Raw genomic sequence first — 56,580 nt, forward strand, 5'->3', positions numbered from 1 at the left:
CAAGTACCCACCAAAGAAAATGCCAGTCAGCGCTTAACTGACTGGCATTGGCCTCGTGGGGCGGTCTTTTTTTTTGCCTGCCTTGTCCGGCCAGGCCCCAGTGCGGCTGGCGCTACAGCAGTGCAGCCTCGCGCAGCGCCTGCTGCGAAGCAGCGCTGTCGCCGCGCTGCTCGGCCAGGGCTGCCAGCGCGCGCCAGGCATTGCGCCGCAGTTCGGCGTCCTGCAAGCGGCCCTGGGCCTGCGTGAGCAGTTGCTGGGCCTTGCCCCACAGCTGGTGGCGCAGGCAGGCGATGCCGGCCAGGTACCGGAGTTCGGCGCTCTCGGGATGCTGGCGCTGGGCCGCCTCGATGCGTTCAAGCCATTGCAGGTCGCTGGCGCCGGCCTCGGCACCGAAGCCTTCTTCCAGCGCATGGATCAGCTTGACCAACACCGGCACCTGCTCGCGCAGGTTGGGCGCGCGCACCAGTTCCTCCCACACCGGCGCCAGCCACTGGCGCGACAAGGCCACGTCGCCCTCGAGCGCGGCAAGCCGGTGGCCGGCCTGGATCGCCACCTCCGCCATGGTCTGCTCGGCCGGCTCCAGTTCGGCCCACGCGCGCTGCAGCTGCACGGGGTCGTGCGCGCCCTGGATCAGCTCCAGCGCCAGGCCCTTCAAGATCAGGTGCGCAGCCTCGGGCGAGAACGCGCGGTGCTTGGCCAGCAGCCGCGCCGTCTCCAGCGCCGGCAGGGTCTGGCGCGACAGCCGCGTGGCCTTGAGCCGGGCACGCAGCGCCAGCGTACGGCGTGCGGCGCCCTGGGGCATCGCGTCCAGCCATTGCAGCGCGGCCTGCGGGTCGCGGTCGGCCAGCGCCCAGCGCGCGGCCTGCAGCTGCACGCCTTCGCGGGTCTCCTGCGCCTCACGCACCTCGGTTTCCTTGAGCAGTTGCTGCAGGTGCGTTTCGCGCGTCGTGCGGTCCTGCAGTGCATGGGCGCTCTCGGCGGCCACGAGGTGGGCGGTGGCGCGCAGCTTGCCGGCGTGCTGGACCGGATGGCCGCTGGCGGCCAGCATCTCCTCCTGCTGCAACGCCGCCTCGGCGGCCTTGCGCGCGCGCAGGAAACGGCCGGCCTGCTGGTGCGTCAGCGCGTCCAGCACGGCGGCGTGCATGGCGCGCTCGCGCTGCTGCAGGCGCCAGCGCTGGGCCTGGCGCGGCATGGACAACAGGGCCGACAACCCGCGCAGCGCGAGGTGCAGCAACACGAAGCCCAGCGCCAGCGTGGCCAGCACCAGATTCAACGACAGGTCGACACGGTAGGGCGGCAGGAACAGCGTGACCGTCCCCTGGTTGTTGCCGGCCAGCAGCGCGGCACCAGCCGCCAGGCCGAACAGCGCGAGGAACCACAGCAGGGCGCGCATCATGCGGTTCAGCGCCCCGCTGCCGCCGTGGCCAGGGCCGACAGCGTCTCGTCGATGCGCGGCAGCTCCACGGCCTTGAGCTGCGCCTGCACCTCGGACAAGGTGTTGGCGAACTGCTGCGTGCGCCGCGCCGCCGGATCGAAATAGCGGTGCAGCATGAAAGCGGCCCCGGCCGCGTCGGCCCGGGCCGAGGGGAACTGGCGCGCCAGCAGGCCCATGCGCACGTTGAGCAGGCGCAGCTTGAGGTTCTCGCGCAGGAAGTAGGCCTGGTCGGGCGCCAGCAGCGCGGCCTCCGGCTGGTCGATGCGCGACACGCGCATGAGCCGCACGGCCTCCGCCCGCACCAGTTGCCAGATGCGCAGCCACCAGTGTTCGGAGGGCGGCTCGGCCTGCGCCTGCCCCTTGGCCAGGTTGGCGGCCAGCACGGCATTGAGCAGGGGCACGTCGTCGATCTGGCGCACCAGGTCGTCGAGCTTCTCGAGGATGGTCTGGGTGTCGGTGATCTGCGTGGAGCGGATCGCCTCGGTGTCGCGCGCGACCGCGCGGCGCACGGGCTCCAGCCGCGGCTGGGCCGCGCGCTCCAGGCGCTGGTCGGCCGTGCGCAGCGCGGCCAGCAGGGGCTCGGCGCTCAGCGTGAGCTGGGCCTGCTGCTGCGCCAGGCGCAGCGAGGATTCGAGGTCGATGACGAGGGTCTCGTCGCGCGAGCGCGACAGGCTGGCCAGCAGCTCGTCGATCTGGCTGCGCTGCAGCGTGGCCTCGCCGAGCTTGGTGTCGGTGACGGCCTGGCGCGCAGCGGTCTCGCGCGCGAGATCCGCGGCTTCGCGCGCCGCGGCGCGGGCTTCCATGGCCCGGGCCTGGGTGTCCGAACTCTGGCGCGCCAGGGTTTCCTGCATGCCGCCCACCTTCTGCCAGAGCAGGCCGACCGCCGCCAGGGCGAGCACGGCCAGCAAGGCCAGGAACAGCACGAGCGCCCGAATCGCAGTGGTGGCCGGCGGCCTGGTGTGGGGGGCAGGCCCTGCAGCGGCCTGGCCCGGCTGGGGTTCTGAAGACAGCTCGGCAGCGTTCATCGGGCGGATTCTATCGACGCGACCACGTCCTCCAGGGCGGGGCGCACCGTGTCGACACGGCCGAAACCGGCCGCGCGCGCCGCCTCGGCGATGCGGCCATGCGTGGCCAGCGCGCGCGTGGCATGCCAGTCGGCATCGGGCAGCAACTGCTGCAGATGGCGCACCGCGTCCGAACTGCTGAACAGCCACAGCGCATCGGTGGCGGCTGCGGCATGGGCACGGGTGGCCGCGTCCCAGCTCGGCGGGCGGCGCGTGTAGGCGGCCAGCGCCTGCACCTGCGCACCGGCCGCCCCGAGCCGGTCGGCCAGCCAGGGCCGTCCCGCCAGGCGGCCGTCGGCATCGGTGCCGCGCACGATCAGCACACGCGCCCCGGCAAGGCCGGGGTCCTGGCCGACCAGCTGCCACAGGGCCTCGGAATCGAATTGCGGTGCGTCGGCGGCCGGCGCCACGAGCGCGTGCGCGGGCACGCCGGCCTCGCGCAGCGCGCGCGCCGTGCCAGGGCCGGTGGCCCAGGCCGCCGTCTGCGCAGGCCAGGCCTGGCCCTGGGGACGCGCAGCGCAGAAGCCCTGCACCGCATTGGCGCTCACGAACATGGCGGCGCGGCAGTCCGCGAGCCGCGCCCAGGCCGCCGCCAGCGGGGCCGGGTCGGCGGGGGCGATCTCGATCAGCGGCAGCGCTTCGGCCGCGAATCCGCGGTCGCGCAGCTGGGCGCACCAGCGCAGCGCCTCGCGCTGCGGCCGCGTGACGAGCACGCGCATGCGGCGCTCAGACGGCCTTGCGGGCACCGCCGGCCTGCAGGGCTTGGGCCACCTGCCAGCCCAGCGCCTGCGCCGCGGGCAGGCCGTCGGCCGGTCCGTTCGACTGCGCATGCACGATCGCGCCCTTGACGTCCTGGTCGCCCCACTCGGCACGCAGCTGCAGCTCGCCATCGAGCCATTGCGCATGGGCGGCCAGCGGCATCGAGCAGCTGCCGCCCATGGCCAGGCTCACGGCGCGCTCGGCGGCGGTGGCCAGCCAGGTCGGCGTGTGCGCGAGCGCAGCCAGCACCGCCAGCAGATCGGCCCGGTCGGACCGCACCTCGATGCCCAGCGCGCCCTGGCCCGCGGCCGGCAGCATGCGCTCGGGCGCGAAGACTTCGCGGATCCGGTCGGCCATTCCCAGGCGCTTGAGGCCGGCCGCCGCCAGCACGATGGCCGCGAACTGGCCCTCGTCGAGCTTGCGCAGGCGCGTGTCCAGGTTGCCGCGCAGCGGCTGGATGTCCAGGTCGGGCCGCAGCGCCTGCAGCAGCACCGTGCGGCGCAGGCTGGACGTGCCGACCACGGCACCCAGCGGCAGGTCATCGAGCCTGGCGTAGCGTGGCGAGACGAAGGCGTCGCGCGGATCCTCGCGCTCGAGCACGCAGGCCAGCGCGAAACCGGCCGGCAGCTCCATGGGCACGTCCTTGAGCGAATGCACGGCGATGTCCGCGCGGCCATCTTCCAGTGCGGTCTCGAGTTCCTTGACGAACAGCCCCTTGCCACCGACCTTGCTCAGCGTGCGGTCCAGGATCTGGTCGCCGCGCGTGGTCATGCCCAGCAGTTCGACCGTATGGCCGCGCTGCTCCAGCAAGGCCTTCACATGCTCGGCCTGCCACAGGGCGAGGCGGCTTTCCCGGGTGGCGATGACGATGGTGGAAGAGGGAGAAGAGCGCACGCAGGTAACCAGTCCGTAATCGGCCGCGGGGGCCGGATGCTAGCATGGGGTCAACCCCAGTCCGGGCATGGCATTCTTCTTGCAGAGCGCTCGCACAGCCCTCGTTCCAACATGAAAACACAAGACCAGGCGCCCTCCCCTTCCGCTGCGGCCGCAGCCCCTGCCACCACGGAAGCACCACAGCGCAGCCGCGCCGCGGCACGCGACATCGAGCGCCCGCTGGTCGAGGACATCCGCCTCCTGGGCCGCCTGCTCGGCGACGTGATCCGCGAGCAGGACGGCGCCCCGGCCTTCGAACTCATCGAACAGGTGCGCAAGCTCTCGGTGGCCTTTCGCCGCGATGCCGACGAGGAGGCCGACAAGGCACTCAAGAAGCTGCTCAAGAGCCTGACGGCCGACCAGACCGTCAGCGTGATCCGCGCCTTCACCTACTTCAGCCACCTGGCCAACCTCGCCGAGGACCGGCACCACATCCGCCGGCGCGCCGTGCACGAGCGCGCCGGCAACACGCAGGAGGGCAGCATCGACGTGGCGCTGTCGCGCCTGCGCTGGGCCGGCATCTCGCCCAAGGCCATCGCGATGACGCTGGCCACGAGCTATGTCTCGCCCGTGCTGACGGCCCACCCGACCGAGGTGCAGCGCAAGAGCATCCTCGATGCGGAGCGCGACATCGCCCAGCTGCTGGCCGCGCGCGACGAGATCCGCCTGCGCGCCCAGCTCTCGGGCACGGGCCGCGACGCGCTGACCCCGCGCGAGCTGGCGGCCAACGAGGCCCAGCTGCGCGCCCGCGTGATGCAGCTGTGGCAGACGCGGCTGCTGCGCTTTTCCAAGCTCACGGTGGCCGACGAGATCGAGAACGCGCTGTCCTACTACGAGGCCACCTTCCTGCGCGAGATCCCCAAGCTCTACGCGCAGCTCGAGCGCGAGCTCGGCAACCAGAGCGTGGCCAGCTTCCTGCGCATGGGCCAGTGGATCGGCGGCGACCGCGACGGCAACCCCAACGTCAGCGCCGAGACCATGGAGTACGCCATGCGCCACCAGGCCGAGATGGCGCTGCGCCACTACCTGACCGAGGTGCACCACCTGGGCGCAGAGCTCTCGCTGTCGGCCCGGCTGGTCGACATCCCGGCCGAGATGCAGGCCCTGGCCGAGCGTTCGCCCGACACCAGCGAGCACCGCAAGGACGAGCCCTACCGCCGCGCGCTGACCGGCATGTACGCCCGCCTGGCGGCCACGCTCAAGCAGCTGACGGGCGGCGACGCCGCGCGCCATGCCGTGGCGCCGCAGAACCCCTACCTCCAGGCCGAAGACTTCCTGGCCGACCTGCGCACCATCGAGGCCTCGCTCAAGTCGCACCACGGCGGCGCCTTCGCGGCGCAGCGCCTGCACCCGCTGATCCGCGCCGTGGACGTGTTCGGCTTCCACCTGGCGACGCTGGACCTGCGCCAGAGCTCGGACAAGCACGAAGAGGTGGTGGCGGAGCTGCTGGCCACGGCGCGCCTGGAGCCCGACTACGCCGCGCTCGACGAAGCCGCCAAGCGCGAACTGCTGCTGCGCCTGCTCAACGACGCACGCCCGCTGCGCGTGCTGGGCGCGCAGTACTCCGATCTCGCCCGCCACGAACTCGCCATCTTCGAGAACGCGCGCAGCGTGCTGCAGCGCTACGGCCGCAACGCGATCCGCCACTACATCATCAGCCACACCGAGACCGTCAGCGACCTGCTGGAGGTGCTGCTGCTACAAAAGGAAGTGGGGCTCATGCAGGGCCTGCTGGACGAAGCCAGGACCAGGGGCGCGCGCGGTGAAGGCGCCCGCTGCGACCTCATCGTGGTGCCGCTGTTCGAAACCATCGAGGACCTGCGCAACGCCGCGCCCATCATGCGCGAGTTCTACGCGCTGCCGGGCATCGCGCGGCTCGTGCAGCGCTCGGGCGGAGAGCAGGACATCATGCTGGGCTACTCGGACAGCAACAAGGACGGCGGCATCTTCACGAGCAACTGGGAGCTCTACCGCGCCGAGCTCGCGCTCGTGGAACTGTTCGACGAACTGGCCAGCAGCCACGACATCACGCTGCGCATGTTCCACGGCCGCGGCGGCACCGTGGGCCGCGGCGGCGGCCCGAGCTACCAGGCCATCCTGGCGCAGCCGCCCGGCACCGTGCGCGGCCAGATCCGACTGACCGAGCAAGGCGAGGTGATCGGCTCCAAGTACGCCAACCCCGAGATCGGCCGGCGCAACCTGGAGACCCTGGTCGCCGCCACGCTGGAGGCCACGCTGCTGCAGCCCACCAAGGCCGCCACGCCGGCCTTCCTCGAGGCCGCTGCGGTGCTGTCGGAAGCCAGCATGCGCGCTTACCGCCACCTGGTCTACGAGACGCCCGGGTTCACCGACTACTTCTTCGAGTCCACCCCGATCCGCGAGATCGCCGAACTCAACATCGGCTCGCGCCCCGCCTCGCGCAAGGCCAGCCAGAAGATCGAGGACCTGCGCGCCATCCCCTGGGGCTTCAGCTGGGGCCAGTGCCGGCTCACGCTGCCGGGCTGGTACGGCTTCGGCTCGGCGGTGGAGAGCTTCCTGGCCGGCGACGGGCAGGACGGCGCCGCCGCCCGCAAGCCCGCCGGCGCCAAGGACCGCCTGGCCCTCTTGCAGAAGATGTACCGCCAATGGCCCTTCTTCCGCACGCTGCTGTCCAACATGGACATGGTGCTGGCCAAGAGCGACCTGCAGCTGGCCTCGCGCTACGCCGAACTGGTGAGCGACGCGCGGCTGCGCAAGAAGGTGTTCGGTGCCATCGAGGCCGAGTGGCAGCGCACGGCCCAGGCGCTGGCGCAGATCACGGGCGAGAAGCAGCGCCTGGCGGGCAACGCGGCGCTGCAGCGCTCGATCCGCCACCGCTTCCCCTACATCGACCCGCTGCACCACCTGCAGGTGGAGCTGGTGCGGCGCTACCGCGCCGGCCAGGCCGACGAGCGCGTGCGCACCGGCATCCACATCTGCATCAACGGGATCTCGGCCGGGCTGCGCAACACCGGCTGAGCCGGTTCAAGCGGCAGGCGCCGCGGCTCAGGCGTAGACGTCGAGCCGCGTGCCCAGCATGCCCTGCGGCACGGGCGGTGGCGGCGGCAGCGACGCCAGCAGCTGCGCCGCCGCGATCTCCTGCACATCCAGCGCCTTCTTCAGCACGCGCAGCTGCACGCTGGCCTGCACCGCATCGGTCGGCAACGACTGCGATGCGGCGCTGGCCGTGGCGGCCTGGACAGCGGGCGTGCTAGCGATGTTCATTGCGAACGGCCGTAGACGTCCTCGAAGCGCACGATGTCGTCTTCGCCGAGGTAGCTGCCCGACTGCACCTCGATCATCTCGAGCGGCAGGCGGCCCGGGTTCTCCAGCCGGTGCGTGGAGCCCAGTGGGATGTAGGTCGACTCGTTCTCGGAGACCAGGTAGCTTTCCTTGTCGCGGGTGACCTTGGCCGTGCCCGACACCACGATCCAGTGCTCGGCACGGTGGTGGTGCATCTGCAGCGAGAGCTGGCCGCCCGGCTTGACCACGATGCGCTTGACCTGGAAGCGCGCGCCGTTGTCCACGCTGTCGTACCAGCCCCAGGGCCGGAACACCTTGCGGTGCAGCTGGCCTTCGGAGCGGCCCTCGCGCTTGAGCGCATCGACGATCTTCTTGACGTCCTGGGTCTTGTCCTTGTTCGCCACCAGCACTGCGTCGGCGGTCTCGACGACGATCAGGTTCTCCACGCCCACGCAGGCGATGAGCCGGCCTTCGGACAGTGCCAGCGTGTTCTTGCTGTCGTGCAGCAGCACGTCGCCCTGTTGCACGTTGCCGCTCTCGTCCTTGGGCAGCACCTGCCACAGCGCGTCCCAGGCGCCCACGTCGGACCAGCCGGCCGACAGCGGCAGCACCACGCCGGCCGGCAGGTCCTCGCGACCACCGGCAGCCAGGCGCTCCATGACGGCGTAGTCGATGGAATCGCTCGGGCACGCCGTGAAGCCTGCCTTGTCCACGCGCAGGAATTCGCCGTCTGCCGAGCCCTTGGCGAAGGCCGCTTCGCAGGCGGACAGGATGTCCGCGCGGCAGGCCGCGATGGCCGCCAGCCAGACCGAGGCCTTGAGCATGAACAGGCCGCTGTTCCAGGCATAGCCGCCCGCGTCCAGGTAGCCCTGGGCCGTGGCGCGGTCGGGCTTCTCGACAAAGCGCGCAATGCGGTGCGCGCCGCCCTCGAAGGCCGCGCCGGACTGGATGTAGCCATAGCCGGTCTCGGGCGTGTCGGGCGTGATGCCGAAGGTCACCACCGCGCCGGCCTCGGCCAGCTTGGCGCCCTGCACCACGACGGTCTGGAACGCCGCCACGTCGACGATCACGTGGTCGGCCGGCATCACCAGCAGCACCGGGTCGGCGCCGTCGCGGCGGGCCGCCAGCGCGGCCAGCGTCAGCGCGGGCGCGGTGTTGCGGCCCACGGGCTCCAGCACGATGGTGCCCGGCTTGCCCATCAGGCGCAGCTGCTCGGCGATGACGAAGCGGTATTCCTCGTTGGAGACCACCATGGGCGCGGCCACGGACACACCGGCCAGGCCCTCGACACGGCGCACCGTGGCCTGCAGCAGCGAATCGTCGCCGATCAGCGGAAGCAGCTGCTTGGGGTACTTCTCGCGCGACAGCGGCCACAGGCGGGTACCGGAGCCACCGGACAGAACAACAGGTTGGATCAGCATGGTTGCTTCAGACGGAGTTGGAATCGGGTTCAGGCGGTGTAGCCGTTCGGGTTGCCGCTCTGCCAGCGCCAGGCGTCCTGGCACATGGCGACAAGGTCGCGCTCGGCACGCCAGCCCAGCACGGCCAGCGCCTGGGCCGGGTCGGCATAGCAGGAGGCCACGTCGCCGGGACGGCGCGGGGCGATTTTGTAGGGAACGGGCCTGCCGCTGGCCTCTTCGAAGGCGCGCACCATGTCCAGCACGCTGTAGCCGGTGCCGGTGCCCAGGTTGACGGTCAGGCCGCCTTCCTGCGCCTGCAGGCGCTCGAGCGCGCGCAGGTGGCCGATGGCCAGGTCCACCACGTGGATGTAGTCGCGCACGCCCGTGCCGTCGGGCGTCGGGTAGTCGTTGCCCCAGACCTGCAGTTGCTCGCGCCGGCCGATCGCCACCTGCGCCACGTAAGGCATCAGGTTGTTCGGCACGCCGCGCGGGTCTTCGCCGATCAGGCCGCTGGCATGCGCACCGACCGGGTTGAAGTAGCGCAGGATGGCGATGCGCCAGGACGCGTCGCTCGCCTGCAGGTCGCGCAGCATGTCCTCGATCATGAGCTTGCTGCGGCCATAGGGGTTGGTGGCCGACAGTGGGTGGTCCTCGGTCAGCGGCAGGCGCTGCGGGTCGCCGTAGACGGTGGCCGAGGAGCTGAACACCACCTGCTGCACACCGCAGGCGCGCATGGCCTCCAGCAGGCGCAAGGTGCCCACCACGTTGTTGTCGTAGTAGGCCAGCGGCTGCTGCACCGATTCGCCCACGGCCTTGAGCCCCGCGAAGTGGATCACGGCGCGCGCACCGCTCGTCTTCAGTGCATCGGCGAGCGCGGCACCGTCGCGGATGTCGCCGCGCACCAGTCTGGGCGCCCTGCCGGCGATGCGCTCGATGCGCGCGACCGACTCGGGACTGCTGTTACAAAAATTGTCAAAAATGGTGACGTCGTGGCCCGCTTGCAGCAATTCCACGCAGACATGGGAGCCGATGTAGCCGGCACCGCCGGTGACAAGAATCATGTGATGTTCTGGGCAATGCCGGCGCAGGCCGGCGGAAGATGGTTCTTGCCGCGCCGTTCGAGGCTGTGGGAGCCCTCCGGCGACGATGGCGCGGCAAGAATAGCATGGGCCATGCCAGCCCCCGTGTCAGCCAGCACGCTGTCGCGCCCGGGCCGGTCAGCCCTCCAGCGCCTGCAGCATCGCGCTGCGAAACCATTGCGAGGCCGGGTCCGCATCGGCCGTCGCGTGCCAGTACAGAAAGGTTTCCAGCGCCGGCAGCACCACCGGCAAGGCCAGCACCTGGATGCCGGCCTGGGCGTCGTCCAGCGCGGCCTGCGAGCGCGACATGGTGGCCAGCAGGTCGGTGCGCGCGACGATGGCGCTGGCCGCCGCATGGCGCTGGCAGCGCACGCGGATGCGGCGCCGCATGCCCAGCCGGCCCAGGGCCACGTCTTCCAGCCCCACGCCGCGCCGCCGGCCCGTCACCAGCACATGCTCCTGCGCCAGGTAGGCCTCCATGTCAAAACCCGGGCCGATGGCCGGGTGCCCGACTCGCGCCAGCACCACCAGCTCGCTCGTGCCGATCTGCTGACGGCGGATCTCGGCCGTCAGCGGCAGGCCGATGTCCAGCGCCAGGTCGAGTTCGCCGCTGCGCAGGTCTTCCTCGAGGTTGCCGCGGTCGGCGCGCACCGTCGCCAACCGGATGCCGGGCGCCTCGCGCGCCACGCGCTCCGCCAGTTCCGGCAGGAAGGACAGCTCGGCCGAGCCGCTCGTGGCGACCTTGAACAGCCGCTGGCTGCTGGCCGGATCGAACTGCCCGACCTGGCGCAGCGCCTGATCCAGGCCGCCCAGCGAGGCCCGCACCGTGCCGGCCAGGCCGCGCGCCATGGGCGTGGGGATCATCACGTTGCCCTGGCGCTCGAACAGCGGATCGCCCAGCAGCTCGCGCAGCCGCGCCAGCGCGTGGCTCACAGCCGGTTGCGACAGGTGCAGCTGGCGCGCGGCCGCCGTGATGCCGCGCTCGCGGTAGATCGCGTCGAACACGGCGAACAGGTTCAGGTCGATTCGGGACAGTTGCATGGTCTCGCCAGGGGTGGGCAGGCTATGCACGCGGCAAATACCGCGTGATGCGCACATTGCATTCGCCTTCGCGCAAGTGCGCTGGCAAGCTGGCGCCTTCCCGGCCTGCCGCCAGCGGGCCATTGTCCCTCTTCAGCCCGAGCCATCCGTGACCCTGCACGCACCGACGCACCCCGCCGTCTCCGACCGCTTCGCTCCGCTGCACGCCCTGGTCTGGCGCCCCGAGCCCGGCTCCAGCGCGCAGCATCGCTCGTGGACGCTGGAGCGCCCGCGCCCGTCCGTCATTTCGCCGACCCACCAACGCACGCTGCTGGCCGCCGACTGGCTGGCCGGCGTGGGCGAGGCCGCGCGCGAGGCGTTCATGGCAGCGCTCGGCGTCACCAAGGTCGCAGCCGGCGAGCAATTGCTGCACCAGGGCGAGGACAGCGTGCTCTGGTACGGCGTGGCCAGCGGCGCGGTGCGCCTGGGCAGTGTGAGCGCCTCGGGCCGGCAGCTCAGCGCCGCCCTCGTCGCGCCGGGCGAATGGTTCGGCGAAGGTCCGGCCCTGGGCCGCCTGGCCGAAGCCTGCAGCGCCCATGCCCATGCCGACTCGGTGCTGGTGTCCTTGCGCCTGGACACGCTGCGCCGGCTCACCGCCGCCCATGCCGACCTGCGCCACGCGCTGCTGCGCTGGAGCGCCGTGCGCCAGCGCGCCGCCATGGAGGCCGTGCTGCAGGCCGCCAGCGCGCCGCTGAGCCAGCGCCTGGCCGCCTGCCTGCTCGACCTGGGCCAGCGCTTCGGCCAGCCGCAGGAAGAAGGCTTTCGCATCGCGCTGCCGCTCACGCAGACCGACCTTGCGCAACTCGTCGCCACCAGCCGCCAGCGCCTGAACCAGGGCATGCAGGACCTGCGCCGCCTGCGCGTGCTCGACACGCGCGAGGCGCAGATCACCGTGCTGTCGACCGAGGCCCTGCAGCGCCGCGCCCGCCTGCCGGCCTGACGTTCACTCCAGCCCCATCAGCAGCGGCCGCACGTAGAGCGCGACGGCCGCCTGCGGCGTCGTGCCGGGCACGAAGCGTTGCAGCTCCGCCGCGGCATTGATGCCCACCATGGCCAGCTGCGCCGCCTGCATCGGGTCCAGCGGCCGGATCGAACCGTCCACCATGCCACCCACCACGAGCGAGGACAGCCGCTCGCCGATGCGCCCCAGGGCCTGGCGGATGCGGCTGCGCTCGGCCGCGTCCGGCAGCGTCGGCACGGCCGACCACTGCAGCAGCGGGCTTCCGTCCGGCGTGATCTGGAACAGCACCAGCGCGCGCAGCACGGCGCACAGGCGCTCCCAGCCGCTCGCGTCTTCCTGCTCGGCCTGGGCCAGTGCCTGGCGCACGATGGCGAAGGTCTGGTCGAAGCAGCAGGCGACGAGGTCGTCCTTGGTCTCGTTGTGGTAGTAAAAGCCGCCCTTGGTCATGTTGAGCCGCTCCGCGATGCGGTTGACCGAGGCGCCGCGGTAGCCCTGCTCGTTGATGAGCTGGGTGGCCGTGCGCAGGAAGGCCGCCGAAGGCGACAGGTCGGCCGAGCCGAGCTGCCAATGCGCCTCGCAACCTTCGGCCTGCCAGCGTGCACCGGGCGCCATGAGCCCGCGCAGCAACAGGCCCAGCATCCCGTCGACCACGGCGCCGAAGCGTTCGGGCTCGTGCCGCAGCAGCCAGACGCGCTGCGCGTTGACCACGCCCAGCACGATGTGGGTGCGCGCGTTGGCGGCGCTGCGGTCGGCCGTGGCCTCGTCGTTGAGCAGGCGGCGCAGCCGGCGGAACATGTCCTCGTAGGCCGCGTACACGGGCGCCATGTGCTCGCCACGCAGTGCGCGCAGGTCGTGGAAGCGCGTCACGGGCGCATGCTGCCCCTGCTCCACGGCCGCGAGCACCTGCGCGTGCGCGTGCAGCAGCGCGGCCAGCCGTGCGGGCAGGCCGGTCTGCGCCATGGCCTGCTCGGTCAGACGGTTGTAGAGCTCGATGCTGCGCAGGTAACAGGCGGCTGCCAGGTCTTCCTTGCGCCGGAAGTAGTAGGTGACGCTGTTCTTGACGAGGCCCACGCCCTCGGCCACGGCCGACAGCGTGGTGCCGCGGATGCCGTGCTCGTTGAGCAGGCCCGATGCCGAGGCGATCAGCGCCTCGCGCTTGTCTGCGAACTTGGTGGTCTGCGCGGGAGAGGTGTTCATGGTGGGCGGCCGCGATTGTCCGCGAGCCGCCCTGTCCGGTCAGTTCCGGAAGACCGCCGCCATGCTGGCGTCGTCTTCCTTGCTGCCTTCGTGCATACGGATCTCGTTGCGCCCCACCACCAGGTGGTGCACCTCGTCCGGGCCGTCGGCCAGGCGCAGCGTGCGTTGCTGCGCGTACATGTGGGCCAGCGGCGTGTGCTGCGAGACGCCCAGCGCGCCGTGCATCTGGATCGCCTGGTCGATGATCTTGCAGACGCGCTCGGGCACCATGGCCTTGACCATGTGCACCCACTGGCGCGCCTCGCGGTTGCCCAGCACGTCCATGGCCTTGGCCGCCTTGAGCACCATGAGCCGCATGCTCTCGATCTCGATGCGCGCGCGCGAGATGATCTCCACGTTGCCGCCCAGCCAGGCCAGCTGCTTGCCGAAGGCCTCGCGCGAGATGCCGCGCTCGACCATCAGGTCCAGCGCCTTCTCGGCCGCGCCGATGGAGCGCATGCAGTGGTGGATGCGGCCCGGGCCCAGGCGCAGCTGCGAGATCTCGAAGCCGCGGCCCTCGCCCAGCAGCATGTTGGACTTGGGCACGCGCACGTTGTCGAACACGATGTGCATGTGGCCGTGCGGCGCGTGGTCTTCGGCGAACACGTGCATGGCGCCGACGATCTTCACGCCCGGCGTGTCCTTGGGCACGAGGATCATGGACTGCTGCTTGTGCGCTGGCGCATCGGGGCTGGTGCGCACCATGGTGATGAGGATCTTGCAGCGCGGGCTGCCGGCACCCGAGATGTAGTGCTTCTCGCCGTTGATGACCCATTCGTCGCCATCCAGGACCGCGCTGGTCGCCACGTTCTTGGCATCCGACGAGGCATGGTGCACCTCGGTCATCGCATAGGCCGAGCGGATCTCGCCGTTCAGCAGCGGCTTCAACCAACGCTCCTTCTGCTCGGGCGTGCCCACGCGCTCGAGCACCTCCATGTTGCCGGTGTCGGGCGCCGAGCAGTTCATGCACTCGCTGGCCAGCGGCTGCTTGCCGAGCTCTGAGGCGATGTAGGCGTAATCCAGGTTGGACAGGCCCTCGCCGGTCTCGGCATCGGGCAGGAAGAAGTTCCACAGGCCTTCCTTCTTGGCCTGGTCCTTGGCGGCGTTGAGCAGCTCCAGCTGGCCGGGTGCGTACTGCCAGCGCTCCTCGCCCACGCGGTTCTTGCCCAGCGCCTCGTACTTCTCGGCCATGGGCGTCACGGTCTCGGCGATGAAACGCTTGACGTGCTCGTACAGCGGCATGGCCTTGGCGGACATGCGCAGGTCGTTCAGTTCGTCGGTGGGATTGAACCCGAATGCCGGGGCGGGCTTGCTCATGGTCAGAGGATCTCCAGGCGTGCTGTTGGTCGGTGGTTTCAGACACGCAGTATGGAAGATAGCCTGATGCCCCGGAGTCCAATCCGCGACAGCGCCATGCAGGGTTTGCACGGGGCTGCGCAGCAGGTGGCGCCGCTACCATTTTTGGCGTTTCATCCCCGGAGTACGGCCTGTCCCGCACCGGACAGCGGCCGCCCCCGCGCCCCCATTCCCAACCCACAGGACACCACCATGCGCCAAGCCGTCATCGTCTCCTATGCCCGCACCGGCCTTGCCAAGGCCGGCCGCGGCGGCTTCAACGACACGCCCGCCATGACCATGCTGGGCCACGCCATCCGCCATGCCGTGCAGCGCTCGGGCGCCGAGCCGGCCGAGGTCGAGGACGTGATCGCCGGCTGCGTGGCCTCGTCGGGCAACGTGGCGCGCGCCGCCGCGCTGCTGGCCGGCCTGCCCGTCACCACGGCCGGCATGACGCTGCACCGTGCCTGCTCCTCGGGCCTGAACGCCATCGCCGTGGCCGCACACCACATCGTCGAAGGCAACGCCGACGTGATGGTCGGCGGCGGCGTGGACTCCATCAGCCTGCAGGGCGGTGGCGGCGGTGGCCGCGACCCCCTGCTCGAGCAGCAGCACCCGGCCTTCTGGATGCCCATGATCGACACGGCCGACATCGTGGCCGAGCGCTACGGCCTGTCGCGCCAGTACCAGGACGAGTACGCGCTGCGCTCGCAGCAACTCATGGCCGCTGCGCAGGAGGCCGGCAAGTTCAAGGACGAGATCATCTCGGTCCAGACCCGCATGAAGGTCGTCGACAAGGTCACCAAGGCCGAGAGCTACGTCGACGCCGTGGTCGATCGCGACGAGTGCAACCGCCCCGACACCACGCTGGCGGGCCTGGCCAAGCTCGAACCCGTCAAGGGACCCGGCAAGTTCGTCACCGCGGGCAATGCGAGCCAGCTGTCCGACGGTGCGGCCGCCGTCGTGCTCATGGAGGCCAAGGAGGCCGAGCGCCGCGGCCTGCAGCCGCTGGGCGCGTTCAAGGGCTGGGCCGTGGCCGGCTGCGAGCCCGACGAGATGGGCATCGGCCCGGTGTTCGCGATCCCGCGCCTGCTGGAACGCCATGGCCTGAAGATCCAGGACATCGACCTGTGGGAGCTCAACGAAGCCTTCGCGAGCCAGTGCCTGTACTGCCGCGACAAGCTCGGCATCGACCCCGCCATCTACAACGTCAACGGCGGGTCGATTGCCATCGGTCACCCCTTCGGCATGACCGGCGCGCGCCTCACCGGCCATGTGCTCATGGAAGGCAAGCGCCGTGGCGCCAAGCATGTCGTGGTGTCCATGTGCATCGGCGGCGGCATGGGCGGCGCGGGCCTGTTCGAGGTGTTGTGACGGCGGCCACCAGCGCCGCAGCCCGGCCATCCCGCCGGCGCGCCGCCGCCAAGGTGCCGGCCAGCCGCACGACCGACCGCTTCCAGGTCAAGCGCGAGGCCATCCTGGCCGCGGCGGCAGAGGAATTCAACCGGCATGGCATGAAGGGCGTCACGCTGGCCGGCGTGGCCGAGCGCGTGGGCCTGCACAAGGCCAGCGTGGGCTACTACCACCGGCACAAGGAGGACCTCGCGGCCGACTGCCTGCTGCAGGCCATCGCGGCCATGCAGGAGGTGGTGAAGGCGGCCCTGGCCGAGCCCGAGCCCGAGCGCCGCATCCACGCCTTCCTGCGCGGGCAGGCCGCGCTGCTGGCCGACATCGCCACGGGCCGGCGCGGCGCACTGGTCTCGTTCAACGAGATCCGCGCGCTGGCCTCGCCGCAGGTGGACCAGGTCGTGGCGGCCTACAGCGCGCTGTTCCGCAGCCTGCGCCAGTGCTTTCCCAGCGCCGGCTGGACGCCGCCCCAGCGCAACGCGCGCACGCACCTGCTGCTGGCCCTGGCCAACATCATGCGCAACTGGATCGACCGCTACGAACCCGACGACTACGTGCACGCCGCCCAAGCCCTGGCCGAGCTGCTGCTCGGCGGCCTGGCCACCGACGCGCGGCGCTGGCAGACCCAGCGCGGGCCGCAGCTGCAGGCCGCGCCCGCCGAGGGCACGGAGGTGCGCGAGGCCTTCCTGCGCGCGGCCACGGCGCTCGTCAACGAACAGGGCTTCCGCGGTGCCTCGGTCGATGCGATCTCGGCCCGGCTGCACCTGACCAAGGGCTCGTTCTACCACCACCATGCAAGCAAGGACGAACTCGTCGCGCAGTGCTTCGAACGCAGCTTCGCCGTGATCCGCCAGACTCAGCGCGAGGCCATGGCGCAGACCGCCTCGGGCTGGGAGCGGCTCGTGGCCAGCAGCTGCGCGCTGGTGCGCTTCCAGTTGTCCGAGGCCGGGCCACTGCTGCGCTCGTCGGCGCGCAGCGTGCTGGCCGAGGGCGCGCGCCACGACCCCATCCAGCGCGGCAACCAGCTGACCGAGCGCTTCGGCCTGTTCATCGTGGACGGCATGCGCGAAGGCGCGATCCGCCCCGTGGACGCCAGCCTGGCCGCGCAGCAGGTGGCCGGCATGGTCAACGCCGCCTCGTCGCTGCGCACCTGGGTGGCCGGCATCCGCCTGGACGACGCCGTGCCGCTCTACGTCCAACCCCTGTTCACCGGCATCCTGGCGCCGCCGACGCCTTGACTGCTCTTCGTTCCATCCACTTCGGAGACATCCCATGACCGTTGCCACCCCTCCCGCCCACACGCTCGCCATCGAGGGCGACATCGGCGTGCTCACGCTGAGCTATCCGCCCGTCAACGCGCTCTCGCAGGTCATGCGCGAAGCCATCGTGGAAGGCATGCGCGAGGCCAATGCCAACCCTGCGATCAAGGCCATCGTGCTGATCTGCGACGGCCGCACCTTCCTGGCCGGCGCCGACATCACCGAGTTCGGCAAGCCGCCCAAGGCCCCCTCGCTGCGCGAGGCGCAGGACCAGATCGAGAACGCGGCCAAGCCCGTGATCGCCGCCATCCACGGCACGGCCCTGGGCGGTGGCCTGGAGGTCGCCCTGTGCTGCCACTACCGCGTGGCGGTGCCCAGCGCCAAATGCGGGCTGCCCGAGGTGCACCTGGGTCTGCTGCCCGGCGCGGGCGGCACGCAGCGCCTGCCGCGCATCGTGGGCGTGGAAAAGGCACTCGACATGATCTTGAACGGCAGCCACGTGCCCGCCAAGAAGTGCCTGGAGATGGGCCTGGTCGACGCGCTGGTGCCCGAGGGCGAGCTGCGCGCCGGCGCCATCGCCTTCGCGCGCACCGTGCTCACCGAGGGCCGGCCGCTGCGCAAGGTGCGCGACAACGACGACAAGCTCATCGCCGCGCGCGCCCACCCCGAGATCTTCGCCAAGGTACGCCAGGCCAATGCGCGCAAGTTCCGCGGCTTCCCGGCGCCCGAGGCCAACATCCAGTGCGTCGAGGCCGCCGTCAACCTGAGCTTCGAGGAAGGCCTGGCCACCGAGCGCCGGCTGTTCACCGAACTCGTGGCCGGCACGCCCTCCATCGCGCAGCGCTACGCCTTCTTCGCCGAGCGCAAGGCGACCAAGATTCCCGACGTGCCTGAAGACACGCCTACAGTGAAGGTGGCCAAGGTCGGCATCATCGGCGCCGGCACCATGGGCGGCGGCATCGCGATGAACTTCGCCAACGTGGGCATCCCGGTCGTGCTGGTGGAGACCCAACAGGCCGCGCTGGACCGCGGCCTGGCCGTGGTGCGCAAGAACTACGAGAACTCCGCCAAGCGCGGCCGCTTCACCACGGAGCAAGTGGAGCAGCGCATGGCCTTGCTGACCGGCAGCCTGCAAATGGAAGACCTGGCCGACTGCGACCTCGTGATCGAGGCCGTGTTCGAGAACATGGCCATCAAGAAGGAGATCTTCGGCAAGCTCGACCGCATCTGCAAACCCGGCGCCGTGCTGGCCACCAACACCTCTGCGCTGGACGTGAACGAAATCGCCAGCGCCGCCACCTCGCGGCCCGAGGCCGTGGTGGGCATGCACTTCTTTTCGCCCGCCAACGTCATGAAGCTGCTCGAAGTCGTGCGTGGCGCCAGGACCAGCCACACCGCGCTGGCCACGGCCATGCAGATCGCCAAGAAGATCGGCAAGGTCGCGGCCGTCTCGGGCGTGTGCCCGGGCTTCATCGGCAACCGCATCCTGGCCGCGCGCAGCGCCCAGGCGCAGGCCATGGTGCTGGAAGGCGCCATGCCCTGGGACATCGACGAGGTGCTCTACGACTTCGGCCTGCCCATGGGGCCGTTCGCGATGAGCGACCTCGCGGGCCTGGACATCGGCTGGAGCAAGGAGACCAGCAAAAGCGCAACCATCCGCGAGCGCCTGTGCGAGATGGACCGGCGCGGCCAGAAGACCGGCGCTGGATACTACGACTACGAAGTGGTGGACGGCACGCGCATCGCCAAGCCCAGCGAGGTCACGCGCGGGATCATCCGCGACCTCATGGGCGAACAGGGCAAGGTGGCGCGCGAGATCAGCAAGGAGGAAATCCTGGAGCGCTGCGTGTACGCCATGGTCAACGAGGGCGCCAAGATCCTGGACGAAGGCATCGCGATCCGGGCCAGCGACATCGACGTGGTGTGGGTCAACGGGTATGGCTGGCCGGTGTACCGGGGTGGGCCGATGTTCTATGCGGACACGGTGGGGCTCAAGACGGTGGTGGAGAAGCTCAAGGGGTATGGGGAGCGGATGGGGGCGGGGTTCAGCGTGTCGCCGTTGCTGGAGAGGATGGCGGTGGAGGGGAAGAGTTTTACTCGATAGCAGTGGCGCAAGTATTGCCTGCGCAGTAGTGACATGGAGCCGGAAGATGACAACGAGATCGTCAAGATCCAGGCCGAGAACTTGGACGATTTCGAGCGCAAGCTTCTCAACTACATCAAGGACAAGAGCCGCTACTTCGTGTCTGACATCGAGAAGCAGCTGAGCCAGCGCGCGATTGGCTTCGACAACAACGACAACGACATTCTTAAAGGCATGCGCAAGACCGGCGGCGATCTCTTGCGCGGCCCACCAAGCACGCGTTGCGCGACCCGGTTGTGCGATGAAATGTCATTTAAAAACATTCATCTACGACAAAATGGCGTTGCAGTCGATCGGGCGAAATGTGCAGCGGCAAGCATTTTGTGAGCCCCAATTGCCTCAGCTTCCGAGGTGGGCTGATCTGTGGATAACTCGCTTTCGGCGAAAGTACGGGTTGTGGCATCCCGGAAAATTCGCGGCATGGATAAACAACCTCGTCGGCTTCAACGACCCGACCCGTTGAAGCACTTCGCCAAAGACTCACCCGAGGTCCGGCTGAAAGCCCTGTGGATTGACCGGCTGCCAGCAATCTTGGGCGCGGCGGGAGGCGTTATGACTGTTGGTATTGGATCCGTTCTGTGGTTCGGGTGGGTTCGTGGTTGGTGGTGACGATTGCCAGGCCCTGGTCGGGATTATGTTGACGTGACGACCCGCCCCATCTTGGCTACAGAGTCGCTTCGTGCGGAGGCATCACAACACAGTACGTGTCGCTGTTTCGAGAAAACGGAAACACGTGGGGGACAACGTGTCCTTGCCGGTGACATGCCAGCTCATGCGAAAAATAGAACCGAGCCGCCGAGTCATCGGCAGGCGCCAACCACGCACTGATCGAAAGGACATGGAATGACTACTTCGCCTAAGGCAGTGCGTTTCGACGACGACAGCATGTGGGTCCAACTGGACGACGGCCGCGTCATCGCCGTGCCGCTGGCCTGGTTCCCACGTCTGCTGGCGGCATCGCCCGAGCAGCGCGCGCAGTTCGAACTCAGCGCGCGCGGCATCCACTGGGACGCGCTGGACGAAGACATTTCTGTTGATGGCCTGCTGGCCGGCCATGGCGACCTGACGCAGGGTCGGGCCGTGACCTCGGCCTGAATCGCGAGCGCGCGGCCAGCCGCTGGGCAAGACCGCGCGCGGCGTCAGCCCAGCTACTTCAGCGAGTTCAGCATGACTTCCCGAATCTTCCCGTCCTCCACCACCGCAGCCCGCCCATCCGCCTCCGAACTGCCGGTCGCATCCACGCCGGACACGCCAAACATGTTCTCCCGGCGCGGCATGGTCTTGAAGGCCTCGCTGAGCTTGGCGCGGATGGCCGTGGCGTCGGTCACGCTGCCGGCCAGCTTCATGGCCAGCGCAGTCGCGTGGACGGCGCTGTAGTTGAGTGAGGTCTCCGAGGTCACGAGCCGGTTCGGATAGAGCTTCTGGAAGCGCTGCACGAAGGCCACCGACTCGGGCAGCTTGTCTTCCATCACGGGCAGCACGCCGATCGCACCGTTGAGCGAGGCGTAGCCGCCGCTGACCTTGGCCACCTCGTCCAGCTTGGCCTGGTCGATCAGGATGAAGCCGCCCTTGAAGCCCAGCTCGCGGGCCTGCTTGACCACGAGACCGGTCGGCTCCGACGGCCCGCCGATGAACAGCACGTCGGGCTTGCCGGCCAGCGCGCGGCTGACACCGCTGTAGAAGTCCGTCGCCCGCGTGTAGCTCATGGGGTTGTCGGCCACCACCTTGCCGCCGGCCTTCTCCAGCAGGGGCTTGAACGCGGCGTTCCAGGCCTTGGCGTAGTCGTGGTCGGCATCGGCGATGGCCACGTTCTTGCCGAACTTCTTGGTCGTGTAGTGGATGAAGGGCTCGATGTAAGAGGTGAAGTCCGGCGGAATCCGCAAGGTCAGCTTGTTGCCGCGCGCGGTGATCTGCGGTGTGCTGCTGTAGGCCAGCACCAGGTACTTCTGCGCCTCGTTGTTGGTCTGCAGGGCATAGATGCCGCCCGAGTGCGGCACGAGGATGGCCGGCGTCTTGCTCTCCTGCACCAGGCGCTGCGCGTTGATGGCGGTCTCCGATGGGTTGTACTTGTCGTCCAGCGCCGCGATCTCCAGCTTGTACTTCTTGCCGGCGACCTCGAAGCCCGCGGCGTTGATCTCGTCCACGGCCATGTTCATGCCGTCCAGCACGTTCTTACCGTACAGGGCGGCGCCGCCGCTCAAGGGGCCCGAGAAGCCGATCTTCACGACCTCCTGCGCCCAGGCAGGGGCGCTGAGCGCCAGCCCGGCGGCAAGTGCGGCGGCAAGACGGTTGGGTTGCAAACGCATGGCAGTCTCCTTCGTGTGTAAAAAATGGACGCTCAGGCGCCGATGTAGGCGCGCCGCACGGCTTCGTTGTTGAGCAGGCTGTTGCGGTCGCCTTCGAGCACGATGCGCCCACGCTCCAGCACGTAGGCGCGGTGCGCGATGCGCAGTGCCGCAAACGCGTTCTGCTCGGCCAGCAGCACCGTGGTGCCGGCCTGGTTGATGCGCTGGATGACCTCGAACACCATCTTGACCACCAGGGGTGCCAGGCCCAGCGAGGGTTCGTCCAGCAGCAGCGCCTTGGGCCGGCCCATCAGCGCGCGGCCGATCGCCACCATCTGCTGCTGACCACCGCTCAGCGAGCCGGCCGGGTCGTCCTTCTTCTCGGCGAGGATGGGAAACATCCCCAGCACCTCGTCCAGGATCTTCTGGTTGCCGGCCCGGTCGCCGCGGTGCACATAGGCGCCCAGCGTGAGGTTCTTGAGCACCGACATCTGCGGGAACAGCTTGCGGCCCTCCGGACACTGCACCACGCCGGATGCAACGATCTGCGAGGGCTTCATGCCGACGAGTTCCTGGCCCTTGAACTGGATGCTGCCGCCGGCCGCCTTGTGCAGGCCGCTGGCGGTCAGGAAGATCGAACTCTTGCCGGCGCCGTTCGCGCCCAGCAGCACCACCAGTTCGCCCTCGCGCGCATGCAGGCTCACACCGTCCAGCGCGCGGAAGCTGCCGTAGTTGAGGCTGACCTTGTCAAACGCGAGCATCGGTGGACTCCAGGTGGTCGATCCCCGCGTGGTCGGTGCCCAGGTAGGCATCGATCACGGCCGGGTTGCTGCGGATCTCGGCCGGCGTGCCTTCGGCGATGCGCTCGCCGTAGTTCAGCACCAGGATCTTGTCGGCCAGGCGCATGATCATGTCCATCTTGTGCTCGATCAGGCAGACGGTCAGGCCGCTCTTCACCATCTTGCGGATCAGCTCCGCGAGGCCGAGCGTCTCGTCCGGGTTGACGCCGCCGGCGGGCTCGTCCAGCAGCACCAGCGACGGGTCGGTCGACAGGGCCAGCGCGAAGGCCAGGCGCTTGCGCTCCTCCTGCGAGATGTCGCCGGCCACCCGGTGCTCCAGGTGCGCCAGGCCCACGAAGTCGAGTGCCGCGCGCGCCTTCTCGCGGCAGACCTGCTCCTCCTGCCGCAGCCGCCGGGAGCCGACCAGCACGTCCCACAGGCCTGAGCGCGTGCGCAGGCGGTGGCCCACGATCAGGTTGTCGAGCACCGTGGCCACGTCGAACAGCGTCGTGGTCTGGAAGGTGCGCGCGATGCCCAGGCGCGCCATGCGGTCCGCCGGCAGGTTGGTGACGTCCTGGCCCTGGAAGACGATGCGCCCGCTCGTGGGACGGTGCACGCCGCTGATCAGGTTGAAGAAGGTGGTCTTGCCAGCGCCGTTGGGGCCGATGATGGCGTTGATGCGGCCGGCCTCGATGGTGGTGCTGACGTCGTGGACGGCCGCCAGGCCGCCGAAGCGCTTGGTGAGGTGGCTGATCTCAAGCATGGCGATCTCCTCCGACCGACGCAGCGGGCGCGCGCTGCGCCGCGGCGCGCCGCACGCGCCAGGCCAGGAAGCTGCCGACGATGCCGTGCGGCACGAAGATCACCAGCAGGATCAGGATGGGCCCGAACACGATGAAGCGGTACTCCTGCAGGAACTGCAGGTACTGCGCGAGCCAGGGCATCATGATCGCCCCGACCAGCGGCCCGAGCAGGGTTCCGAGGCCGCCGACGATCATGGACACCGTCATGTCGAAGGTGGTCTCCACGCCGGCCAGGCCCGGGCCCAGGAAACGCACGAAGCCGGCGTAGAGCCCGCCGGCCATGCCCGCGTAGAACACCGACAGCATGAAGGCCAGCAGCTTGGTGCGCATCAGGTTGATGCCGATCGACTCGGCCAGCGCGTCGCTGTTGCGGATGGCCATGAACGAGCGTCCGAGCAGCGAGCGCGTGATGCGATGCATCAGCCAGACGCCCACCACGAGCACGGCGAACACGAGGTAGTACAGCGCCAGCGGCGTCTCGAAGCGCAGCGGGCCGATCGGCGACGGCACCGGGATGCCGATGATGCCGACCGGGCCGTGCGTCAGGCTGTCCCACTTCTCGATGACGAGGAACATGATGTAGCCCACCGACATCGTGAAGATCGAGAAGAAGTGCCCCTTGAGCCGCAGCGACACGATGCCGACGAAGAAGCCCAGCACGGTGGCGAACACGCCGGACAGCGCAAACGCGATCCAGAACGGCACCTGGTGGTCCACCGTCAGGATGCCCACGGTGTAGGCACCCACCGCCATGAAGCCGCTGTGGGCCAGGTTGAACTGGCCCGTGTAGCCCACGATCAGGTTCAGGCCCAGGGTGGCCAGCGCGAAGATGTAGGCGGTCGACATCACCGTGAGGTGGTAGTCGTTGCGGGCCAGCAGGGGAAACGCCAGGCCGGCCGCCAACAGGACGGCCCAGCCGATGCGTGCAGCGCCCGGGCTCATCAGTGCGCCCCCTTCGAGAAGATGCCCTGTGGGCGCAGCGACAGGATCAGCACGAGGATGGCAAAGGCGATGATGTCCTTGTAGTCGGTGGAGATGTAGAAGGCCCCGAAACTCTCGGCAAAGCCGATGATCAGTCCGCCGACGATGGCCCCCGGCACGCTGCCCATGCCGCCCAGGATGATGATGACGAAGGCCTTGGTGATGACCAGGTTGCCCATGGCCGGAAAGACCAGGTTGATCGGCGCGAACAGGGCAGCCGCCACGGCGGCGAGCACGCCCGAGATCGCGAACGTGAGCATGGCGACCCGGTTGGCGTCGATGCCCACCAGCGAGGCGCCGTCGCGGCTCTGGGCCATGGCCACGATGGTCGAGCCCATGACCGTGCGCGTGAGAAACAGGTGCAGTGCCAGCATCAGCGCGAAGGCCGCGCCGATGATCAGCAGGCGCTGCACCGGGGCGGTGACGCCGGCCACCTCGACCATGCCGCCGTAGGGCGTCGGCATGCGGTGGAAGTCCGCGCCCCAGATGGCCTGCGCACCGGCCTCCAGGAACAGCAGCAGGCCGATGGCCGCGATCATGGGATGCAGCCCACTGGCGTTGCGCAAGGGGTGGAACACCAGGCGTTCGGCCAGCGTGGCCAGCGCCGCCACGCACAGCGCGGCGCCGGCCATGGCCACCCAGTAGTTCAGCCCCCACGCCACCATGAGGTGGAAGGAGACGAAGGCCCCCACCATGTAGAACGCGCCGTGCGCGAAGTTGGGCACGTGCAGGATGCCGTAGACCAGCGTCAGCCCGAGTGCCACCAGGCTGTAGATGCCGCCCAGCGTCAGGCCGTTCAGAACCTGCTGAAAAAAAAGCTCCATGTCGTCTCCATTCCTCGAGGGGTGCAGCGCGCCTTGGCTCGGCTGCCGCGTTCAGAGCCGATACACCCGCTCCGCCGTGCCATGGAACATGGCGTGCTGCTCGTCCGCCGAGTACCCCTTGGCGATCTTCTTCATCGCGTTCCAGTAGCTCACGTAGGGCAGCGATCGCCGGTCCACCGGGAAGTTGCTTTCGAACATGCAGCGCTGCGGGCCGAAGCATTCGATGGTGTGGCGGTAGTAGCGGCCCTGGGCCTCGACCAGTTCGTCCGAGCTGGCGGGCAGCGCGCGCCGGTCCCAGCCGAAGCCGTTGTCGGGCATGGCCAGGCCGCCGAGCTTGGCGACCACGTTGGGGCAGCGCGCGATCTCTTCGATGTCGCGCTGCCACTGGCTGAAGATCGCGTCCCGCTGGCCCGCGTAGGCGCCCACGCCCAGCGGCGTGCCGAAGTGGTCCAGCACCAGCGTCGTGCCCGGCACCGCGCGCGCGAGCGCGGCGAAGGCGGGGTTCTGGTGGTGGTAGTGCCAGGTGTCGTAGGTGTGGCCCAGGCGGCCCAGCAGGGCCACGCCGGCGCGGAAGTCGGCGTCCGCGTACAGGCCTTCGCTGCCGCGGCCCGGGATGGTCAAGGCCTCGGGGTTGGGGTCGCGCGCGCCGGCGTGGCGGATGCCGCGGAACAGGCCTTGCGCCGCATCGGCCTGCGCGGCCAGCACCTCGCGCAGCTGCGCCTCGCCCTGGCGCAGGTCGGTGTGGCCGACGAAGCCCGCGATCTCGGCGCCGCCACCGCCTTCGCGGCTCGCGCGCGCGATGCCGGCGACGAAATCGGCCTCGCCCACGCTGCGCAGGTGCTCGGGCCCGTCCGTGCGGTAGCTGGCCCGGCATTCGATGAACACGGTCTTGCGGATGTTGTGGCCTGCCCCCGTGTCGGCCCAGAGCTGGCCGAGCAGGTAGGGCCCCCAGTCGCCGCGCGCGTGCCACAGGTGGTGGTGCGGGTCGATGATGGGGCGCTCGGGGTCGATGGGCTGTTCGCGCACCTGGTGCAGCCAGGCGTCGGAGCCGATGGCGGGATGGGTCATGGTTGTGGTCTCCTGAAAGTGGGTCTACACGAGGTTGCGCGCGGGCTTGGGCGACAGGCCGATCACGCCCTCGGCCACCAGCGCGTCGAAGCGCGCCGGGCCGATGCCGGCATGGGCCTGCAGCGCGGCCTGGCTGTGCTCGCCGAGCAGCGGCGCAGGGCTGCGCGCGCCCAGGCGCTGGCCGTCCTGGCGGATGGCCGGGCCGACCTGGCGCTGCGGGCCCGACACGGCACGCACGAGGTCGATGAACAGATCGGCGCCGGCCAGGTCGGGATCGGCTTCGAGCTGGTCGGCGCGCAGCACGGGTGCCGCCGCGATGCCGGCCGCGCGCAATGTCGCGGCCGCTGTGGCGGGCGCCTGCGGTCGCGACCAGGCGGCGATGGCCGCGTCGATGGCGTCCTCGTGTTCACGCCTGCCCTCCAGCGTGCGCAGGGCCGGGTCCTGCGCCCAGTCGCTGCGGCCCAGCAGCTGGCACAGCGCGGCAAAGCCGTCCGCGTCGGCCACCTCCAGCGCCAGCCACTGGTCGGCGCCAGCGGCCGGGTAGATGCCGTGCGGCACGGCATGGCCGCGCCGGTTGCCGCGCCGCAGCGGCACGGCGGGCACCAGCTGGTGCGCCAGCAGCGCCGGCGTGGTGAACTGCAGCATGGCTTCGACCATGCTGATGTTCACGTACTGGCCCTGTCCGTGGCGGCGCCGGTGCACCAGCGCCGTCAGCAGGCCGGCGCAGCCGTACAGGCCGCCGACCGGGTCGCCGTGCGCCAGATGCGTCATGGTCGGCGGCGTGCCGGGCGTGCCCGTGAAGCTGGGCAGGCCGCTGCCCTGCTCCAGCGTGGAGCCGTAGGCACGCGTGCCCGACCAGGCGTTGCCCGTGCCGAAGCAGGACATGGAGGCCATCACCACGTCGGGCCGCACCGCGCGCAGCTGCGCATAGTCCAGGCCGAACTTGGCCATCACGCCGGCGGCCTGGTTCTCGACCACGGCGTCGGCGCCGCGCACCAGGTCCAGCGCGATCTGCCGGCCGGCCGCAGTGGTCAGGTCGATGCTGACGCCCTGCTTGCCACGGTTCATGCCGCAGAAGATGCTGGAGAGCTCGTAGCCGCGCTCGGCGATGAACTCGGGCGTCCAGTTCATGCCGCGCCACCAGTCGGGGTAGCGCGCCGCCTCGATCTTGACCACGGTGGCGCCCAGGTCGGCAAGCAGCCGCGCGGCCAGCGGCCCGGCCCAGCCCATGGAGAAGTCGACCAGCGTGAGGCCTTGCAGCGGCGGCGCGTGGGCCACGGCGGCCGGCGTTGCGGTGGCCTGCGCCGGGCCCGCGGGGTGGTCGACCGCCATGGCGCGCGCGGGCGCCAGGTGGGTCGGCACCGGCGTCTCCGTCAGGCCGAAGGGCGTGCGCGGCACCTGCACCGCGCCCCCCGGCAACGCCAGCCGGCCCAGCGACGCGCGTGCGCCGAAGACCGGGTGCTGCAGGATGCCCTCGGCATCGGGCACCACGACGATGGGCACGCGGTGGTCGCGACCGACCGCGGCCCATTCGGTGGCCGTGCGCCGGGCCAGCGCGGCGCACAGGCCCTGCTCCACCTCGTCCAGCCGGCCGAAGCGCAGCTCGCGCGTGGCCAGGCCTTCGTCGGCAGCCATGGTCTTGAGGTCCAGCGCCTCGCACAGCGCGCGCCATTGGTCGGGCGTGGCCACGGTGATGCCGACCCAGCCCTCGCGGCAGGGGTAGATGCCCACCGGGCTGTTGGGCGCGAAGCGGTTGATGCCCCAGCGCCGCATGGGCTGGCCGTCGCGCTGGAAGAAGTACATGTGCATCTCGGCCAGCACCAGGTTGGCCTCGGCGATGGACACCTCGAGCCGGCGCGGTGTGCCCGCCGGCTCGGCCAGCAGCGCGGCGCAGGCGGCGATGTAGGCCGTGACACCGCCGACCAGGGTGGCCTGCCGGTCGCCGTTGGCCAGCGGCGGGCCGTCTTCCGGGCCGACCATGTGCGGCATGCCGTTCAGGGCCTGCACGACCAGGTCGCTGCCGGGCCAGCCGTGGCGCGGGTCCCAGCGGCCGAACCAGCACAGATCGACGCTGGCCACGCGCGGTTGCAGCGCAGCGGCATCGCACTGCGAGGCCTCGCCGACCAGCACCAGGTCGAAGCCGCGGCTGAGCGTCTGCACCGCGTCCTGCGCCATGGCCGGCAGCAGGGTCTTGCCGGCCGCCAGCCAGTGGCCATAGGCCTGCTCGACCGGATCGTCGGCGCGCACGATGCCGGCCAGGCGCAGCGGCTCGCGCAGCGCCGTGCTGCAGACTTCGGCACCGGCATCGGCCAGCAGCCGGCCGCAGTAGGCCGCGGCCGCGCCGCCGCCGACCTCCAGCACGCGCAGGCCAGCCAGGGCGGCACGGTGTGGGGTGGCATCCGTCATCGGCCGCCCCTCACGGCCGCATGGCCGGACCGCTGCGGCCCGGCGTGCGCAGCGGCTCGGCCAGGTGCACGAAGTCGACCAGGCGCTCGCGCGTGGCGCGCGGGTCGATGATCTCCTCGACCCAGAACTTCTCGGCGCTGCGGAAGGGCGAGCGCAGCGCGTTGAGGCGGGCCTCGATCTTGCGCAACTCGGCGGCCGGGTCCTCGGCCGCGTCGATGTCGGCGCGGTAGGCCGCCTCGATGCCGCCCTCCAGCGGCAGCGAGCCCCAGCTGGCCGACAGCCAGGCGTAGCGCAGCGACAGGCGGCCGCTGGGCTGGTGGGCCGCGCCGGCCACGCCGAAGGCGTTGCGCACGATCACCGTGCACCAGGGCACGGTGGTCTGGTTCATCGCGGCCATGGCGCGCACGCCGTGGCGGATGGTGGCCGTGCGCTCGGCCTCCTGGCCGATCATGAAGCCCGGGCAGTCCATCAGGTAGACCACCGGCAGGTGGAAGGTCTCGGCCAGGTCGACGAAACGCACCAGCTTCTGGCAGGCGTCGGCGCTCCAGGCGCCGCCGTAGTGGTAGGGGTCGCTGGCCAGCAGCAGCACCGGGTGGCCGTCGATGCGGGCCAGCCCGGTGATGATGCTGCGCCCGAACTGCGCCCCCATCTCGAAGAAGCTGCCCGCATCGACCACCGAGGCGATGATGGGCCGCATCTTGTAGACCTGCCGCTTGTTGCGCGGCACGGCCTGCATGAGCGCCTCGTCCACGCGCGCGGGGTCGTCCTCGCTGGGCAACACGGGCGGCACGCCATGGACCGAGGACGGCAGGTACGAGAGAAAGCGCCGCACGCAGTCGAAGGCCTCCTCCTCGGTGTCGACCACCTGGTCGATCGCGCCGCTCCTGGCCTGGATGTCGGCCCCGCCGAGTTCCTCCTTGGACAGGCTCTGCCCCAGCCGCGCCACGAGCGGCGGGCCGGCCACGAACATGGCCGAGCTGCGCGTCATGACCGAGTAATGGCTGGAGGCCAGCCGTGCCGCGCCGAGACCGGCCACCGAGCCCAGGCCCAGGCCGACCACGGGCACTTCGCCCAGGTTGGCCGTCATCATGTAAAAGCCGCGCGTCTGGTCCACGCCGCCCGGCAGGTTGGAGGCGCCCTTGGTCTCGATGGTCTTGACCGAGCCGCCGCCGCCCGAGCCTTCGATGATGCGCACGATGGGCAGGCGGAAGGTGGCCGCCATGTCTTCGGCCATCATCGGCTTGGCGGCAATGGACGCATCGGCCGAACCGCCACGCACCGTGAAGTCGTCGCCGACCAGCACCACGGGCCGGCCGTCCACGCGCGCGCGGCCGAACACGCAGTTGGCGGGCGTCACCTGCTGCAGCCGGCCCTCGGCATCGTAGGCACCGATGCCGGACAGCTCGCCCACCTCGTGGAAGCTGCCGGCATCGGCCAGCCGGGCGATGCGCTCGCGCACCGTGAGCCGCCCGGCAGCGTGCTGGCGCTGCACCTTGTCGGGCCCACCCATCTGCCGGGCCATGCCCTGGCGCTGCTTCAGTTCCTCGAGTTCGGGGGTCCAGCTCATCGGTGTGTCTCCTTGTCGTTCAGCGTTTGGTGGTCGGGTCCAGCGCCACGCGCAGGGACTCGCCCAGCGTGTTGAAGGCCAGCGCTGTCAGCAGGATGGCCATGCCGGGCGCGTACATCTGCTCGGGGGCCAGCTCCATGTTCTGGTAGGCCCGCGCCAGCATCGAGCCCCAGCTCGGGGCGGGCGGCTGGATGCCCAGGCCCAGGAAGCTCAGCGAAGCCTCGGCCAGCAGGGCCGCCGCCAGCAGCAAGGTGACCTGCACGATCACGGGCTGCACGGTGTTGGGCAGCACATGGCGCCACAGGATGCGCGCCGTGCTCGCACCGAAGCAGCGCGAAGCGTCGACGTACAGGTCCTGCCGCACGACGAGCGCGCGCGCCCGCACCAGCCGCGCCAGCTGCGGCGAGAACACGATGCCCACCGAGATCATCCCGTTGGTCAGCCCGATGCCCAGCGCGCCGGTCACGGCGATGGCCAGCACGATGGACGGAAAGGACAGCAGCGCATCGATGAAGCGGCTGATGCCGTCGTCCACCCAGCCGCCGCGGTAGCCGGCCAGCAGGCCCACGGGCACGCCCAGCACCACGGCGATGCCGACCGCCAGCACGCTCGCGTACAGCGTGCTGGCGGCACCGTGCAGCATGCGGCTGAACACGTCGCGGCCCAGGTCGTCGGTGCCCAGCAGGTGCGCGGCGCTGGGCGCGGCCAGCGTGTTGTCCAGGTCCTGCGCCTCGACCGCGTAGGGCGCGATCAGCGGCGCCGCGAGCGCCAGCAGCACCAGCGAGGCCAGGAAGGCCAGGCTCAGCGCGGCGCGCAGGTCGCTGCGCAGCCAGGCCAGCAGGCGGCGGATGCCGGTCGGCCGGGCTGCCGCCTGGCGCATGGCGGCCGGGGCAGCTTGGGGTGGGCTGATGCTGCTCATGCGATGCGCGGGTCGAGGAAGGTGTAGAGCAGGTCGGCCGTGAGGTTCACCGCGATGACCACCAGCACCATCACGAACACCACGCCCTGCACCACGGGCAGGTCGCGCGTGAGCGCGGCGTTGACGATCAGGTTGCCCATGCCCGGGATGGCGAACACGGCCTCGACCACCACCGTGGCCGCCAGCATGCGGTTGAACAACAGCGTCACCACGGTCAGCAGGTTGACCCCGGCGTTCTTGAGGCCGTGCTTCCAGAGGATGGCCGCGGGCCCCAGGCCCTTGGCCCGCAGCGTGCGCACGGGCGGCGAGGACAGGATCTCCACCAGCGAACTGCGCAGCTGGCGCGAGACCTCGGCCACGCCGCCCGCGGCCAGCGCCAGCGCCGGCAGGATGGCATGGTGCAGCGCAGGCCACAGGCCGTCTTGCAGCGGCTTGGCGCCAGTGGCGGGGAACCAGCCGAAGTCCAGCGCCAGCCAGGCCACCAGCAGCATGGCGAGCCAGAAGTTGGGCACGGCGATGCCCAGCGAGGCGATGGAGGTCACGGCGCGGTCGCGCAGCCCGTCGGGCCGGCTGGCCGCCAGCATGCCCAGCGGGATGCCGACCAGCAGCGCCACGCCCATGGCCAGCACCACGATCAGCAGCGTGTTCGGGAAGGCGCGCGCGATCGAGCGCGCCACCTCCTCGCCGGTGGCCAGCGAGCGCGACAGGTCGCCCTGCACCGCGTGCGCGAGCCAGCTGCCGTACTGCACGAGGAAGGGCCGGTTCAGGCCGTAGATCTCGCGGATCTCGTGGATGCGGGCCTCGGTCGCGTTCTCGCCGGCCAGCGTGATCGCGATGTCGCCCGGCATCAGCTTGAGCAGGCTGTAGACCACGAAGGTGGCCAGCACCAGCACCGGCAACGCCTGCAGCAGCCGCCGCCGCACCACCCGCAGGCGGCCGGCGCTCAGCATGGCGCGGCCCCGCTCTTGTAGATGGCAGCGTTCATTGCAGCGCGATGAACTCGTACTTGGGCTTGCCCAGCAGGTTGGACGCGTAGCCCTGCACCTTGGACGAGGCCGCCACCAGCTCGTACTGGAAGGCCAGCGGCACCACCAGCGCGTTCTCCATCACATGGCGCTGCAGGCGCCGGAAGATCAGCGTGCGCGACTCGATGCGCTCGGCCACGCGGCTCTCGGCCAGCATGTCGGCCAGCTCCTTGCCGGTGTCCACGCGGCCGGCGTTGAAGTAGGCGTCCTTGCTGTACATCAGGCTGTAGGTCATGCTCGGATCGGGCCGGCCGGTCCAGGCCGACAGCAGCATGTCGAACTTCTTCTCGGTGCCGAAGAACTGGCCGCTGATCTCGGGGATGGTGCCGGTGATGAACTTGAGCCGGATGCCGGCCTCGCGCAGCTGTTCCATGACGATCTCGCTGCGCCGCACCGAATCCTGGTCGGTGTAGCTGCCCACGGTCAACTCGATGCCGTCCTTGTAGCCGGCCTCGGCCAGCAGCGCGCGGGCCTTGGCCACGTCGCGCGGGTACAGGCCCACCAGGCTCTCGTCGAAGGCCCAGTGGCTCTTGGGCAGGTTCATGTAGGCGGGCTCGCCCACGCCGGCCAGCGTGCCCTTCACGAAGGCCTGGCGGTCCACGGCATGGTTCAGCGCCTGGCGCACCTTGAGCTTGTCCAGGCCCGGCTTGGCCATGTTGAGGTACAGCTGCAGGCAGTACAGCGTGGGCCCGCTGATCCGGCGCAGGTCCTTGGCCTTGGTGATGATGGGGATCAGCCGCGGCGGCACCTGGTAGGCGAAGTCGTTCTGCCCGCTGACCACGGCGCGCAGGCCCGTGGCCAGCTCGGGAATGATGAAGAACTCGATGCCGTCGACGAAGGCGCGGTCCTTGCGCCAGTAGTTGTCGGCGCGCGTGACCTCCACCTTCTCGTTGGCCGACCAGCGCACGATCTTCCAGGGGCCCGCGCCCACGGGCTTGCGGTCGTGCTCGGCGCCCAGCGCCCGCACGGCCTTGGGCGAGACCATCATGCCCGCGCGGTCCGACAGGATGGCCGGCAGCGCGGTGTCGGGCCGCTGCAGCTTGACCGTCACCTGCAGCGGGCCGCTGACCAGCACCTCGCCCACGTTCTGCAGGTCGGCCTTGATGTTGGAGCGCGGGTCCTGGCGGTTGCGGTCGAAGTTGAACTTGACGGCCTCGGCGTTCATCGGCGTGCCGTCGTGGAAGACGATGCCGGGCTGGATGTCCAGCACCATGGTCAGCGGGTCCGGGAAGCTGTATCTGGCCATGCCCGGCTTGGTCTTGAGCGTCTGGTAGTCCCACTCGACCAGCGTGTCGAAGATGGTCCACAGGAAGGTGTGGTCGGAGCCCGCGCCGCCCGTGGCCGGGTCCAGGCTGGAGGGGTTGGCATTGGCCGAGACCTTGAGCACGCCGCCGCGTTTGGGGGCCGCTGCCTGGGCCCAGGCGCCGCCCGCGGCGGCCGCGCCAGCGATGGCGCCGGCCATGACCATGAGGTCTCGGCGCGACAGGACCGCGGCGGCGGGCCCGGGCCCGGGCTCGGTTTCGGATGCGGATGCTGGCTGGCTCATGCTTGTCTCCTGGTGGTGTTCTGGGAAGCGCTCTGCCGCAGGCCGCGCGCTCAGGGGCCTTGCCGTGTCGGCGGCCCGTCGGCCGTGGCGTAGTGGCAGGCCGCCCAGTGCGCGGGCCGCAGCTCGCGCCAGGCCGGCGCCTCCGCTGCGCAGCGCGGTTGCGCGCTGGGGCAGCGCGTGCGGAAGCGGCAGCCCGAGGGCGGGTCGATCGGGCTCGGGATCTCGCCCTGCAGCACGATGCGCTTGCGGCTGCGCAGGTGCGCGGGCAGCGGCACCGGGTCGGCCGACATCAGCGCCTCGGTGTAGGGGTGCAGCGGGCGTTCGCCGACCGCCTCGGTCGGCCCGAGTTCCATGAGCCGGCCCAGGTAGGTCACGGCGATGCGGTCGCTCACGTGCGAGACCACCGACAGGTCGTGCGTGATGAAGACGTAGGTCAGCCCCAGTTCGCGCTGCAGGTCGGCGAACAGGTTGAGCACGTCGCCGCGGATGGACACGTCCAGCGCCGCCACCACCTCGTCGCAGACGATGAGCTTGGGCTGCAGCGTGAGCGCACGCGCGATGTTGATGCGCTGCTTCTGCCCGCCCGACAGCATGTGCGGGTAGCGCTGTGCGTACTCGGCCGCGATGCCGACCCGGTCCAGCGCCTGCAGCGCGCGGCGCTCGCGCTCGGCCGCCGTGAGGCCACCGGCGATCTCCAGCGGCTCGCAGACGCTGTCGAGCACACGCTGGCGCGGGTTCAGCGCGGCATGCGGGTCCTGGAAGATGATCTGGTAGTCGCGCCGGTGCGTGCGCAGCGCGCGTGCGCCCAGCGTCTGCGGGTCCACGCCAGCGTGCAACACCTGGCCTTCGGTCGGCGCCAGCAGCGACACCAGGGCCCGCCCCAGCGTGGTCTTGCCCGAGCCCGACTCGCCGATGATGCCGAAGGTCTCGCCGGCCTGCACGTCGAAGCTCACGCCGTCGACGGCATGCACGGTCTGGCCGCGCTCGGGCAGCGGGAAGCGGATGGCGAGGTCGCGCACGCTGAGCAGCGGCGCCGCTGCGGCGGCAGTCAATTCAGCACCCCTGGCAGGCTGAGTTCGGCGGCGCGTTCGCAGCGCGCCAGGTGGCCGGCCTCGACCTGCCGCGCCACCTGCTCCTGGCTGCAGTGCGGCAGCGCATGGTCGCAGCGTTCGCGGAAGCGGCAGCCCGCGGGCATCTCGCTCGGCGAGGGCACGCGGCCGCGGATCGAGGGCAGGACCCCGCGCCGCGGAGCCAGCCGTGGCAGCGAGCGCAGCAGGCCCGAGGTGTAGGGATGGCGCGGCCGCACGAGCGCGGCGTCGACCGGGCCGTCCTCGACGATCTCGCCGGCGTACATGGTCAGCATGCGCGTGCAGACCTCGGCCACCACGCCCAGGTCGTGGCTGATGAACATCAGCGCCGTGCCCGCACGCTCGCTGAGCTCGCGCAGCAGGTCGGTGATCTGGGCCTGCACCGTGACGTCCAGCGCGGTGGTGGGCTCGTCGGCGATCAGCAGCTTGGGCTCGCAGATCAGCGCCATGGCGATCATCACGCGCTGGCGCATGCCGCCGGAGAACTGGTGCGGGTATTCGTCGAAGCGGCGCGCGGGCGAGGGAATGCCGACGCGCGCGAGCCCTTCCACCGCGCGCTCGCGCGCCTCGGCCGCACTGACCGGGAAGTGGCAGCGGTAGGCCTCGGCGATCTGGTGGCCGATGCTGAACACCGGATCGAGCGCCGTCATGGGCTCCTGGAAGATCATCGCGATGTCGCGCCCGCGGATGGCCTGCATGCGCGACTCGGGCAGGCCGACCAGGTCCTGCCCCTGCATCAGCACGCGGCCTTCGATCACGGTGTTCTGCGGCGGCAGCAGCCGCAGGATGGACAGGCCGGTGACCGACTTGCCGCAGCCGCTCTCGCCCACCACGCCGAGCCGCTCGCCCGCCGCGATCGAGAAGTTCAGCTTGCGCGTGACCGCCACGCGGCCATGCGCGGTGAGGAAGGACACGGAGAGATCCTGGACTTCGAGCATGGTGCGGTGGTGTCGTTCGAAGCCTCAGAGCACCTGGCGGCGGAAGGCGTCCGCGTCGTCGGCATCCAGGAGGCCCAGGTAGTGCAAGACCTCGTCGCGGGTGTTGCTCATGATCTTGCGCATCAAGGCCTCGGCGCCGTCCACGTCGCTGGCGCGGATCGTCTCGAGCAGCCGCGCATAGTCTTCGTACGTCGCAGTGCGCCGCGCCGAGCTCTCGTAGTCCGGCGGCGCGGGCTTGACCCACAGCATGCGCCACAGCGCATCGTGCGGCAGGTCGCGGTAGGTGGTCTGCAGCACCTTGGGGCTGCGGCAGGCGGCCAGCAGGCCCATGGCCACGCGGCCCGTGGCCTGCGCGAAATCGAGCAGCGAGGGCTTCTTCTGCCCGGCCAGCTTGCGCAGCTGCGCGAGGCGCGGATCGACCTCGGCGAGGCCGGACTTGTCAGGGTTGCGCGAGAGGTAGCGCACCGCCAGGCCCAGCAGCACGCCGCGCACGTTGAAGATGTCGGCGATCTCGTTGTGCGAAAGGTGGCGCACGCGCGCGCCGCGGCGCGCCTGGATCTCGATCAGGCCCTGGCGTTCGAGGATGCGCAGCGCATCGCGCACGGGGCCGCGGCTGACCGAGAACATCTCGGCTACGGCCTGCTCGCCGACGCGCGCGCCGACCGCATGGCGGCCTTCGAGGATGGCCTGGCCGAGCTGCTTGGCAATCTGCTCGCCGGTGGTGGCGGTGGTGGCGGCCCTGGTCGTGGTGGGGGTCTTCGCGGCCTTGTGCAGGGCACGCCCCCTCGACGTTCCAGCGGTGCTGGACGAGACCTTTGCAGCGGCTTTGGCGGGGGTCTTGCGGGCGTGTGGCATCTCTGACATGCACCTTGGCGCGTCGATTCTAGGAATCAGATGCCTCCATTGAAACTGTCATTTGTTAACAATTTCGGAGTGTTTTCCCCTATGTCTCGCGGACCCGTGCGCCGGTCCAATCGAGCGGCCATTCGCACTGGAGACACGACACCATGGGCATGCACCGCATCGAATCCCCCGTCACAGGAAAAGTCTGGAAGCTGGAGCGCCAGGTCGGCGACCAGGTCGCCGCCGGCGACACGCTGCTGATCCTCGAATCCATGAAGATGGAGATCCCGCTGGACGCCACCGCCAACGGCGTGCTGCAGCAGCTGCTGGTCGGCGAAGGCGACGAGGTGCAGGAGAACCAGGTGCTGGTCATCGTCGCGTCCTGATGCGCCGCTACTCGCCGTAGTGCGTGTCGGCCACGGAGGCCGCAGCGGCCGTCGTGCCGGCCAGTGGGCTCAGCATCAGCGGCCGGCGCCGCCAGCCGCCCCAGCGGTAATAGGCGCAGGCCAGCAGTGCCGAGCTGAGGCTGCCGAACGGAAAGCTCCACCAGATCGCATCGCTGCCCAGCCAGGGCTCCAGCCCCGCCGCGAAGGGCACGCGGAACACCCACATGGTGACCACGAAGATCAGCGTGGGGGCCAGCATCGCACCGTTGGCCCGCACCACGGCGAACAGGCCCATGGTGATGGACAGCGCGACCCAGCCCCACAGCGTGATGAAGTGGATGCGGCGCGCCTGCGCCAGCACCTCGCCGCCCGCGTCGTCGGCGCGGATGAACAGGCGCAGCGGCAGCTCGTCGAAGGCCGCGCCCAGCGCGTAGATCACCAGCAGGGCCGTGGTCGAGACGGCCAGGCTGGCCAGGCAGCCACGCAATGCGATCTGCTCCACGCGCGGCCAGCGGCCGGCGCCGATGTTCATCGCCGCCATGGCCGACATGGAGGCCGCCAGCGCATTGCCCGGCACCTGCACGTAGGTCCACAGCTGCGCCGCGCCCGCGTAGGCGGCGGCGGTGGCGGCGCCATGGCGGTTGACCAGGCCCAGCAGCGCAAAGTACGCACCCTGCGTGACGACGGACTCCAGCGCCATCGGCACGCCGCGGCGCAGCATGAGCAGCAGCAGCGCGCGCTCGGGCCGCAGGTGGCGGATGTCGTCGCCGTGCAGCGCGATGGGCAGCCGGCGGCGGTACACGGTGCCCAGCAGTGCGGCCAGCGCGGCACCGGCACTGAGCAGATTGGCCAGGCCCACGCCCGCGATGCCCAGCACGCGCAGCAGCAGCGGCACCAGCAGCAGCGACAGCACGATCCAAACGAGCGTGAAGCGGAACGGCGTGCGCGAATCGCCGGTGCCGCGCAGCATCATCACGAGCACGAGGTAGACGAAGATCGCCGGCATCGACAGGCAGGTGAAGCGCAAGTGCATCACGGCGTAGCCGCGCGCCTGCAGCGGCGTGCCCAGCGCGTCGATGATGGGCGGCGCCAGCGCCCAGCCCGCCGCGGCGACCAGCAGCGAGAAGCCGACCACGAAGGCCAGCGCGCAGCCGGCCACGCGCTTGACGGCATCCATGTCGCCCGCGCCCAGTGACTGGCCGATGGCCACGCCGGCGGCCGTGCCCATGCCCATCACGGCACCCATCAGCATGAAGACCAGCACGGCCGCCGTGGCCACGGCCGGCAGCGCGTTGGCGCCCAGCAGCTGGCCGACCCACAGCGCGGCCCAGGTGCTGGAGGCCGCGTGCAGCAGGTTGGTGGCCAACAGCGGCAGCGCGAAGCGCATCAGCACGGGCGCGATCGGCCCGGCGACGAAGCGGCTGGCCAGGGCGTGGGAGGGCGCGCTCACACGCCGGCGGTGTGGCCTTGGTGCTCGGCCAGCGCGTCCTCACGGATCTGGCGCTTGAGGATCTTGCCCGAGGGCGTGCGTGGCAGCGGGCCGGGCGCGATGCGGATGTAGCGCGGGATCTCGAAGCGCGCCAGGTGCTGCGCCAGGAAGCTGCGCAAGCTCTCCGCATCCAGGCCCGGTGCACCGTGCACGGTCGCACCGACCTCCTCGCCCATGCGCTCGTCGGGCACGGCGTAGACGGCGGCCTCGTGCACGTCCGGGTGCATGAGCAAGGCCGCCTCGACCTGGCCGCAGCCGATGTTCTCGCCGCCGCGGATGATGAGGTCCTTGATGCGGTCGACGATGAACAGGAAGCCGTCGTCGTCGATGTAGGCCACGTCGCCGGTGCGGAACCAGTCGCCGTCCACGAAGCTGCGTGCATTGGCATCGGGCCGGTTCCAGTAGCCCGGGAACACCGAGGTGCCGCGCACCAGCAGCTCGCCGCGCTGGCCGGCCGGCAGGGTCTTGCCCGTCTCGTCGACGATGCGCAGCTCCAGCACCAGCGCGCAGCGGCCGGCGCTGGCGGGGCGGGCCAGGTAGTCCTCGCCGCCGATGCCGGTGCCGATGGCGTTGGTCTCCGTCATGCCCCAGCCGGTGTTGGGCAAGGCCTGGCCGAAGCTCGCGCCGATCTGGCGCACCTGCTCGGGCGCACGCGGCGCGCCGCCGCCGCCCACGGTGACCAGCGTGTCCAGGCTGAGCTTCTTCTGCCGGGCCACGCGCACGAGGTCGCCCGTCATCGCGGCCGGCGCGTTGACCGAGGTCAGCCGCTCGCGCGCGATGAGCTCCGCCGCCTGCTCGGGGTCCCAGCGGTACATGGCGACCACGCGCCGCTGCAGGCGGTAGCTGGCAAGGTAGGACGCATGCAGCCCCGACACATGGAACAGCGGAATGGCCAGCAGCGTGCCGGGTTGCGGCGCTGGCACGGCGGGCGGCTCCAGGCCGGCCACGCGTTCGGCCACCGCGCGGTCGAGCTCCCAGGACAGCAGGGCCGACAGGATGTTGCGGTGCGTGGACACCACCCCCTTGGGATGGCCCGTAGAGCCCGAGGTGTAGAGGATGGTGGCGTGGTCATCGGGCGCGATGTCTGCGGCAGGCATGGGCACCTCGCCCACGGCGTCCGTCAGCTCCCGCAGCGCACGCACGCCCGGGGGCCGTTCCAGCGTGCGCACGGCCAGGCACTGCAGCTGCGGCAGCGCGGCGCGCACCTGGGGCTGCGTGAGCCGCGCCAGCCGTTCGGCATCGGCCAGCACCACCTTGGCCCCGCAGTCCTGCAGGCCATAGAGCAGTTCGTCGGCCTGCCAGTGGCCGTTCATGGCCACGGCCACGGCGCCGATGCCCGTGATCGCGCAGAAGGCCAGCACCCATTCGGGGTAGTTGCGCATGGCGATGGCCACGCGGTCGCCCGGGCGCACGCCGCAGTCGTGCACAAGCACATGGCCGATGCGGCTGGCCGCGCGCCAGGCCTCGGCGAACGTCATGCGCTCGTCCTGGTAGACCAGGAAAGGCCGGTCGCTGGCCGTGCTCTCGTACAGCGCGCGCAGTGACCTCGGGGCGTTCGTGAACACGCGCACCTGGCGGCCCAGCGCGGTGGCGTCTTCCAGTGCATAGGGCATGCCGGGCGCCGTCAGCGCGGCGATGGCTTCGGCGCGGGTCGTGGGTTGGGCCATGTCAGCGGCCGTTGAAGACGGGTTCGCGCTTGGCGACGAAGGCCTTGGTCGCTTCGCGGTGGTCCTCGGTCTGGCCGCAGTGGATGTGGTGCGTGGCCTCCAGGTCCATGCAGTCGTCGACCTCGCCGGCCAGCGCGCGGTTGAGGTTCTCCTTCATGTAGCGGTAGGCGACCGTGGGGCCGGTGGCCAGGCGCAGCGCGAGCGCGCGCGTGCGCTCGGCCAGTTCCTCGGGCGCGCAGACCCAGTTCGCGAGGCCCAGGCGCAGCGCCTCGTCGGCGCCCACGCGCTCGGACAGGAAGTACAGCTCGCGCGCCTTGGCGGTGCCCACGAGCTGCGTGAGGAAGTAGCTGCCGCCGTAGTCGCCCGAGAAGCCGACCTTGGCGAAGGCCGTGGTCATGACGGCCGTGCTGGCCATGATGCGCAGGTCGCAGGCCAGGGCCAGCGCGAGTCCGGCACCGGCCGCCGCGCCGGGCAGCGCGGCCAGCGTGGGCTTGGGCATCTTGAATAGCTTGCCGGCCGTGGCGCGCTGGTTCACGCGCTGGCGGTGGATGGCCTGGTCGATGGTCTGCGCGCCCACGGTGCCGTCGCCGCTGGCGGCCATGCCCTTGACGTCGCCGCCCGCGCAGAAGCCCTTGCCTGCGCCCGTCAGCACGATGCAGCGCACGGCGTGGTCGAACTCGGCCAGGGCCAGTTGCTCCTGCAACGCGGTGTTCATGGCACGGCTCATGGCGTTGCGCGCCTCGGGCCGGTTCAGCGTCAGCGTCAGCACGCCTGCATCCAGCTCGGCCAAGAGGTCGGGCGTGCCGGTGTCGATCACGGTGGGTTCGGACATGAGGGTGCTCCTGGTGGGGTTCAGTGGTGGCGGAAGCTGGCGTTGGAGACGACGGTCTTGTCGCCCACCCGCCCTTCGAAGACCAGTTGGCCGGGGCCGTCGTGCCAGCCCACGATGCGCAACCGGTCGCCCGGGTAGACCGGCGAGGAGAAGCGCAGGCCCAGCGCATGGAAGCGCGCGGCGTCGCCGCCGCACAGCGCGCCCAGCAGCAGCTGGCCGCAGTGGCCGTAGGTGCACAGGCCGTGCAGGATGGGCTGCTCGAAGCCGCCGAACCGTGCGGCGGCGGGATCGATGTGCAGCGGGTTGTAGTCGCCCGAGAGCCGGTAGATGTGGGCCTGGTTGGGCGGGATGGCCACCGACAGGTCGAGGTCGGGCGTGCGGTCGGGCATGGTCAGCTTGGCCGAGCGTGCGGTGCCCGCGCCCTCGAAGGGTGCGATGTCGCCCAATGCCGCCACGCCGCGCCGGAACGAGCCGCTGACCATGCGCACGCAGACGCGGCCGGAGGCGTCGATGACCTCGGCCTCGACCTCGGCGAAGGCCGCGCCGCGCGGGCGTGGGTGCACCGACAGCAGCCGCGCGCGCACCTGCACCTGGCCTTCGGTGGGCAGCGGTGCCAGCTGCTCCAAATAGCGCTCGGCGTCCAGCATGAGCGGGCCCGGCGAATTCGGGATGGCATCCGTGTCGAGCTTGAGGCCGGCCGCGCCCCAGCGGATCGCGAAGGTCGGGAACACGGCGAACTGCGGGTGCTGCTCGTAGACATGGCGCAGGTCGCTGCAGCCGATGCCCACGGCGTACAGCAGCACGTCGCGCTGCGTGTAGGCGATGGAGACCGGATCGCTCCAGGGGCCGGGTTGGTCGTCGGGCAGCAGTGCGCGCGGGCGGTAGGTGGGCATGGGTTTGTCTCCTTTGGTGTCGTTCAGGCCTGTTGCGCCTGCTGCGCCCATTGCCAGGCACGCCGCGCGCGCGGCGCGGCGCTGGCGCCGGCCGCCCTGGCCTGGGCGCTGGACGCCGTGCCGGCCTCCACGCGCTTGGCAATGCCCTGGGCGATGGCGGCCAGGCGGAACAGGTTGTAGGTCATGTAGAACGACCAGTCCTGGCGCAGCACCTCGGGCGTGCTGAGGCCGCTGTTCTCGCAGTACATGGCCATGTAGGCGTCGAGCGAGGGAATGCCCAGCGCGGCCAGGTCCAGCCCCTCCAGCCCGCGCTGCGTGGACGGCTCCACATGCCAGACCATGCAGTGGTAGCTGAAGTCCGCGAGCGGGTGGCCCAGCGTGGACAGCTCCCAGTCCAGCACGGCCAGCACGCGCGGCTCGGTGGGGTGAAAGATCATGTTGTCGAGCCGGTAGTCGCCGTGCACGATGCAGGCCTGGTCGTCGCGGCCGCTGGCCGGGATGTTCTGCGGCAGCCATTCCAGCAGCGCGTCCATCTCGGGGATGGGCTGCGTGATCGAGGCCTGGTACTGCTTGCCCCAGCGGCTGATCTGGCGCTCCAGGTAGTTGCCGGGCTTGCCGAAGCCGGCCAAGCCGCGCTCGGCGTAGGGCACGCGGTGCAGCGCGGCGATCACGCGGTTCATCTCGGCGTAGTGGGCCGTGCGTTCGGCCGGCGCCATGCCGGGCAGGGCCGGGTCCCAGAGCACGCGGCCTTCCACGTGTTCCATGATGAAGAACACGCGGCCGATCACGGATTCGTCGCTGCACAGCGCGAGCATGCGGGCCACCGGCACGCCGCTGCCGTGCAGGGCCTGCATCACGGTGTACTCGCGCTCCACGGCGTGGGCGCTGGGCAGCAGCTTGGCCGCGGGGCCGGGCTTGGCGCGCATCACGTAGCGCTGGCCGGGGGTGACGATGCTGTAGGTGGGGTTGGACTGGCCGCCGGGGAACTTGCTGACGGTCATGGGGCCGGTGAAGCCCTCGACGTTTTGCTGGAGCCAGCGGTGCAGGGCGGCTTCGTCGAAGCCGTGGTCAGTCGTTGTGGTGGTGTCGGTCATGTCGGTTGTCCGTGAAGGGCCAGAGCCGAGCGAAGCGATGGCCCGTGCGTGACCCCGCTCCTGGGGCCCCTGTGCCCACGCCGAGGAGCGCAGTGGACTGGGCGGCGCGGGGAACCTCGCGCTTTGTCATCTGACTCATTGCACTTGTTCGAGCTGAACGAACGCAGTGAGTGGTGCGAGTTGTGCAATGCGCCCAGGCCGCGAGCACCGCAGGTTGCCCGGAGCGCCAGCGGAGGGACGTGGGGACCGGGGTCGCCCTTTCTTTGGTTACTTTCTTTCGGCGAAACGAAAGAAAGTGACTGCGCTGCCGGGCGCACACCCCGGCCTCTGGTGCCCGCAAATAGCACTACGGTGGATTGAAGTGAGGAGGTGGGGGCTTCTCCCCCACACCCCGACTTACTTTCTCTTGCTTCGCCAAGAGAAAGTAAGCAAAGAGAAGGCGACCCCGGTGCCCCTGTCCCTCCGCTGGCGCTCCGGGCAACCTGCGGTGCTCGCGCCATGGGCTGCATTGCGCAACTCGCTTCGTTCACTGCGTTCACTGCGCTCGGACAAGCGCAATGAGTCAGATGTTGAAGCGCGTGGTTCCCCGCGCAGCCCATGGCGCTGCGCTCCTCGGCAGGGGCACAGGGGATTTTTCGATCCGGGCCATCGCTGCGCTCGGCCTTGGTTTCGGGCCATTGCTTCGCTCGGCCGCGGGTTGCGGTGGTTTTCCGCATCAGTGGTACGCCTCCAGCGCCTCGTCCAGCGTGCGCTCCAGGTCCGCCGCCGTCGCGCAGTGCGACATGCTGGTGCAGTACGGGCGGTAGCGCAGCATCGCGCTGTCGCCCATGCCCCAGCGGCCCTCGGCCTCGGGGCAGAGCCACACCACGCGCTTGGCGCGGCCGGCCAGTTCGGCGAACAGGTCGAGCCGCGGATCGGCACCGTTGCTGCGGCCGTCGCCGAGCACGATCACCGTGGTGCGGCGATCGATGGCGTCCCAGTGCCGGTCGTGCAGATCGACCCAGGCCTGGCCGTAGTCGGTGGAGCCGTTGCCGACCTCCTTGAGGATCAGCGCCATCGCGTCGTCGAAGGGCAGCTTCTCCAGCGGCTCGGCCACGTCCTGCAGGCGGTTGGAGAACGCGAAGCTGCGCAGGTCGCCCACGGCATCGTGCAGCGCGTAGAGGAACAGCAGCAAAAAACGCACATGCGAGGCCACCGAGCCCGAGACGTCGCAGACCGCCACGATGCGCGGCTTGTCGCGGCGGCGGTGCTTGAAGGCCAGCGTGACGGGCACGCCGTCGTGGCCGGCGTTGGCGCGCATGGTGCGCCGCAGGTCCAGCTGGCCGCGCAGCTCCACGCGCTGGCGGCGGGCGTGGCGGGCCGCCAGCTTGCGCGCCATGCGCGCGACGGCTGCCTTCATGCGCTCCATCTCGGCCGGCGCCATGCGGCCCAGTGCGCGCGTGACCACCACCTCGGTCATGAAGGCCTCGGTGGCGGGCTTGCCGAAGATGGCGTAGCGCTGCTGCACCACGGCGCGGGCCTGGCGGCGCAGCTGGTCGCGCGCGGCCTCCAGGGCCTGCACCTCGGCCTGGGCTTCGGGGTTGGCGCGCTGCGCGGCGATCCGCGCTTCGAGCGGCGCGATGCCCAGCGCGTCCAGCGTCTGGCGCGCGTAGTAGCCGGTCTGCGTGGCGAAGCGGATCTCGTCCACGCCGGCGCTGGTGGCGGCCCGTTCGAGCGCAGCCGCCAGCGCGTCGCCGCCCTGCCCGCCCGGGCCCGGCTCGGCCAGGGCCAGCAGGGCATCGACCTCGGCGTCGCCCGTGCGCAGCGGCGCCGCCGCCTGTTCCGTGGCCACAGCCGGCGGCCGGCCGAAGTACAGGTCGAACACCTCGTCGTGGATCTGCTTCTCGTCCTCGGACTTGGCCAGCACCAGGCCCAGCGCGGCCTTGAGGCCGGCGCGGTCGGCATAGCCCACGAGTGCCAGCGCGCGGGCCGCGTCGATGGTCTCGGCCGTGGACGCTTCGGCCCCCGCGGCGCGCAGCGCGCGCACGAAGCCGGCGAGGATGCTGTCCATCAGCCGGCGGCCAAGGCGGCCTGGGTCATCTTGGCGAGCCGGCCCTCGACTTCGCGCACATCGGTCTCGCGCTTGAGCAGCACGCCCAGCGTGTCGCGCACGGCCTGCTCGTCGAGCACGCTGGCATGCAGCAGCAGCAGCGTGCGCGCCCAGTCCACCGACTCGGCGATGGAGGGGGGCTTGCGGATGTTGTCGGCCCGCAGCGCCTGCACGAAGGCCACGAGCTGGGCCAGCAGCCGGTCGGCGATGCCGGGCACGCGCGCGCGCAGCACGCGCTGCTCCAGCGCGGCGTCGGGAAAGCCGATGTGCAGGTGCAGGCAGCGGCGCTTGAGCGCGTCGCCGAGTTCGCGCGTGTTGTTGGAGGTCAGGATGACCAGCGGCGGCACCTCGGCGCGGATGGTGCCGATCTCGGGGATGGTGACCTGGTAGTCGGCCAGCACCTCGAGCAGCAGGGCCTCGAAGGATTCTTCGGACTTGTCGATCTCGTCGATCAGCAGCACGCTGCCGCCGGGCTGCTCCATGGCCTGCAGCAGCGGGCGCGGTTCCAGGAAGTCGCGCGAGAAGAACAGGTCCTGAAAGCCCGCGAGCTTCTTGAACGCGCCGTCCAGCGAGTCGGCAGCGTCCACCAGCAGGCCGATCTTCTCCTTGAGGATCTGCGTGTAGAGCAACTGCTTGCCGTACTTCCACTCGTACAAGGCTTTGCTGTCGTCCAGGCCCTCGTAGCACTGCAGGCGCAGCAGCTCGAACTGCAGGGCGCGCGCGGCCGAGACCGCCAGTTCGGTCTTGCCCACGCCGGCCGGTCCTTCGATGAGCACCGGCTTGCGCAGGTGGTGGGCCAGGTACAGCGCGGTGGCGATGGGGCGCGAGGCGATGTAGCCCACGCCTTCGAGCAGGGCGGTGACGCTGTCCACGGACGCGAGGCCCGCTGGCGTGCTGGGGGGGAGTGCTGCGTTCATCCGGCCAGTATGGAAGGGCTGCTGCGCGCCGACAGTCCAGGGCGAGACAGCAGCACCAAGGGTTTTCCTCGGGTCAGTCGAGGGCCGCGAAGCGCTCCAGGTGGTGGTCGGCATCGCCGAAGCGCAGGCCGGCCATGGTCAGGCGGCGGAAGGTGTGCGAGACCTTGAGCTCCTCGGTCATGCCCATGCCGCCGTGCAGCTGCACCGATTCCTGGCTGATGAGCCGCGCGGCGTCGGCGATCTTCACCTTGGCGCCCGACACGGCCCGGGCGCGTTGCCGCGTGTCGCCCGCGTCGTCGACGCGGGCCGCGGCCAGGATGGCCATGGAGCGGGCCTGCTCCAGCGTGATCAGCATCTCCACCATGCGGTGCTGCAGCACCTGGAAGGACGCGATGGGCGTGCCGAACTGCTTGCGCGTCTTGGTGTACTCCAGCGTGGCCTCGTGGGCGTAGCGCATGGCGCCGATGGCGTCGGCACACTGCAGCGCGCAGGCGAAGTCCAGGGCCGCGTCGATGTGCGGCTGGGCGGCGCCCGCATCGCCCAGCAGGGCCTCCTGGCCAAGCTGCACGCCGGCGAATGCCACGTCGGCCACGCGCAGGCCGTCCACCGTGCGGCTGGGGTTCAGCGACACGCCGGCCATGCGTGGGTCGACGATGAACAGGCCCGCCCCCGTGTCGGTGCGGGCGGACACCACGAGCCGCGCGGCCGATGCGGCGCCCACGACCACGCTCTTGGCGCCGTCCAGCACCCAGCCCTCGCCTGCGCGGCGCGCCGTGGTGCGCTCGGGTGCCTGCGCATAGCGGCGCCCCGGCTCCAGGTAGGCGAATGTCCAGGCCGCCGAGCCATCGGCCAGCCCGGGCAGCAGCGTGGCGCGCTGGGCCGCCGTGCCGGCCTGGGCGAGCAGCCGGGCGGCCACGATGCTGTCCAGCAGCGGCTCGACCACCAGGGATTCGCCCAGGGCCTCCATGACCGGCATCAGGTCCAGCGCCCCGCCGCCGAAGCCGCCCTCGGCCTCGGGCAGTGCGATGGCGGTCAGCCCCATGTCGGCCAGCGCGCGCCAGACGGCATCGCTGTGGCCGCTGGCGGAATGGACGATGGCCTTGCGCTGCTCGAAGCCGTAGTGGCTGGCAAGGTACTTGCGCACCGACTCGGAGAGCTGCTGCTGTTCGTCGCTGAGTTCGAAGTTCATGGTCAGAGCCCCAAGGTCATCTTGGCGATGATGTTGCGTTGGATCTCGTTGGAGCCCGCATAGATGCTGGCCTTGCGGTAGTTGAAGTAGCGCGGTGCCAGGCGCGATGTCACGTGGTCGATGGCACCGCCCTCCTCCGCCTGGAACAGCTGGGCCTCGGGGCCGGCGGCCTGCACCATGAGTTCGGTGATCATCTGCTGCACCTCGGTGCCGCGGATCTTGAGCATGGACACGTCGGCGCCGGGCGGCTGGCCGCTGCGGCGCATCTTGTCCAGGAAGCGCATCGAGGTCAGTTCCAGCGCGTCGAGCTCGATCTCCACGCGCGAGAGCCGGTCGCGAAAGCGCGGGTCGGCCATCAGCGGCTTGCCGTCCTTCAGCGCGCGGCCAGCCCGGGCCTTCAGGGCCGCCAGCTCGCGGCGCGAACCGCCCACGTTGCCCGAGCCCATGCGCTCGTGGCCCAGCAGGTACTTGGCCACGGTCCAGCCCTTGTTCTCTTCGTGCACGAGGTTCTCCACCGGCACCACGACGTCGTCGAAGAACACCTCGTTGACCTCGTGGCCGCCGTCCATGAGGATCAGCGGGCGCACCGTGATGCCGGGCGTGCGCATGTCGATGAGCAGGAAGCTGATGCCCTCCTGGCGCTTCTCGGCCGTGGGGTCGGTGCGCACCAGGCAGAAGATCCAGTCGCCGAAGTGGCCCAGCGTGGTCCAGATCTTCTGGCCCGTGACGCGGTAGACATCGCCGTCGCGCACGGCACGGGTCTTGAGCGCGGCCAGGTCGGAGCCGGCGCCGGGCTCGGAGTAGCCCTGCACCCAGAAATCCAGCCCCTCGCGGATGCGCGGCAGGAAGCGCTCCTTCTGCTGCGGCGTGCCGAACTTGAGCAGCACCGAGGCGCACATGCTGGGCCCGAAGGACGGCAGCGCGGGCGCGCCGGCCAGGCCGAACTGTTCCTCGTAGAGGTAGCGCTGCGTGATGTTCCAGCCCGTGCCGCCCCACTCCACGGGCCAATGCGGCACGGCCCAGCCCTTGGCGGCCAGGATGCGGTGCCAGCGCAGGATGTCGTCCTTGGACAGGCCCTTGTAGTGCGTGACCTTGTCGCGGATGTCGGCGGGCAGGTTGGCGTCCAGCCAGCCGCGCACCTCGTCGCGAAAGGCCAGTTCCTCGGCAGAGTAATTCAAGTCCATGGCGTGCTCCTCAGACGGCCGTCTGGCCGGGCAGCTGGCGTGTGACCGGGTGCGAGCTCGACAGCCCGCCGTCCACCGCGATGGCCTGGCCATTGACGTAACTGCTCTGGTCGGAGGCCAGGAACAACGCCACCTGCGCGAGCTCTTCCGGCTGCGCCGCGCGGCGCAGCGGGTTCAGGCGGCCGAGCTTGTGGTCCACGCCCTTCTCCCGCGCGTAGTCGAAGGTCGGCCGGGTCATGCCGGTCTCGGTCAGGCCCGGGCAGATGGCGTTGACGCGCACATTGCTCTCGCACAGCTGCTGGGCCGAGACCATCACCAGGTTGATCACGCCGGCCTTCGACGCCGAGTACGCCGCCCCGCCCGCGCCCGAGCGGATGCCGGCCACCGAGGCCGTGCAGATGATGGAGCCGCCGCGCCCCGCGTCCACCAGGGCCCTGCCCGCGTGCTTGACCATGAGCCAGGGGCCGATCAGGTTCACGCGCAGCACCTCGGTCCAGTCCTGCGGCGTCAGTTCGAAGATGCCGGCGCGGCCGCCCGAGATGCCGGCATTGGCGAAGGCCACGTCGAGCTGGCCGTACTGTTGCTGCGCGGTGGCGACGAGCCGGGCGACGTCGGGCTCCAGGCCTGCGTCGATCTGCAGCGCCACGGCCTGGCCGCCGGCCTCCTGCACGGCACGCGCTGTCTCGTGCACGGCCTCGGTCTTGTCGCCCAGCACCAGCCGCGCGCCCTCTGCCGCGAAGCGCAGCGCCGCGGCGCGGCCGATGCCCGAGCCGGCGCCCGTGATGATGGCGACCTTGCCGCCGAGTTGTTCCGACATAGGGCTTGTCCTTGTAGGGATGGAATGGAGGAGCCAGCGTGCCAAAGCGGCGCAGCGCCAGCCATCACTTGCGCGACAGGCGCGCGCTGCCTCATGCAGGCTGGGCCGCGGGCAGGGCCCTCTCCCAGCTCTCGTCCCACTCCATGACGGAGTGGCGCGCGCCCACCTTGCGCACCTGGCGCTGCGGCGGCACGTAGCTGACGGGGCGCATGGGGCTCCTGATCTCGTCGTTGGAGACCGGGCGCTTCTGCAGCCGGCGCGCCGGGTCGGCGATCGGCACGGCCGCCAGCAGGCGCTTGGTGTAGGGGTGCTGCGGATTGCCGAAGACCTCCTCGCGCGGGCCGATCTCGACGATCTCGCCCAGGTACATCACGGCCACGCGGTGGGCGATGCGCTCGACCACGGCCATGTCGTGCGAGATGAACAAGTAGGCCAGGCCCATCTGCTCCTGCAGCTCGAGCATCAGGTTGATGACCTGGGCCTTGACCGACACGTCGAGCGCGGAGACCGACTCGTCGGCCACGATCAGCCGCGGCTTGAGCGCGAGTGCGCGCGCGATGCAGATGCGCTGGCGCTGACCGCCCGAGAACTCGTGCGGGTAGCGGCTGGCCATCTCGGGCGTGAGGCCCACGCGGCGCAGCAGCTCGGTCACCTGGGCCTGGGCCTCGTCCTGCGTGGCCAGGCCGTGGATCAGCAGCGGCTCGGCGATGGCCTCGCCCACCTTCATGCGCGGGTTCAGGCTCGCGTACGGGTCCTGGAAAATCATCTGCATGTGGCGGCGCTGCGCGCGCAGGGCCGACTTTGGCAGCTGGAGCAGGTCCTGGCCGTCGAGCAGGATCTCGCCCGCCACGGGCTCGTCCAGCCGCAGGATGGAGCGGCCCGTGCTGGTCTTGCCGCAGCCCGATTCGCCGACCAGCGCCAGCGTCTCGCCGGGCTGCAGGCTGAACGACACGTTCTCCACCGCATGCACACGGCCCGTGACCTGGCCCAGCATGCCGCCGCGCACCTCGAAACGCGTCGTGAGCTGGCGCACCTCCAGCACCGGCGGCACGCCCGAAGCCACGGTGTCGGCCACCTCGGTGGGCACGTCGCTGAGGCCCGTGGCCCGGTCCACCACGGGAAAGCGCATGGGCCGCGCCCGCCCGTGCATCGCACCCAGCCGCGGCACGGCCGACAGCAGCGAGCGCGTGTAGGGGTGCTCGGCGCGCGCGAAGATGTCTTCGGTGCTGCCGCTCTCCACGGCCTTGCCGTTGTACATGACCACCGTGCGGTCGGCGATCTCGGCCACCACGCCCATGTCGTGCGTGATGAACAGCACGGCCATGCCCTCTTCGGCCTGCAGGGTCTTGATGAGCTCCAGGATCTGGGCCTGGATGGTCACGTCCAGCGCCGTCGTGGGTTCGTCGGCGATCAGCAGCTGGGGCCGGCAGGCCAGCGCCATGGCGATCATCACGCGCTGGCGCATGCCGCCCGAGAAGCGGTGCGGGTGTTCGTCGAAGCGCGTCCCGGCGGCCGGGATGCGCACCTTCTCGAGCAGGCGGATGGTCTCGGCCCGCGCGGCGGCGCGGTCCAGCCCGCGGTGCAGCACCAGCGCCTCGGCGATCTGGAAGCCGATGGTCAGCGAGGGGTTCAGGCTGGTCATGGGCTCCTGGAAGATCATCGCGATGCGGTTGCCGCGCACCTGGCGCATCTGCGGCTCGCTGAGCTTCAGCAGGTCCTGGCCGTCGAACAGCACCTGGCCGGCCTCGATGCGGCCGGGCGGCTCGGGGATCAGCCGCATGATGGACATGGCGGTCACGCTCTTGCCCGAGCCGGACTCGCCGACGAGGGCCAGGGTCTGGCCGGCATGCACGTCGAACGAGACGTCGTCGACGGCGGTGAACAGGCCGCGTTCGGTCTGGAAGCGGGTGGTGAGGCCCTGGACTTGGAGGATGGGTGGCATGTCAATGGTCCTCACGACGAGGTGCCCGCAGGGCGAACAGAAGCGCGGCCGAGCGCAGCGATGGCCTGTGTGTGACCCCGCTCCCACCCCTGTGCCCACGCCGAGGAGCGCAGTGGACTGGGCGGCGCGGGGAACCTCGCGCCTTGTCATCTGACTCATTGCACTTGTTCGAGCTGAACGAACGCAGTGAGTGGTGCGAGTTGTGCAATGCGCCCAGGCCGCGAGCACCGCAGGTTGCCCGGAGCGCCAGCGGAGGGACGGGGGCACCGGGGTCGCACTTTCTTTGGTTACTTTCTTTCGGCGAAACGAAAGAAAGTGACTGCGCTGCCGGGCGCACATCCCGGCCTCTGGTGCCAGCCAATGACACTACGTCTGATCGAGGTGAGGAGGTGGGGGCTTCTCCCCCACACCCCGACCTACTTTTCTTGTCTCGCCAAGAAAAGTAGGCAAAAGAAGGCGACCCCGGTGCCCCTGTCCCTCCGCTAGCGCTCCGGGCAACCTGCGGTGCTCGCGCCATGGGCCGCATTGCGCAACTCGCTGCGTTCACTGCGTTCACTACGCTCGGACAAGCGCAATGAGTCAGATGTTGAAGCGCGAGGTTCCCCGCGCAGCCCATGGCGCTGCGCTCCTCGACAGGGGCACAGGGGATTTTTCGATCCGGGCCATCGCTTCGCTCGGCCTGGGAATCGGGCCATCGCTGCGCTCGGCCCGTGGTTCTGCAGCCGCAGCTCGGTAGCTCAGCGCGCCGCACTTCAGAACCCCATCTTCTTCTTGAGGTCCTGGTCGATCCACATGCGTGCGTAGATCGGCCCCGGGCGCGCCGCCCCGGCGAACAGCTCGCCGTCGTAGTTCTTGACCCAGGGCCACCAGGCCGCGTAGTAGTACGGCGTGGGCATGAAGAGGTAGGGCGCGCCGGCCAGGATGTCGCGCGTGGCCTGCTTGATCTTGGCCTGGCGCGCGGGCTCGTCGCGCTCGGCGTAGATGGCTTCCATCTGCGCGTCGAACTTCGGGTCGGCCCATTGGGCGGCGTTCCAGGTCTGGCCGGTCAGGAAGTTCTTGCGCAGCGAGGTCGTCGGGTTGGTGAAGCCGTTGCTCATGTAGTAGCCCGGCGCATTGGTCTTGGAGGTCATGGCCGACAGGAAGGGCGCGTACTCCATGGACTGGATCTCCATGCGCACGTTGACCTTCTGCAGGTAGCCCGCGATCAGTTGCAAGAGTTCCATGCTGTTGGGCTCGCAGGCGCAGACCTGCACCTTGAAGCTGAAGCCCTTGGCGTGGCCGGCCTCGGCCAGCAGCTTCTTCGCACCCTCGGCGTCGTAGGTGAACAGCTGCTTGACCTCGGGCGGCATGGCCGACAGGGGCTCGTAGTAGCCCTCGAAGGCCGGGCTCATCGGGAAGCTGAACAGCTCGGCGTTGCCGCCATAGAACTGCTTGACCACCTCCTGCTTGTTGACGGCCATGTTCAGCGCACGCCGCACGCGGATGTCGTCGAAGGGTTTCTGGTCCACGCGCATGGCCAGGTAGTTGGCGCTGGTGGCGAGGAAGCGCTTCCACTTGAGCGCCGGCGCGTTCTTCTTGAGTTCGTCCACCGAGGTCCAGCGGATGGTCTCCAGAATGTCGAGCCGCGCCGTGCGCAGCGCCGTGAGCTGCGAGGATTCGTCCTTGATCGTGCGGTAGGTGATGCCGTCGACGAAGGGCAGCTGATAGGCCTGGCCGCCGATGGTCTCCTTGTCCCAGTACAGCGGGTTCTTGACGTAGGTGTTGGCATTGCCCGCCACGAAGTTGCTGAGCAGGAAGGGGCCCGTGCCGTTGGCCTTGCGCCAGTCGCCGGCGCCGGCCTCCACCACCTCGCGCGGCACCACGCTGGAGTAGTAGCCCCAGCCCCAGCGGTAGTCCCATTCGGCGTTGAAGCTCTTGAAGCGGAACACCACGGTGTGCCTGTCCGTCGCCTCGACCGCGGCGATGTGGTCGAAGTAGGTCGGGATCTTCTTGGGGCTCTTGTCCTGGCGGTTGTAGGAATAGACCACGTCCTCGGCCACGAGCTCGCGCTCGGCCATCACGCCTTCCTTGGCCGGGAACCTGATGCCCTTGCGCAGCTTGACGGTGAGCGTGAGCGGATCGGTCCAGCTCCAGCTCTCGGCCAGTTCTCCGCGCATGGCCTCGGCCGGCACCCAGGCGTCGGCCGCGAAGGCCTGCTTGCCGCCGTTGCGCTGGGCCTTGGACAGGTCGGCGGCGAACAGCTGCTCGTACATCTGGCCGGCGTCGTGGTTGAACTTCCAGTTCCAGTCCGCGCCGTCCCACGACAACGCGGTGCGCGTGACGTAGACCGTGCCCACGTTGAGCGTTCCGCCGTACTGCGGTTTGGCGGGGGCCTGGGCGAATGCCGCGCCGGCGGCCAGCCACGCCAGGCCGGCGATGGTGCGCAAGGGGGTCATGCTGTCTCCTTCTGGTGGCGGGTCGTGCACCCTGCGGTGGCGCGGTGCTGCGTCAGAAACCCATCTTCTTCTTGAGATCCTGGTCGACCCAGATGCGCGCATGGATGGGGCCGGGCCGCTCCGCACCTGCGCGCAGTTCGCCGTTGTAGTTCTTGACCCAGGGCCACCAGGCCGTGTAGCGGTAGGGTGTGGGCAGCCAGATGTGCGGGGCCTTGTCGAGGATCTCGCGCGTCATGCCGCGCAGCATCTGCTGGCGCTTGCCCTCGTCGGGTTCGGCCAGCATGGCGTCGATCTGCTTGTCGAAGGCCGGGTCGCTGTACTGCGAGGGGTTCCAGGTCTGCCCCGTGGCGAAGGTCTTGCGCAGCGCCGTGGTCGGGTTGGTGGCGGCCAGGTTCACGAAGTAGCCAGGCGCGTTGGTCTTGGTGGTCATGGCCGACAGGTAGGCCGGGTACTCCATGACCTGGATCTCCATCTTCACGTTGACCTTGGCCAGCTGGGCCGCGATCAGCGAGAGCAGGTCGTTGTCCAGGCTGCCCGAATGGGTCTGCACCTTGAACGTGAAGCCCTTGGCCAGGCCCGCCTCCGCCAGCAGCTTCTTCGCCTGCTCGGGGTCGTGCTTGAACAGCGCCTGGATGCTGGCCGGCATCGACGACACGGGCTCGTGGTACGGCCCGTACGACGGATGCATGGGGTAGGACATCAGCTCGGCGTTGCCGCCGTAGAACGACTTCATGATCTGCGCGCGGTCGATCGCCATGTTCAGCGCACGCCGCACGCGGATGTCGTCGAAGGGCTTGGTGTCCACGCGCAGCGCCAGCACCGGGCCGTTGACGGCCAGGTAACGGCTCCACTGCAGCTGCGGCGCGCTCTTCTTGAGCTCGTCCACGGCCGTCCAGCCCACCACCTCGAGCAGGTCCAGCCGGCCCGTGCGCAGCGCCGTGATGTAGGTCGATTCGTCCTTGATCAGCCGGTAGTTGATGGTGTCGACGAAGGGCAGCTTGTACTTCTGGCCGCCGATGGTCTCGCTGTCCCAGTAGTTCGCGTTCTTCGTGAAGGTGACGGCGTTGCCCTGCACGTAGTTGCTGATGCCGAAGGGACCGGTGCCGTTGGCCTTGCGCCAGTCCTTGGCGCCGGCCTCCACCACCTCCTTGGGCACGATGGCCGAGTAGTAGCCCCAGCCGAAGCGGTAGTCCCACTCGGCATGGAAGGCCTTGAAGGTGAAGACCACGGTGCTGGCGTCCGTGGCCTCCACCTTCTCGATGTGGTCGAAGTAGTTGGGGATCTTCTTGGGGCTCTGCTCGTAGCGGTTGTAGCTGTAGACCACGTCCTGCGCGGTGAGCTCGCGCGCGGCCATGACCCCCTCCTTGGCCGGGAACATCACGCCCTTGCGCAGCTTGATCTCCACGCGGCGCGGGTTGTCCAGCATCTTCCAGCTTTCGGCCAACTCGCCGCGGATCGCGTCGCTGGGCAGGAAGGCGTCGATCGTGAAGTCGTAGGGGCCGCCGTTGCGCTTGGCCTTGGACAGGTCGGCCGCGAACAGGGACTCGTAGGTCAGGCCCATGTCGTGGTTGAACTTCCAGGTCCAGTCGGCGCTGTCGAAGGACAGCGGCGGCACCGTGAGGAAGATGGTGCCGATGTTGACCGTGCCCCCGTACTGGGGCTTGGCAGGGGCCTGGGCCAGGGCCGTGCCGACGGTCAAGGCGGCCGCGAGGGCCACGGCGAACTTGCGGGATGCGGTCATGTGTCTCCTTGTCTTGTGGGTGGCGGTCGCTCAGCGCGTCCCGCGCATGCGGGGGTCCAGCAGATCGCGCAGCGCGTCGCCGAACACGTTGGTCGCGTAGACCACGGCCGTCAGGCACAGGCCCGGCGCCAGCGCCAGCCAGGGGCCTTCGAACATGAAGGTGCGGCCGCTGCCCGACAGCATCGAACCCCAGGTGGGCGCCGGCGGCGGCACGCCCAGGCCCAGGAAGGAGAGGCCCGATTCGGCCAGGATGGCCGTGCCCACGCGCGTGGTGAACAGCACGATGATGGGTGGCATCACGTTGGGTAGCACATGGCGCCACAGGATGCGGTGCGTGGGCGCGCCGAGCGACTGCGCGGCGTGCACATAGGTGTTCTCGCGCACCGAGATCACGGCCGAGCGCACGATGCGCGAGCCCGCGATGCCCAGCAGCACGCCCAGTGTGACGATGATCTGCGGCATGCCCGGGCCCAGGACCGAGACCACCACGATCAGCACGACGAGGTCCGGGAAGCTCATCCAGGCGTCGACGAAGCGCTGCATGAACATGTCGAGCTTGCCGCCGAAGTAGCCGCTCACGATGCCCAGCACGGCCGAGATCACGGTCGCCAGCAGTGCGGCCGCGCAGCCGATGATGACGGACAGCTGCGCGCCGTAGATGCAGCGCGAGAGCAGGTCGCGGCCCAGGTTATCGGTGCCGAACCAGTGGGCGGCCCCGGGCGGCTTGAGGCGTTCGGCCGGTGAGATGTCGTTGAAGCCATGCGGCGCGATGAAGTCCGCGAACACGCCGCAGAACAGGAAGAACAGCAGCAGTGCGCCCCCGGCCGCGCCGAGCGGCTTCTCGCGCACGAGGCGGCGCAGGAAGGCGAGCACGCCGCCGGTGACCGGCACCGGGGCCGCAGTGGGAAGGGTGGTGGCTGTCGTCATGTTCAACGGTTCCTGACTTTGGGATCGAGCAGGCCGTAGCTCAGATCGACCAAGAGGTTGATGACCAGGACGGCCACGCCGACGATCAGGAACACGCCGGTGACGATGGGGTAGTCGCGCTGGCTCACGGCTTCGAGCAGCAGCATGCCCATGCCGGGGATCACGAAGATCTGCTCGATGATCACGGCCCCGCCCAGCAGCAGCGGCGCCTGCAGCCCGATCAGCGTGACCACCGGGATCAGCGCGTTGCGCAGCGCATGGCGCAGCACGATCACGCGTTCGCCGAGGCCCTTGGCCTGCGCGGTGCGGATGTAGTCCTGGCGCAGCACCTCCAGCATCATGGTGCGCGTCATGCGCATGGTGATGGCCGACAGCGAGGTGCCGAGCACGATGCCGGGCACCAGCATCTGCTGCAGGTTCTTCCAGGGGTCGGCGAAGAAGCCCACGTAGTCGATGGGCGGCGACCAGCCCCACCAGATCGAGGGGAAGACCACGACCATGGTGCCGAGCCAGAAGCTGGGCACGGCCAGCAGCAGGATGGAGAAGGAGCGCGC

47 protein-coding genes (1 of these 47 only partly in view) are annotated in these 56,580 nt (G+C 70.1%); 8 read left to right on the top strand and 39 right to left on the bottom strand.

All coding sequences use genetic code 11. From position 1 onward, the window contains the following. Positions 1 to 112: 112 nt before the first annotated feature. Genes IE209_RS05305 through hemC form a run of 4 tightly spaced genes read right to left on the bottom strand, consistent with a single transcriptional unit; the run spans position 113 to position 4,152 of the window. Positions 113 to 1,393, bottom strand: coding sequence for a heme biosynthesis HemY N-terminal domain-containing protein (locus tag IE209_RS05305; protein ID WP_189685930.1), 1,281 nt, complete (start codon positions 1,391 to 1,393; stop codon positions 113 to 115). An 8-nt stretch (positions 1,394 to 1,401) separates the two neighbouring features. After that, the gene (locus tag IE209_RS05310; protein WP_189685931.1) at positions 1,402 to 2,460 is read right to left on the bottom strand and encodes a uroporphyrinogen-III C-methyltransferase; all 1,059 of its coding nucleotides are present in this window, start codon (positions 2,458 to 2,460) and stop codon (positions 1,402 to 1,404) included. Further along, positions 2,457 to 3,218 (bottom strand): uroporphyrinogen-III synthase, encoded by a 762-nt coding sequence (locus IE209_RS05315; protein WP_189685932.1) that lies wholly within the window; start codon positions 3,216 to 3,218, stop codon positions 2,457 to 2,459. The genes IE209_RS05310 and IE209_RS05315 overlap by 4 nt, the downstream gene beginning before the upstream one ends. Before the next feature lie 7 nt (positions 3,219 to 3,225). Continuing rightward, positions 3,226 to 4,152 carry a hydroxymethylbilane synthase gene (gene hemC / locus IE209_RS05320; protein WP_189685933.1) on the bottom strand — a complete coding sequence of 309 codons (927 nt, stop codon included), beginning with the start codon at positions 4,150 to 4,152 and terminating at the stop codon, positions 3,226 to 3,228. A gap of 111 nt (positions 4,153 to 4,263) precedes the next feature. Here hemC and ppc point away from each other — a divergent pair, with 111 nt between their 5' ends. Then, complete coding sequence (gene ppc / locus IE209_RS05325) at positions 4,264 to 7,188, top strand: phosphoenolpyruvate carboxylase (protein ID WP_189685934.1); 2,925 nt, start codon at positions 4,264 to 4,266, stop codon at positions 7,186 to 7,188. A 27-nt stretch (positions 7,189 to 7,215) separates the two neighbouring features. Here the strand turns inward: ppc and IE209_RS05330 are convergent, their stop codons facing one another. The 4 genes from IE209_RS05330 to IE209_RS05345 form a co-directional block, all read right to left on the bottom strand. Next, entirely contained in the window at positions 7,216 to 7,434 is a 219-nt protein-coding gene (locus IE209_RS05330; protein WP_189685935.1) for a putative motility protein, read from the bottom strand. After that, positions 7,431 to 8,873 carry a mannose-1-phosphate guanylyltransferase/mannose-6-phosphate isomerase gene (locus IE209_RS05335; protein ID WP_189685936.1) on the bottom strand — a complete coding sequence of 481 codons (1,443 nt, stop codon included), beginning with the start codon at positions 8,871 to 8,873 and terminating at the stop codon, positions 7,431 to 7,433. Before IE209_RS05335 ends, IE209_RS05330 begins: the two co-directional genes overlap by 4 nt. A gap of 29 nt (positions 8,874 to 8,902) precedes the next feature. Beyond that, on the bottom strand, positions 8,903 to 9,913 hold the full coding sequence (galE, locus tag IE209_RS05340; protein WP_189685937.1) for a UDP-glucose 4-epimerase GalE: 1,011 nt from the start codon (positions 9,911 to 9,913) through the stop codon (positions 8,903 to 8,905). 156 nt (positions 9,914 to 10,069) lie between these two features. Further along, positions 10,070 to 10,972 (bottom strand): LysR family transcriptional regulator, encoded by a 903-nt coding sequence (locus IE209_RS05345; protein ID WP_189685938.1) that lies wholly within the window; start codon positions 10,970 to 10,972, stop codon positions 10,070 to 10,072. A gap of 148 nt (positions 10,973 to 11,120) precedes the next feature. Here IE209_RS05345 and IE209_RS05350 point away from each other — a divergent pair, with 148 nt between their 5' ends. Beyond that, entirely contained in the window at positions 11,121 to 11,951 is an 831-nt protein-coding gene (locus tag IE209_RS05350) for a Crp/Fnr family transcriptional regulator (protein ID WP_189685939.1), read from the top strand. A gap of 3 nt (positions 11,952 to 11,954) precedes the next feature. On the opposite strand, the gene IE209_RS05355 is transcribed toward IE209_RS05350, so the two are convergent. Next, complete coding sequence (locus tag IE209_RS05355; RefSeq protein ID WP_189685940.1) at positions 11,955 to 13,169, bottom strand: TetR/AcrR family transcriptional regulator; 1,215 nt, start codon at positions 13,167 to 13,169, stop codon at positions 11,955 to 11,957. Positions 13,170 to 13,208: 39 nt separating this feature from the next. Further along, positions 13,209 to 14,465 (bottom strand): acyl-CoA dehydrogenase family protein, encoded by a 1,257-nt coding sequence (locus IE209_RS05360; protein WP_373305300.1) that lies wholly within the window; start codon positions 14,463 to 14,465, stop codon positions 13,209 to 13,211. 291 nt (positions 14,466 to 14,756) lie between these two features. Here IE209_RS05360 and IE209_RS05365 point away from each other — a divergent pair, with 291 nt between their 5' ends. The 5 genes from IE209_RS05365 (at position 14,757) to IE209_RS05385 (ending at position 20,447) form a co-directional block, all read left to right on the top strand. Beyond that, positions 14,757 to 15,917 carry an acetyl-CoA C-acyltransferase gene (locus IE209_RS05365; protein WP_189685942.1) on the top strand — a complete coding sequence of 387 codons (1,161 nt, stop codon included), beginning with the start codon at positions 14,757 to 14,759 and terminating at the stop codon, positions 15,915 to 15,917. Continuing rightward, positions 15,914 to 17,188: a TetR/AcrR family transcriptional regulator gene (locus IE209_RS05370; protein WP_229882704.1), complete on the top strand. Its 1,275-nt coding sequence runs from the start codon at positions 15,914 to 15,916 to the stop codon at positions 17,186 to 17,188. The genes IE209_RS05365 and IE209_RS05370 overlap by 4 nt, the downstream gene beginning before the upstream one ends. A 34-nt stretch (positions 17,189 to 17,222) precedes the next feature. Next, entirely contained in the window at positions 17,223 to 19,313 is a 2,091-nt protein-coding gene (locus tag IE209_RS05375) for a 3-hydroxyacyl-CoA dehydrogenase NAD-binding domain-containing protein (protein ID WP_189685943.1), read from the top strand. Between the two features lie 33 nt (positions 19,314 to 19,346). Beyond that, positions 19,347 to 19,679 (top strand): hypothetical protein, encoded by a 333-nt coding sequence (locus IE209_RS05380; protein WP_189685944.1) that lies wholly within the window; start codon positions 19,347 to 19,349, stop codon positions 19,677 to 19,679. A gap of 516 nt (positions 19,680 to 20,195) precedes the next feature. Further along, entirely contained in the window at positions 20,196 to 20,447 is a 252-nt protein-coding gene (locus IE209_RS05385; protein WP_189685945.1) for a DUF2442 domain-containing protein, read from the top strand. Positions 20,448 to 20,500: 53 nt separating this feature from the next. Here IE209_RS05385 and IE209_RS05390 read toward each other — a convergent pair whose 3' ends face one another. Genes IE209_RS05390 through IE209_RS05455 form a run of 14 tightly spaced genes read right to left on the bottom strand, consistent with a single transcriptional unit; the run spans position 20,501 to position 36,436 of the window. Continuing rightward, on the bottom strand, positions 20,501 to 21,658 hold the full coding sequence (locus IE209_RS05390; protein WP_189685946.1) for an ABC transporter substrate-binding protein: 1,158 nt from the start codon (positions 21,656 to 21,658) through the stop codon (positions 20,501 to 20,503). Positions 21,659 to 21,690: 32 nt separating this feature from the next. Next, on the bottom strand, positions 21,691 to 22,398 hold the full coding sequence (locus IE209_RS05395; RefSeq protein WP_189685947.1) for an ABC transporter ATP-binding protein: 708 nt from the start codon (positions 22,396 to 22,398) through the stop codon (positions 21,691 to 21,693). Further along, positions 22,385 to 23,179 carry an ABC transporter ATP-binding protein gene (locus tag IE209_RS05400; RefSeq protein ID WP_189685948.1) on the bottom strand — a complete coding sequence of 265 codons (795 nt, stop codon included), beginning with the start codon at positions 23,177 to 23,179 and terminating at the stop codon, positions 22,385 to 22,387. Before IE209_RS05400 ends, IE209_RS05395 begins: the two co-directional genes overlap by 14 nt. Continuing rightward, positions 23,172 to 24,161, bottom strand: a complete 990-nt coding sequence (locus tag IE209_RS05405; RefSeq protein ID WP_189685949.1) for a branched-chain amino acid ABC transporter permease — start codon at positions 24,159 to 24,161, stop codon at positions 23,172 to 23,174. Before IE209_RS05405 ends, IE209_RS05400 begins: the two co-directional genes overlap by 8 nt. Continuing rightward, positions 24,161 to 25,024: a branched-chain amino acid ABC transporter permease gene (locus tag IE209_RS05410; protein ID WP_189685950.1), complete on the bottom strand. Its 864-nt coding sequence runs from the start codon at positions 25,022 to 25,024 to the stop codon at positions 24,161 to 24,163. Before IE209_RS05410 ends, IE209_RS05405 begins: the two co-directional genes overlap by 1 nt. A gap of 51 nt (positions 25,025 to 25,075) precedes the next feature. Further along, positions 25,076 to 26,092, bottom strand: a complete 1,017-nt coding sequence (locus IE209_RS05415) for an amidohydrolase family protein (RefSeq protein ID WP_189685951.1) — start codon at positions 26,090 to 26,092, stop codon at positions 25,076 to 25,078. Between the two features lie 24 nt (positions 26,093 to 26,116). Then, the gene (locus IE209_RS05420) at positions 26,117 to 28,498 is read right to left on the bottom strand and encodes a CaiB/BaiF CoA-transferase family protein (RefSeq protein WP_189685952.1); all 2,382 of its coding nucleotides are present in this window, start codon (positions 28,496 to 28,498) and stop codon (positions 26,117 to 26,119) included. Positions 28,499 to 28,508: 10 nt separating this feature from the next. Next, positions 28,509 to 30,065 carry an acyl-CoA carboxylase subunit beta gene (locus tag IE209_RS05425; protein ID WP_189685953.1) on the bottom strand — a complete coding sequence of 519 codons (1,557 nt, stop codon included), beginning with the start codon at positions 30,063 to 30,065 and terminating at the stop codon, positions 28,509 to 28,511. Between the two features lie 19 nt (positions 30,066 to 30,084). After that, positions 30,085 to 30,984 carry an ABC transporter permease gene (locus tag IE209_RS05430; RefSeq protein ID WP_189685954.1) on the bottom strand — a complete coding sequence of 300 codons (900 nt, stop codon included), beginning with the start codon at positions 30,982 to 30,984 and terminating at the stop codon, positions 30,085 to 30,087. Next, a complete protein-coding gene (locus tag IE209_RS05435) occupies positions 30,981 to 31,934 on the bottom strand; it encodes an ABC transporter permease (protein ID WP_189685955.1) in 954 nt (317 codons plus the stop codon). The genes IE209_RS05430 and IE209_RS05435 overlap by 4 nt, the downstream gene beginning before the upstream one ends. Before the next feature lie 31 nt (positions 31,935 to 31,965). Continuing rightward, the gene (locus IE209_RS05440; protein ID WP_189685956.1) at positions 31,966 to 33,555 is read right to left on the bottom strand and encodes an ABC transporter substrate-binding protein; all 1,590 of its coding nucleotides are present in this window, start codon (positions 33,553 to 33,555) and stop codon (positions 31,966 to 31,968) included. Positions 33,556 to 33,605: 50 nt separating this feature from the next. After that, positions 33,606 to 34,607 (bottom strand): ABC transporter ATP-binding protein, encoded by a 1,002-nt coding sequence (locus IE209_RS05445; protein ID WP_189685957.1) that lies wholly within the window; start codon positions 34,605 to 34,607, stop codon positions 33,606 to 33,608. Further along, positions 34,604 to 35,581, bottom strand: coding sequence for an ABC transporter ATP-binding protein (locus tag IE209_RS05450; RefSeq protein WP_189685958.1), 978 nt, complete (start codon positions 35,579 to 35,581; stop codon positions 34,604 to 34,606). The genes IE209_RS05445 and IE209_RS05450 overlap by 4 nt, the downstream gene beginning before the upstream one ends. 24 nt (positions 35,582 to 35,605) lie before the next feature. Beyond that, positions 35,606 to 36,436: a GntR family transcriptional regulator gene (locus tag IE209_RS05455; RefSeq protein WP_189685959.1), complete on the bottom strand. Its 831-nt coding sequence runs from the start codon at positions 36,434 to 36,436 to the stop codon at positions 35,606 to 35,608. A gap of 152 nt (positions 36,437 to 36,588) precedes the next feature. Between IE209_RS05455 and IE209_RS05460 the strand changes: the two genes are divergently transcribed. Next, entirely contained in the window at positions 36,589 to 36,810 is a 222-nt protein-coding gene (locus tag IE209_RS05460; RefSeq protein ID WP_082551361.1) for an acyl-CoA carboxylase biotin carboxyl carrier protein subunit, read from the top strand. Between the two features lie 7 nt (positions 36,811 to 36,817). Here IE209_RS05460 and IE209_RS05465 read toward each other — a convergent pair whose 3' ends face one another. The 15 genes from IE209_RS05465 to IE209_RS05535 all read right to left on the bottom strand — a co-directional run. After that, a complete protein-coding gene (locus IE209_RS05465) occupies positions 36,818 to 38,260 on the bottom strand; it encodes an MATE family efflux transporter (protein WP_189685960.1) in 1,443 nt (480 codons plus the stop codon). Beyond that, a complete protein-coding gene (locus IE209_RS05470; protein ID WP_189685961.1) occupies positions 38,257 to 39,966 on the bottom strand; it encodes a class I adenylate-forming enzyme family protein in 1,710 nt (569 codons plus the stop codon). Before IE209_RS05470 ends, IE209_RS05465 begins: the two co-directional genes overlap by 4 nt. A 1-nt stretch (position 39,967) precedes the next feature. Continuing rightward, complete coding sequence (locus IE209_RS05475; RefSeq protein WP_189685962.1) at positions 39,968 to 40,798, bottom strand: enoyl-CoA hydratase; 831 nt, start codon at positions 40,796 to 40,798, stop codon at positions 39,968 to 39,970. A 20-nt stretch (positions 40,799 to 40,818) separates the two neighbouring features. Beyond that, the gene (locus tag IE209_RS05480) at positions 40,819 to 41,691 is read right to left on the bottom strand and encodes a MaoC family dehydratase (RefSeq protein ID WP_189685963.1); all 873 of its coding nucleotides are present in this window, start codon (positions 41,689 to 41,691) and stop codon (positions 40,819 to 40,821) included. Between the two features lie 23 nt (positions 41,692 to 41,714). Beyond that, on the bottom strand, positions 41,715 to 42,785 hold the full coding sequence (locus IE209_RS05485; RefSeq protein ID WP_189685964.1) for a phosphotransferase family protein: 1,071 nt from the start codon (positions 42,783 to 42,785) through the stop codon (positions 41,715 to 41,717). A 715-nt stretch (positions 42,786 to 43,500) separates the two neighbouring features. Then, on the bottom strand, positions 43,501 to 44,835 hold the full coding sequence (locus IE209_RS05490; RefSeq protein WP_189685965.1) for a vWA domain-containing protein: 1,335 nt from the start codon (positions 44,833 to 44,835) through the stop codon (positions 43,501 to 43,503). Next, positions 44,835 to 45,791, bottom strand: a complete 957-nt coding sequence (locus IE209_RS05495) for an AAA family ATPase (RefSeq protein WP_189685966.1) — start codon at positions 45,789 to 45,791, stop codon at positions 44,835 to 44,837. Before IE209_RS05495 ends, IE209_RS05490 begins: the two co-directional genes overlap by 1 nt. 73 nt (positions 45,792 to 45,864) lie before the next feature. After that, entirely contained in the window at positions 45,865 to 46,980 is a 1,116-nt protein-coding gene (locus IE209_RS05500; protein WP_189685967.1) for an acyl-CoA dehydrogenase family protein, read from the bottom strand. A 2-nt stretch (positions 46,981 to 46,982) separates the two neighbouring features. Further along, positions 46,983 to 48,164: an acyl-CoA dehydrogenase family protein gene (locus IE209_RS05505; RefSeq protein ID WP_189685968.1), complete on the bottom strand. Its 1,182-nt coding sequence runs from the start codon at positions 48,162 to 48,164 to the stop codon at positions 46,983 to 46,985. Between the two features lie 10 nt (positions 48,165 to 48,174). Next, the gene (locus tag IE209_RS05510) at positions 48,175 to 48,981 is read right to left on the bottom strand and encodes an SDR family NAD(P)-dependent oxidoreductase (RefSeq protein WP_189685969.1); all 807 of its coding nucleotides are present in this window, start codon (positions 48,979 to 48,981) and stop codon (positions 48,175 to 48,177) included. Positions 48,982 to 49,072: 91 nt separating this feature from the next. Continuing rightward, complete coding sequence (locus tag IE209_RS05515) at positions 49,073 to 50,923, bottom strand: ABC transporter ATP-binding protein (protein ID WP_189685970.1); 1,851 nt, start codon at positions 50,921 to 50,923, stop codon at positions 49,073 to 49,075. 752 nt (positions 50,924 to 51,675) lie between these two features. Further along, positions 51,676 to 53,358, bottom strand: coding sequence for an ABC transporter substrate-binding protein (locus IE209_RS05520; protein WP_189685971.1), 1,683 nt, complete (start codon positions 53,356 to 53,358; stop codon positions 51,676 to 51,678). A 52-nt stretch (positions 53,359 to 53,410) separates the two neighbouring features. Further along, positions 53,411 to 55,099, bottom strand: a complete 1,689-nt coding sequence (locus IE209_RS05525; RefSeq protein ID WP_189685972.1) for an ABC transporter substrate-binding protein — start codon at positions 55,097 to 55,099, stop codon at positions 53,411 to 53,413. 30 nt (positions 55,100 to 55,129) lie between these two features. Then, a complete protein-coding gene (locus IE209_RS05530) occupies positions 55,130 to 56,026 on the bottom strand; it encodes an ABC transporter permease (RefSeq protein ID WP_189685973.1) in 897 nt (298 codons plus the stop codon). 2 nt (positions 56,027 to 56,028) lie between these two features. Next, positions 56,029 to 56,580: the 3' portion of an ABC transporter permease gene (locus IE209_RS05535; protein ID WP_189685974.1), read on the bottom strand. The gene runs 405 nt beyond the window's last position; 552 of the gene's 957 nt are visible here — the last part of the coding sequence; its start codon lies beyond the right edge, outside the window; the stop codon is at positions 56,029 to 56,031.

Source organism: Pseudorhodoferax aquiterrae, assembly GCF_014652235.1.
GTDB lineage: Bacteria > Pseudomonadota > Gammaproteobacteria > Burkholderiales > Burkholderiaceae_C > Pseudorhodoferax > Pseudorhodoferax aquiterrae.

What these genes read in the sequence shown, in the direction of transcription:
- IE209_RS05305 (WP_189685930.1), bottom strand. Translation starts at nt 1,393, where the DNA reads ATGCGCGCCCTGCTGTGGTTCCTCGCGCTGTTCGGCCTGGCGGCTGGT.
- IE209_RS05310 (WP_189685931.1), bottom strand. Translation starts at nt 2,460, where the DNA reads ATGAACGCTGCCGAGCTGTCTTCAGAACCCCAGCCGGGCCAGGCCGCT.
- IE209_RS05315 (WP_189685932.1), bottom strand. Translation starts at nt 3,218, where the DNA reads ATGCGCGTGCTCGTCACGCGGCCGCAGCGCGAGGCGCTGCGCTGGTGC.
- ppc (WP_189685934.1), top strand. Translation starts at nt 4,264, where the DNA reads ATGAAAACACAAGACCAGGCGCCCTCCCCTTCCGCTGCGGCCGCAGCC.
- IE209_RS05330 (WP_189685935.1), bottom strand. Translation starts at nt 7,434, where the DNA reads ATGAACATCGCTAGCACGCCCGCTGTCCAGGCCGCCACGGCCAGCGCC.
- IE209_RS05335 (WP_189685936.1), bottom strand. Translation starts at nt 8,873, where the DNA reads ATGCTGATCCAACCTGTTGTTCTGTCCGGTGGCTCCGGTACCCGCCTG.
- galE (WP_189685937.1), bottom strand. Translation starts at nt 9,913, where the DNA reads ATGATTCTTGTCACCGGCGGTGCCGGCTACATCGGCTCCCATGTCTGC.
- IE209_RS05345 (WP_189685938.1), bottom strand. Translation starts at nt 10,972, where the DNA reads ATGCAACTGTCCCGAATCGACCTGAACCTGTTCGCCGTGTTCGACGCG.
- IE209_RS05355 (WP_189685940.1), bottom strand. Translation starts at nt 13,169, where the DNA reads ATGAACACCTCTCCCGCGCAGACCACCAAGTTCGCAGACAAGCGCGAG.
- IE209_RS05360 (WP_373305300.1), bottom strand. Translation starts at nt 14,465, where the DNA reads ATGTCCGCCAAGGCCATGCCGCTGTACGAGCACGTCAAGCGTTTCATC.
- IE209_RS05365 (WP_189685942.1), top strand. Translation starts at nt 14,757, where the DNA reads ATGCGCCAAGCCGTCATCGTCTCCTATGCCCGCACCGGCCTTGCCAAG.
- IE209_RS05375 (WP_189685943.1), top strand. Translation starts at nt 17,223, where the DNA reads ATGACCGTTGCCACCCCTCCCGCCCACACGCTCGCCATCGAGGGCGAC.
- IE209_RS05380 (WP_189685944.1), top strand. Translation starts at nt 19,347, where the DNA reads ATGGAGCCGGAAGATGACAACGAGATCGTCAAGATCCAGGCCGAGAAC.
- IE209_RS05385 (WP_189685945.1), top strand. Translation starts at nt 20,196, where the DNA reads ATGACTACTTCGCCTAAGGCAGTGCGTTTCGACGACGACAGCATGTGG.
- IE209_RS05390 (WP_189685946.1), bottom strand. Translation starts at nt 21,658, where the DNA reads ATGCGTTTGCAACCCAACCGTCTTGCCGCCGCACTTGCCGCCGGGCTG.
- IE209_RS05395 (WP_189685947.1), bottom strand. Translation starts at nt 22,398, where the DNA reads ATGCTCGCGTTTGACAAGGTCAGCCTCAACTACGGCAGCTTCCGCGCG.
- IE209_RS05400 (WP_189685948.1), bottom strand. Translation starts at nt 23,179, where the DNA reads ATGCTTGAGATCAGCCACCTCACCAAGCGCTTCGGCGGCCTGGCGGCC.
- IE209_RS05405 (WP_189685949.1), bottom strand. Translation starts at nt 24,161, where the DNA reads ATGAGCCCGGGCGCTGCACGCATCGGCTGGGCCGTCCTGTTGGCGGCC.
- IE209_RS05410 (WP_189685950.1), bottom strand. Translation starts at nt 25,024, where the DNA reads ATGGAGCTTTTTTTTCAGCAGGTTCTGAACGGCCTGACGCTGGGCGGC.
- IE209_RS05415 (WP_189685951.1), bottom strand. Translation starts at nt 26,092, where the DNA reads ATGACCCATCCCGCCATCGGCTCCGACGCCTGGCTGCACCAGGTGCGC.
- IE209_RS05420 (WP_189685952.1), bottom strand. Translation starts at nt 28,498, where the DNA reads ATGACGGATGCCACCCCACACCGTGCCGCCCTGGCTGGCCTGCGCGTG.
- IE209_RS05425 (WP_189685953.1), bottom strand. Translation starts at nt 30,065, where the DNA reads ATGAGCTGGACCCCCGAACTCGAGGAACTGAAGCAGCGCCAGGGCATG.
- IE209_RS05430 (WP_189685954.1), bottom strand. Translation starts at nt 30,984, where the DNA reads ATGAGCAGCATCAGCCCACCCCAAGCTGCCCCGGCCGCCATGCGCCAG.
- IE209_RS05435 (WP_189685955.1), bottom strand. Translation starts at nt 31,934, where the DNA reads ATGCTGAGCGCCGGCCGCCTGCGGGTGGTGCGGCGGCGGCTGCTGCAG.
- IE209_RS05440 (WP_189685956.1), bottom strand. Translation starts at nt 33,555, where the DNA reads ATGAGCCAGCCAGCATCCGCATCCGAAACCGAGCCCGGGCCCGGGCCC.
- IE209_RS05450 (WP_189685958.1), bottom strand. Translation starts at nt 35,581, where the DNA reads ATGCTCGAAGTCCAGGATCTCTCCGTGTCCTTCCTCACCGCGCATGGC.
- IE209_RS05455 (WP_189685959.1), bottom strand. Translation starts at nt 36,436, where the DNA reads ATGCCACACGCCCGCAAGACCCCCGCCAAAGCCGCTGCAAAGGTCTCG.
- IE209_RS05460 (WP_082551361.1), top strand. Translation starts at nt 36,589, where the DNA reads ATGGGCATGCACCGCATCGAATCCCCCGTCACAGGAAAAGTCTGGAAG.
- IE209_RS05470 (WP_189685961.1), bottom strand. Translation starts at nt 39,966, where the DNA reads ATGGCCCAACCCACGACCCGCGCCGAAGCCATCGCCGCGCTGACGGCG.
- IE209_RS05475 (WP_189685962.1), bottom strand. Translation starts at nt 40,798, where the DNA reads ATGTCCGAACCCACCGTGATCGACACCGGCACGCCCGACCTCTTGGCC.
- IE209_RS05480 (WP_189685963.1), bottom strand. Translation starts at nt 41,691, where the DNA reads ATGCCCACCTACCGCCCGCGCGCACTGCTGCCCGACGACCAACCCGGC.
- IE209_RS05485 (WP_189685964.1), bottom strand. Translation starts at nt 42,785, where the DNA reads ATGACCGACACCACCACAACGACTGACCACGGCTTCGACGAAGCCGCC.
- IE209_RS05490 (WP_189685965.1), bottom strand. Translation starts at nt 44,835, where the DNA reads ATGGACAGCATCCTCGCCGGCTTCGTGCGCGCGCTGCGCGCCGCGGGG.
- IE209_RS05495 (WP_189685966.1), bottom strand. Translation starts at nt 45,791, where the DNA reads ATGAACGCAGCACTCCCCCCCAGCACGCCAGCGGGCCTCGCGTCCGTG.
- IE209_RS05500 (WP_189685967.1), bottom strand. Translation starts at nt 46,980, where the DNA reads ATGAACTTCGAACTCAGCGACGAACAGCAGCAGCTCTCCGAGTCGGTG.
- IE209_RS05505 (WP_189685968.1), bottom strand. Translation starts at nt 48,164, where the DNA reads ATGGACTTGAATTACTCTGCCGAGGAACTGGCCTTTCGCGACGAGGTG.
- IE209_RS05510 (WP_189685969.1), bottom strand. Translation starts at nt 48,981, where the DNA reads ATGTCGGAACAACTCGGCGGCAAGGTCGCCATCATCACGGGCGCCGGC.
- IE209_RS05515 (WP_189685970.1), bottom strand. Translation starts at nt 50,923, where the DNA reads ATGCCACCCATCCTCCAAGTCCAGGGCCTCACCACCCGCTTCCAGACC.
- IE209_RS05520 (WP_189685971.1), bottom strand. Translation starts at nt 53,358, where the DNA reads ATGACCCCCTTGCGCACCATCGCCGGCCTGGCGTGGCTGGCCGCCGGC.
- IE209_RS05525 (WP_189685972.1), bottom strand. Translation starts at nt 55,099, where the DNA reads ATGACCGCATCCCGCAAGTTCGCCGTGGCCCTCGCGGCCGCCTTGACC.
- IE209_RS05530 (WP_189685973.1), bottom strand. Translation starts at nt 56,026, where the DNA reads ATGACGACAGCCACCACCCTTCCCACTGCGGCCCCGGTGCCGGTCACC.